We start from the raw sequence: 57,671 nt of genomic DNA, 5'->3' as shown, positions 1-57,671 counted from the left end.
AAAAAAAGAAAGATGCCTTCCCAAAATAGGAAAACACCTTTTTACTCATTTATTCTTATTTAGAACAATGCTAACGATGACACCAACACACACGCCTATAATAGCTGGAACTATCCACCCAACACCTTCTGTATAAAATGGAATGTATTTTAATACTGACGTCCACTGATTCATCATTACATTTTTATTTAAAATATCAATTGCACTAAATATTGCTACAATCCAAACAGTTACTGCATATACGTATGCATACTTCCCAATATACTTATGGAATAACCCTAGAATAATAAGCGTTAATGCAATTGGATAAATAAATCCAAGAATTGGTACTGATACTTTTAAAATTTGCGTTAATCCTAAATTAGCTAAGATCATACTAACAACGCTTACTATAAATGCCCACACTTTATAAGATACTTTCGGAAATGCACTCGCAAAAAATTGACTACAAGACGTAACAAGTCCAATTGAAACACATAAACAAGCGATAGTAAAAATAAGACCTAATAAAACGACTCCGCCCTGTCCAAATAATGTAATCATAACTTGTACTAACACTTTCGCACCGTTATCAAATGTTCCTAATGAGCCACTAATTGCCCCCACATATCCAAGGATGACATAAATAATAGATAATAATAGTCCTGCCCCAATTCCAGCAATACTCATATATTTCGCTAAACCTTTATCATCTTCAATACCCTTTGCACGTAATGCATTTGCAATAACAATTCCAAAGATTAAAGCAGCTAACGCATCCATTGTTAAATATCCATCTAAAAACCCTTGAAACATAGGAGCTTGGCCATAGTTCCCTATTGGTTCTTTCATATCTCCTACTGTTGTAAACATACTCTTTATAAAAATAAGTGCAATCATACATAATAATAACGGCGTCAAGACTTTTCCAAACAACCCCATTAGTTTAGATGGTGATAAACTTAACCAGTAAACAATACTAAAGAAAATAACTGTGTAAAACAATAATACTCCGCTTCCTGCTTCAGGGAATAACTGACCTGGCCCCATTTCAAAGGCTAAACTTCCCGCACGTGGTATACCAAGCCCAGGTCCAATAAATACATACACGATACATGGAAAAATAATTGCAAATGAAGAATGAACTCTACCCGCTAACGTTTGAAAACTTCCTGCTTTTGCAATAGAGATAACACCTAATATAGGAAGACCTGTTGCTGATATAATAAATCCTACTAATGAAATCCACACATGTTCTCCTGCTTCATATCCAAGAAAAGGTGGGAATATAAGATTCCCTGCTCCAAAGAACATCGAAAATAACATAAGACTAATAAGTAAAATTTCTTTTTTCTGTAACAATTTCATTTCTTTCTCCTTCTTTAATTTCATCTCTTATGAAATCAATTCCACATATAAAAAAAGTACAATAACCCGCTTCCTTACAAAGAAAACATAGTCCATAGTCTATCACAAAAGAAACACCCCTTCTATAGCTATTCCCTTTTTCCAATTTCTTCTGAAAAATCAACCTTTATTGACTTATAATAGTTAATAAGGTAAAATATTAAATGTACAAAATTATTAACTTTGTTTTTGTTTGTGTCAGGAGGAAAATAACATGGAATCAGCGATACAACTAGAAAGAGAACAACAAAGAAAAAAGAAACATCCTCCAGGTTTATACTTACTCTTCTTTACAGAAATGTGGGAAAGATTTAGTTACTATGGATTACGAGGATTATTAACATTATATTTAACGACAGCTTTAGTAAGCGGTGGTCTTGGGTTTAGTCCCGCATGGGCACTCTCTATTTACGGATTTTATACTGGAGCCTGTTATTTCACACCAATGATTGGTGGTTACTTAACAGACCGTTTTCTAGGTAGACGAAAAGCAATCACAATTGGTGGTATAACAATGGCAATCGGTAACCTTACACTATTTGCCTTGCAAAACCAATTAGGCCTATACCTCGGATTAGCGCTTATTATTATCGGTAACGGATTCTTCAAACCGAACATCTCTACACTGGTTGGAGAATTATACGAAGAGAACGACCCAAAACGTGATAGTGCATTTACCATTTTCTATATGGGTATTAACGTCGGGTCATTTTTAGCTCCACTCGTTTGCGGATTTTTATCAGAAAATTTATTCAAAACAACAGTTGATGGCGTTGTACATTACGGATTCCGTTACGGTTTCTTAGCCGCTTCAATCGGAATGATCATTGGACAAATTTTATTTACAACACTCTCAAATCGCTTCCTTGGTAATATCGGTAAAAAACCAACTCGCGATTTACAAACAGCTGCTGGACAACCATCAGTAGGAGATACACCGTTAACAAAAAAAGAAAAACAACGTACCGCAGTTATCGTCATTTTAACATGCTTCGTTGTCTTCTTCTGGGCTGGCTTTGAACAAGCTGGTAGCTCATTAACATTATATACAAACAAATTTGTAGACCGCTCTGTGTTCGGATGGGAAGTTCCAACATCTTGGTTCCAATCGGTCAATCCATTATTTATTATTTTACTTGCTCCAGTCATTTCTGCATTATGGGCAAAACTTGCAACTCGCAAGCAGGGTGATTTAAAAATCCCAACTAAAATGGGACTTGGGATGATCTTGCTCGGTATCGGTTATATCATTCTCGTTATCGCTACATTAAAAACAGGTAGTGATGAACATAACATTACAGAAAAAGCAAACTTACTATTTATCGTCTTTACGTATCTTTTCCATACGTTAGGTGAGCTATTCTTATCACCTGTCGGACTATCAATGGTTAGTGCGCTTGCTCCGGTAAAATTAGCATCTTTACTAATGGGTGTATGGCTAGCAAGTTCAGGTATCGCCAACATTTTAGGCGGACAACTTGCAAGCTTCACAACTTCACTTGGATACGCTGAAGTATTCACAGTTATTGGCGCTGTGGCAATTGTATTAGGTTGTGTTTTATTATTAATTTCTAAGAAATTAGTAAAATGGATGGATTAAAAAAGATGAGGAATTTCTCCTCATCTTTTTTATGCCGTTTTACCTTTTTCTATTGCTTGTTCGTACAGCTCTTTATGTTCTTTATATTCACTTGGTACGAAACTCTTATAGAAAAATGAGAACCAGCTGTCTCCCTTTTTATACCCTTCTTCTCGAATTTCCGCTGCTTTTTTATTCGATTTAAATCCTTCAGTAAACCATTTCTTTAACAATTCATTTCTTTCATACTTAGCAGGAACTTTTAAATCATAGTTTTCAAATGCATACTTATAGCCAGCTTTTTCTACTGCCTTTTTTGTAGATTTATAGCCTTTTTCATACGCTGTTTCATATGCCTTCACGTATACTTCTTTCTCTCTATTTCCAGGATTCTTTTCAGCTAATTCTTTCCCTGTCTTTTCCCCTAATTCAGCTTGCTCTTTTTCAATTTTTTCTACTCTTTCTTTATTCCCTACTTTGAACCCGTCTGCAAAGTTTACCTTAAACTCTGGAGCAACTTGACTATCGTCCATCGTCTCTTGTGCTAAACCTTGTTCTTTTCCTTTTTCAAAATGCGTTTTCTTCTGCTCTTCTAAAGACCATGCGGCTGCATAAGTCGCTTTAAACGCTTGTTTATATGCATCAGATTTTCCAGCTACATGCACTTCTGCATCATTTTTCCCTGCTTTAAAATCAGTTTCTCCATTCTTTTGACCTTCAAGTTGACCTTTTTCCATATCAGCTTGGCGCTGTGCTTCCTCTTGTTTACGTGCCTCTTCAGCTTTTCTTTGTTCCTCGGCTACACGTTGTCTCTCTTCTTCATCTTTACGCTGTGCTTCTGCATTACGTTGTTTTTCAGCCTCAGTATTGCGCTGTGCTTCTACTTGTCTCTCAGCTTCTACAGCACTATTATTATTCTGGCTAGGAGCTGGGCTCGTTGCACCACTACTAGAAGCTGGTTTATTGTGATAATGATATTCCCCGTACTGTAATCCCCATTTCTCACAATTTGTACGACACGTATGTCCGCCATTAGCATCTGTACGCCCTGGATGCGCATAAGCTGAAATTGGAGCTACCAATAACGCTATACTCGTTGTTAAAAGAAGTTTCTTCACCTGTTGTCTCACTCTTGTTCCTCCCAAAATATAGAATTCTAAATTTATTATACATAAATAGAAGAATACTTAAATACCAACCAAAATATTCTATTATTTCTCAACATTAGTAAAAAAGAAGGTGAACTCTTTAAAGAGTTCACCTTCTTTTTTACTTCTTCGCCTTCGTTCCTACTAAATCACCAGCAACAACATAACGCTTAGAATTATCCTTTACAGATACACATGTAATAAGCGTTATCTCATCTTTCCCATGATCCTCTACAACTTCCCACTTATCAGGAGTTACTTCAGATACACCAGTAACCGCATACTCATATTCATTTTCATTGTCATACAAATAAATTTTATCGCCTCTTTTCAAAGAAGCTATATCACTAAACAAAACACCTTTTTTAGACATGTTATGTCCTGCTAGTGCGTAATTTCCTTTTCCCATAACTTGATTCTCTTTTACTGTCGCTGCACCTGATAATAAGTTTTTTTCAGTAGAAGCTTTCAAAACAGGCAGTTCTACTGAAACACTTGGAATCGAAATACGACCGATTACTTGTTTCTTATCTAATGATGCATTCGCTACTTCCGCCAAGTCTGGTTGATTAATTTTGGAAGCATCTACAAATTCCGTCTCATGCTTTTCATAATCCATCTTTTGAACAGCCTGCACATTTTCAGTCTGTTTCTTTTCAGCCTGATATCCATCATAAAATGGCTTTCCAATTAACACGCCACCTACAACAAATAGAAGGATTGCTACTATACTATAAATTCTTTGCTTATTCATATACAATTCCTTTCCCTTACAAAATCTTACTCTATATAAAATGATAAAATAATATCGCCATATGTACAAGTATTAGCTTAAAAAGAAACCTTCTTGCCGGTGCAAGAAGGTTTCTTTTTAAGCTAATTTATTTCTGTATAGTGATACGTGAAATACTGTCATTTGAATAAAGAAAATCGAAAATATAATATATAATGGGTATCCAGGAAGATATTCATTAATAATAGGCGAAAAAGTTAAAAATCCAACTGCACAAGGTAACACAAACCATAACGATACAAATGTTGTTCGGCAAGCTTTATCCGTAATCGCTTTTTCACGTTCATCTTCTAGTGGAAATAATAATGGATACATCCAAAAAGATAAATTCTTATATTTTTTCTTTTGAATTCTATAAAAAATTGTAACTATAATTGCTCCAATAAATAATAAAATGAATGGTACTCCATTAAACCATACTTCAAATGGGAATTTCTCGTTTTTAATTATATCTGCTAACTCTGTAATGACACTATAAAATTCAACAAATGTCCAGCATGCTAAAGCAGTATAAAGCACGTTTATGATATAAGAAAAAACAATTCTATTCATCCTCTTCCCCCTCCTTATTTAAAACAAACACATCTTCCATCTTTAACTGAAACACATCACAAATCGTAAGTGCTAATAACAACGAAGGAACGTAATCCCCTTTTTCAATTGCTGCAATTGTTTGTCTCGTTACTCCAACCTTTTCTGCTAATACGCTTTGTGTAAAGTTAAAACGAGCTCTTAATTCTTTTACTCTGTTTAAAATGGTCAAATTTACCACCTCTCACCATTATTGTATGCTATCCTTAACAAAATGTAAACTCAACTTAACATTATTCTTACAAAAAAATCCAACTTTACGTATTGTAAAGTTGGATTACGTTTTAGTTTAAAATTGTAAGCTTAACATTTTTTCTGCCCCACTTACTAGACGAAGCTTTATCTGGCATTAAAACATCAATTTTGTGACCTTTAATCGCGCCACCAGTATCTGCTGCAATTGCTTCTCCGTATCCTTCAACATATACACGAGAACCTAATGGGATAACAGATGGATCCACCGCAATCAATTTCATTCCTGGGTTTGCAGTTAGATTATAGCCTCCCCATGCAGAATATACTTGTTGACCTGGTGCATAGCCATTTTCACCTGGATCTGCTGTATAAGCTGTTGCATGTACATAAAGTTCTTTCCCGCCAGCAGTTGGCTTAGAAGACGGTTCAGGTTGTGCAGGTTTTGCAGGTTCTACCTTCGAATTATTATTAGCAACTGGTTCAGCCGGTTTACTAGCTTTTTCTTGCTTTTGCTTTTCAGCAATTTCTGCTTGTGCTTTCGCTAAAGCTTCTTGCTCTGCTTTTGCAGCCGCTTCTGCTTTTGCACGCTCTTCCGCCGCAATTCTTGCTGCTTCTTGTTCACGAGCAATTGTTTCTTGTACTGCCTTCATATTTGATTCAATTTTAGCTTTTTCTTCCGCTGCTAAATTAAGTTGACTTGCAACCTCATTATATTTAGCTTGAACTGTTTGTAAGTTATCTTGACGTTTTTTCAAGTTATCTTGCAGTTCAGCTTGCGCTTTTGCTAATTTTTGTTTATCTACTACTAAAGATGCTTCTTTTTCGTCAATTGTTTTCTTATCTTCTTCAATTTGACGAAGATCTTGTTCTTGTAGACGTAAAATTTCTTTATCAGCTTCTAGAATAGTAGAAACTGCGTTCATACGTTGTAAGAAGTCTGCAAAGTTTTTTGACTCTACTACAACTTCTACTACTAAACTTGTATTTGAGCTGTTTTGAACAGAAACCATACGTTTTCTCATAATATCTTTACGAGCAAGGACTTTATCCTCTAAAATGACAATTTCTTCCTTTTTTTGTTCAATCTGCTTATGTGTTTCATCGATTTTACGTTGAATAGCAGCTTGATCCTCTTTATTTTTTGCAATTGTATTATTTAAATTATGTAGTTCGTTTTCGATACCTTTAATTTCTTTACTAACAGCTTGCTTCTCTTGCTCTTTCTTTTGCATTTCTGCATCGTTTTGTTGCAATTGCTGTTGCATGTTGTTAAGTTTCTCGTCGTTTGACTCTGCTTTTACAGCGACTGTACTAGAAAGACCGATAATTCCTGCTAATACTAGACTACTGATTCGCTTAAAATAGTTCATAATCCGACTCCCTTCTTATACAGTTATACATGATTTATTTTACAGTTTGTTTACAAAACGATTAAATACAGTTTATTTTTCGTGACAAAAAAAAGAGAATTATGAATAAAATGTAATAGATTCTTAAATATTTAACAATTCCTATATTTAAAAAATACAAAAGATGCTAAAATCCAAATATAGAGAAAATATAACTTTCGAAGGCGGTTGAAATAAATACATGTTTACTCAAAAGAAATCACTCCAACATACAATTGCTCAATTAGAAGAGCGTATACAAGAATTAGAAGCAGAATTAAAACAAAAAGATATTGAAAAACAAGAGACTATTTCTACTATCCACGATCGTGTACAAAGCGTTGTCCAAGAGCACCAACTTGTAAATAACCAACACAATACACTCCAAAATTTAGTTCAACAATTAAGTTCATGTTTCGAAAATGTTTCAACACGTACGACACATTCCAATGAGTTAAATAATGAAATGTTACAAAAGGAACAAAGCTTAATTCAGTCTATTGCAGAAATTATTGACTGCTCTAATGAAGGAAAAGAATCCGTTCACCGCTTACTTATTGTAATTAATAAATTAGGTGAACAATCCCAACGCACGTCTAATAGTATGAATCATCTAAGCGAACGCTCAAAGGAAATCGAGCAAATTGTAGAAGTCATTCAAAACATTGCAGCACAAACAAATTTACTTGCTTTAAATGCGAGTATTGAAGCCGCACGTGCTGGAGAACACGGTAAAGGATTCGCTGTCGTTGCCAATGAAGTAAGAAAACTAGCAGAAAGTACAGCAGAAAGTACAAAAAACATAGGCAACTTAACGAAAAAAATTCAAGAAGAAATTGAAAAAGCATACGATAACACAAAAGATAATTTACATTTAGTCGATGAAGGTGTAGAAATGAGCGCCGATACAAACGCTAGAATTGAAAATATTTTAGTTATGATTCAAACGTTACAAAATGGTGCTACAAATGTTATTAAGGCTATTGAAAACCAAAAATCTTGTAATGATGACATATTACGAGAATTCGCTAACACACAACAAATGTTCCAAAAATTAAATACTACTATTATGAATCATATTCATGATGCTGAAAAAGTCGATGTTCAATTGTCTAAAAGTCTTCAAGGAACAGTAAATTCTTAATTAAAAATAAAAATCCCTTATACTGCTATAAGGGATTTTTATTTTATTTCGAATATTTATTTCTTTTCAATATTCATCCATATCTTTGTTATAATGGAAAAGTTGTTTCTTTCAACTAATAAACAAGGAGGTTATTATGGAACAATTTTACTACGTTTTAAAATATTTAATTCTCGGTCTGTTCCAAGGACTAACAGAACCAATTCCAATTTCTTCAAGTGGTCATCTCGTTTTAGCACAACATTTGCTAGGACTAAAAATAGAAGGGTTTAGCTTCGAACTACTTGTTAATTCAGCTTCATTATTAGCTGTATTACTTATTTATAGAAATGATTTAATTCGTCTAACGAAGAATGGTCTCTCTTATATATTTACAAGAGCAGAAGACGCAAAATCAGATTTCTTCTTTATTATTTATCTTGTTATTGCAACCATTCCAGCAGGTGTTATTGGTGTTTTATTTAAAGATTACATCGATCAGTACTTAAAAGGTGTGAAGATGGTTGGGATTTCCCTTCTTATTACTGCTGTCGGCCTTTGGATTATTAGAAATTTACGCGGTCGTAAAAATGATGGCGACCTTTCTATGAAAGATGCAATCATCGTCGGATTAGCACAAGCTTGCGCACTGATTCCCGGAATAAGCCGATCTGGTGCCACAATCGTAGCAGCAATGTTACTTGGTATGAAGCAAGAAACAGCTCTTCGCTTTTCATTCTTACTATACATTCCTGTTAGCTTAGGTGGCTTATTGTTAAGCATTACAGACATTGCAAATGATCCAAATCTAGACACATTATTCGTGCCATATGTTGTTGCATTCATCGCAACATTTATCATGACGTATATTTCACTAAAATGGTTTATGAACATTATGGCAAAAGGAAATTTAAAATATTTCTCTTTCTATTGTATTATCGTAGGTGTACTTACTCTTATTTTCTTATAAAATGAAACTTACAAATTGAAAGCGAGTCATTCTATTACACTAGATGACTCGCTTTTTTATACCTGTATTAAGTTAAAATCTATCATTTACTTTGAATTTTCTGAATAGTATGATATCTTTTAAGTTCACTATTATAGTAAAGCTATCTTTCCTACTATTATCGTAAAAGAGGTGTTTATATGTTTATTGTTACTAAACTCATTCATATTAAGTACGGATATGAAAGTGAGCTTCTTTATGGGCTTAAACAATATTATCCTTCTCAAGGAACGAACGGTTGTATTAACATAGAGTTTTCACATGTTCATCCTACAAATGATAAGGCAGAATATATGATTCGTATGTTATGGAAAACACAACAAGATTACCATACATGGCTTTCTCAAAGAGAAAGAAATGTAACTTTGAAGCACAAAATACAAGGCTATATCCTTTCTTCCAAATCAAATGCTAGCTATGTACATTAACCCTTCTCTTTTTATTCCTTACGAGGGGAAAAATGATAAAGTGGAACTTTAATCAGCTCTCATCAATCGGGCTGTTCACAAATAACGAGATAAGGCCCCTCTTACTTTTCATACTGTAAGAGGGCTTCTCTTATGCATACACTTTCTTCTCTTGACAATACAAACGAATAACATGTTTATTTTGTTGAAATACATCATGCGTCAGACGAATAATAATAAAGTTTCTTTTTGTTTGATCATCATGAACAAAAATCTGTTCTCCCTCCTGAAAACGCCATGCACTTTCAAAAGTCGTAATATGATCCCCACTTACAGAAAAAAGTTCATATCGCATCTCTTGTACCCTCTCTCAACTTCTATAATCATAATATCCTCATATTAAATTTATTATAACTTAATTCCTATAAAATTAGTAATTTTTTCTATTTCGAAAGATTTGAACTTTGTATTTAAATATTTTTGGCGCTATAATGATAAACGAATTTTCATTGAAAGGAGTTTTACTTTGACTGCATATTTATTTCCAGTAAAAACAGCATTTATTTTATTTCCCTTTTTAGCAATGTTTCTTTTAATCCCTTTTTTAATATTTAATTATCGAAAATACGGTTATTTAAATAAATGGCGCTCATTTATTTTATACTCATTATTACTTTACTTATTAAATGCCTATTTTCTTGTTATTTTGCCGTTACCACAAACGTTTGATACTTGTAGCCTACAACCAGCTAATACACAACACATGCAACTCTCACCATTTTATTTCATACAAGAGATTAGTAGTCATACATCGGCAGTTTTAACGAAACCAGCTACTTATTTCTACTTATTAAAAGAGTCTGCGTTTTTACAAGTTGCATTTAATGTTCTATTAACTATTCCATTCGGTATTTACTTACGTTATTATTTCCGACGTAGTTTCTTACAAACAATTTGCATTTCCTTTTTCCTTTCACTATTTTTCGAGCTAACACAAGTGACTGGATTATACGGTATATACAATTGTGCATACCGATTATTTGATATCGATGATTTGTTTTTAAATACATTAGGTGGCGTAATTGGTTTTATCATTGCCCCAATATTTACGTACTTCCTTCCGAAGACAAATGAGTTAGATAGTCATATTGATTTAGAAACGAAACCAGTCGGATTCATTCGTCGCCTTATCGCGATGCAAATTGATTGGATTTTCTTATCTATCGTCGTACCTGTCGTTAAAAACAAAGGAAATTCTTTCTTCGTTTCTAATATGCAATCTTACACGAATATGTATGAACTCATTTTTATTACGTGTTCAATCCTTATTTATTTTATTCTTATTCCATACTTTACAAATGGAAAAACAATTGGGAAAGCATTGCTTCGCATTCATCTGAAAGGAAAATCAGATCGTATTACATTAAAAGAACTATTTATTCGCTACGGTATATTTTATTTTGCGTTAGGCGGAATCAATTATATTCTTTCTAGTAGCTCTATGTTAAATCATACAGAACCTTTAGTATTACTCGTTACATTGTTATTCCTATTTATCATTAACGGCCTATTCATTATTCATGTTTTACTGCATGTATTTAGCCGTGATAAACTACTATTTTATGAACATATTAGTCATACAAGAAATGCAATTACACTAAAAAAAGCTGACAAATAATTATTTGTCAGCTTTTTTATATACATAATGTGAAACTTTAATCAGTGGGGGTCTTACTGCCCGGCAAATAGCGGGATAAATAACTTTTCTGCATAAGGATTAAAAAACATTCCAAGTTCATCTAGAGACTTCCTCGCCTGTAAAAACGAATGAAACTCTGGATATATATCTTGTAATTGCTCATACGATAATGTATGCATTTTCCCCCAATGCGGACGCCCTTCATACTTCAGAAAAATTTTTTCCACTTCGCCAAAGTAAGCAGCATATTTCATACCTTTATACATATGAACAGCGATATACGCTGAATCTCTTCCATAGGCTGGACTAAGCCATATATCATCACCCTTCACATAGCGGCATTCGATCGGGAAGTGCACCTTATACTTTTTCTTTTCAATAAGATTTGAGATTTCTTCTACCACAGTCCTCATATACTTTGAAGGAATGCTATACTCCATTTCATAAAATGGTACCGTACGTGATGTAGCAAATACTTCATAGCTCGGGCCAATTATTTTTGTGTTTGGTACAGCCTTAGCTGATAATCGACTCACTCCTTTACTTATAGAAGGAAACCATTTACACCCTTTAGATAGCAAAGAGAACATCCTATTTTCAAGTAACTCCACCTTTAGTTTATGCCATTTCAAATCACTGCCTGTATTCGTTGTTTCGTTCGTAAGTTTTACTTGTACTTCATCAGAATAAGGAAAAACGAAAAATTCAAAGTGACGATGCTTCTTATACTCTTCTAGTTTGTTCATTACAGTAGATAATGACTGTTTTTCACTTTCATAAACGAGTGAATACGCTGGAATAACCTTCAATTTTATCTTTACAATGATACCTAACATTCCAAGTGACAACTGAAACGCTCTCCAATATTCTACGTTCTCAGCTTCCGAACAAACTATACTCTCACCATTAGATAAAACGGCCGTAATCTCTATAACTTGTGTTGATAAACTCCCAAAGGTAATACCCGTTCCATGAGTCCCCGTACTAATCGCTCCTGCAATAGATTGTGAATCAATATCCCCTAAATTTTCTTGCGCATAACCTTTTTCCTCAAGTAACTTCCCTAAATCATATAACTTTGTTCCTGCCCACACTTCAGCGACCATCTTCTCTTCATCAATATTCACAATGCCCTTCAATTCATCTAAAGAAACTAAAACTTCTTCGGTTTGCACAAGGGGTGTAAACGAGTGTCCTGAACCAACAACACGAATTTCCCGCCCCTTTTTTCGTGCAAGCCCCACTACTTCTACTACATCTTGTATACTTTCTGGATACATCGTATAATGCGGCGTTCCTTCTACATTCCCTGTCCAATTCCTCCACTTTTGTCCCTTTATAGAAAGCATTGGCCATCCCCCCGATATGTTGAATACTCCCCAACAATCTCTCCTTTTTTAACACGATACAAAAAAGGAAAGCGCTCACATAATTCACCAGCCTTACTATGACGAAACAAAATGGACTCTCCTATATCCACTCGTTCCTCGCCGCTATAAAAAATTGGCGTTTGTACCTCGCCAGCACCTTCTAAAGCTAATAGTTTTGCACCCTTCGGTCTCCAAACTTCAGGCTCTTTATCTTTTCCAACTGCTCCTGAAGCAATATATCCACCACCTAGGCAAGTGTAAATAAACGGGACTGGTTTACGCACAACTGGTAAAGCAAATCCGACCGCTGGATGAAATTTCACCTCTTTATAATAATCAAACAGCTTCGGAGAATAAAAAGCAGAACCTATTGTAATCTCTGAAACTGAATTATCTTTCTCAGTTGTTTTTATGCTTCCTGTTCCGCCTCCATTTACAAACCTTAGCTCAATACCAAGTTTTTGTATTGCTTTTACAATATATTCTCTTCTTTCTTTCACTTCTAGCACTGATTTCTGCTTTAAATACGAAATCACTTTACTCTTCAGCCATTGATTCGGTATATGGTCTCCCACCCCAGCAATTTGAGCTTCATAACCCATCACACCATCTAACATTAAATATGATGACCTTCTCACCTTTTCTACTACTTTCAACGCATCCTGCACATTTTTTACTGGGGATCTTTGTACACCAAAATGAAATTGAAAGAAACGACTACTCATATCAATATCCAAACAAACACGAAAACATCCTCTAGATTTCTCAGCAATTTTTTCTAAATACACAATATGCTCTTCACAATCCACCATACAAGTTATAATGAAACCTTTCTTTGTTAGCAAACTAATTTCACACAAAGCTCTTTCATCATAAGCAGGATATCCGAGCAATAAATCATTAAATCCTTGTTCTATTAAAAATAAAACCTCTCTAGGTGAAAAGCACATAATACCTTGAAATCGATCATTTGCAGCTAAAATCTTTTGCATAATCGGAACAGAACGTAACGATTTACTCGCTATACGAATCTTCTTATTTCCACTTAACTCTATAATCGATTGAATATTTCTATCTAAAGCCACTTCATCCAAAAATGCACAAGGTAATGGAACTTCTTTAAAAATTCCTCGATCCACATTTTTCTCTCCTCTTTTCAATATGTCTTATACATATTGGAAAGAAAGTATGATTTTCCTGTTTGCAAATAAAAAAAGTTTCTTCTTTACGAAGAAACTTTTTGAAACTACTTCATAGAAATAGTCGCCTCTACTGGATAATGATCAGAGTAATCATTATACGTATATTTTTGGAACCACGATGTAACAGTCCATTGTGGAGATTTCGGCTGTAACACCTTATTCTCTATATACGATGGGTTCGCATGGTCTTTGCTTGCAATAATATAATCTAAATATTCGGCAGGACTATCAGGGAAATTATATTTTGCAATACTGTTTGTCGTTGCATCCCAAGTCGCTGTATGTCCAGTATAAGATGGTACAGAAGCGTTCAATGTTTTAAACATAGATGCATACTCTGAATCATTATTGTTCTCTGCATTTATCTTATTTACGTTCATATCACCACCAATTAACACATACTCATTATTTGGTATATTTTTATTTTTAATAAAATCTTGAATTTCTTTTAATTGGTTCGTACGTACAGATGCTGGTGAAGTTTTTCCGCACATACTATCTTCAGCCTGCAAATGCGTCCCAATCACGTGAACGAAACGATCATTTTTCTTAATTTTCGTGTATACAAATCCTTTATTCGATAAATTATCTGGCCCGCATCCTTTTGCAAATACATATTGAATCTTTTCAGCGATTGGCCATTTGCTCACAATCGCAACGCCACCATCTTCAGGAGTTGAAGATGAATAGTTTCCTAACGTTTTATCCCATTCGCTTCCACTACTACGACCTAATACTGCTGTTTGATTTGGATATTCTTTCTTCAAATTGCCTAATAAACGATCTGAAGCACTATTATCAAACACTTCATTTAATATAACAACATCTTGATTCTTTATATAATCTGCCGCCCCGATTAAATCAGCACGCTCAGTTTGTCCCCAGTTTGGATATAAGTTTGTTGATAGCATATATACATTATGCGTCATCACTTTTAATGTATCATTTTGATTTGTAGATGCTTCTGCTTGAGCTGAAGTTCCGCTATATAAAGCTCCTAAACCAACCCCTAAGCTAAGTACACCTTTTAGCAATTTACCTTTCACGTTTCATACCTCCATGTATTGTATAGTAATAAAAAGGCCAAATACTCTATTCTGAGATTTGACCTTTTTCAAATACTTAACGATTTCCGTACGTATCAAACCAAAGCTGAATGTATCCAGCAGTAACACGTTGTGCATCCATTAAACGCTTACCTGTCATTGGTGTAACTTCAGCGCGCCATTTATCTGCATATTCTTGTGATACAGCTGCTCTTACGAACCAATCTTTCGTATTATCATTTACAATGCCAGCGTAATCTTGTTTCGCAACTACTGCCGCTCCATGAATCCAATCTTCTGGATTCGTACCTTTCCAGTTCCAATACCCATTTCCATCCGTTACTTTATAATTATCTTTTATCGTATCTACAAAGTTTTCATATTTAGAATGGAATCCTTGTGGATACGAAAGGTTCGTAAAGTTTGCCGCATGCATTGGTTGGTTTACATCCCCTAAATAATGAAGAGATAATCCTAAATAGAAGAATGCTTGTTTCATATCTTTATTTTTGTAAGACTCACCAGCTAATTTAAAATATTTAGCTCCAGTTTCCTTTGCCTGCTTTGCATACGGAATATAAGTTTTCCCATTGTCAGGGTCATAGAAATGTGAAGCAAATGTGCTATTATCATAATAAGGATTTTCATAGTCAGCAGCATAAATACCGTTCTCTAACTCAGTACGCCATTCATTTAATAGTGCAACTCGATCTTGTTTTACAAGTGTTGTATTACGAGACATAATATCAATTGCACGGTTTACAATCCATAAATGAGAATTCACGCCTTCTTTATGTTTATCTTCAGCAGACCAGCGCGGAATAACTCCAAATCTCTGTCCCCCATCATTTTCATGAGCAAATGCAACACTTTGTAATGGAGCAACTAATGTAATAGCTGCCGCTAAAGCAAGTACTTTCTTTTTCATATAAAATCCTCCATTTTATAATTGAATTATTGTAAACATTTTGTTAGGATCCTATGATGTCGTCCGGTTAACCTATGACTAGAATATCCCACCTTTCACGAAATTTCTATCACTAAATTAAAATATACAAATGTTCATATCATTATAACTTTATACATAGTGAATATAATGAATGAATACACTTTCATTTTAATAAACTATTATTAAGGCTTGTCTAAACTAATGTAAAAAAAGAGTAAAGCACCCACATGCTTTACTCTTTTTTTCTATTCGATAATATACTTGGCAATTGTACATTAACTGCCAACTTATGTATAAATCCAAACACTAATCCGATCCCTATAAATATGTATAATATCGTAAATATCTTTCCGAAGTCAGTTTGGGGACTAAATTGCCCATCACCGACAGTAGTCAGCGTCACAACGCTAAAATATAAAGCATCCAGAGGACGTAACCCCTCCACTGTACTATAAAAGATTGTACCAGATATTAATGTCAAAATTGTTAATACGAATAACACTTGAAATTCTTTATCTTTCCATGCTCGCAAACAAGCTTTTAGCATCCGTTTCAATGTCAATATAAATGAAAGCATTAGACTTCCCCTTCCAAACAAAATACCTTTAGTTACAGGAAAGTCTATCACCTTTCTGTACAGAAAAAAAGTAGCCCTCTTCTATTTCTAGAAAAGGGCTACTTTTTTCGATTCTATCTTATTTAGGTGAAACAAGAATTTTCACTTGGGTTTTATCTTTTACAAGTGCTTCAAATCCTTCTTCAACAACTTGATCCACTGTAATTTTTTTCGTAATTAATTTCTCTGCTTGAATTTGTCCAGAGCTAATCAATTTAATAACAGCTGGGAAGATGTGACGGTATCCTAAAATACCAATAACTTCTTTTTCTTTTAATACTAAGTTATTTGGAGTAATTGTTGCGTCTTTTTCCCATACACTAACAATTACAGTTTGTCCTTCGAAGCTTGTACTTTCAATCGCTTGGCGTAGTACAACTTCAACACCTGTTACTTCAAAGCTAACATTTACACCTAAACCATTTGTTAAGTTACGAATTTCAGCTAACACATCTTGAGTTGCTGGGTTTAATACATAATCCGCACCTGCTAATTTCGCTAACTCTTGACGTTCTTTAGAAAGTTCAACTGCAATAACAGGAGTTGCTCCTGCTGCTTTAGCTGCTTGGATAACAAGAAGTCCAATTGGACCGCAACCAAATACCGCTACAGCTTCCCCTTCTTTTAATTTACTTTGACGTACTGCATGAACTGCTACTGCTGCTGGTTCTACAAGCGCACCTTGTTCATACGTCATTTCATCTGGAATGTGATGAACCATATCTTCTGGTACTACTGTATATTCAGAGAAACCGCCGCCTTCTCCGCCAAGACCGTGGAAAACAAGTTGTTCACAAACATTGTAATGTCCATGTTTACAAGCTTCACATTTACCACAAGAATAAATTGGCTCTACAACAACGCGGTCTCCCACTTTATGAGATGTAACTCCTTCACCAATCTCTATTACCTCACCACTAAACTCATGACCTAAAATAACAGGTGCTTTCACATGTGTTAATGGATGTTCTTCTGTTGGAATAAAAATAGGCCCTGCTAAATATTCATGCAAGTCTGTCCCACAAATACCACACCATTTAACTTTGATTTTCACTGTTCCTGGTTTTACTGTTGGTTCTGGTACTTCTTCTACTCGTACATCACGTTGATTATGCCAAAGTAGTGCTTTCATTTTATACATCCCTCTCTATGTATATACTTAACCTGGTGAAGTTTACAACTCTATTATAATACTTCTATCCATATATTTCAAAAAAACAATCACGTTCCCACTAATTTTTTACAAATAACGTTCAATATTTTGTCACTTTGTACTTTTTTCCACATCTGTTAATTCAATTTCATTGCAGGTGAAATTAGCATTGTGCCATAATAGCATAGGAGAGGTGAATATCGCTTGAAATATTTTATTTACTTTATCGTTATCGTGGCATTTTTAGATACATTTTCACAATTACCTATTATGAGTACTTTCGCTCAAAGCCTTGGAGGAACTCCTCTTATTATCGGTCTAGTTGTCGGTATGTACTCATTCGCTAATATGATCGGTAATATTATTGCTGGAGCCGCTGTCGATAAATTTGGTGCAAAAAAAATCCTTTATATAAGCATGGGAATTACGAGTTTCATAGTCTTGTTATACACCGTTGTTCAAAGTGGTGAACAACTATTAGTTGTGCGCTTTATGCATGGATTTAGTGATGGCTTTTTAATTCCTGCTGCCTTTACATTTTTATCAAAACAAACAAATGCAAAAAGACAAGGAAAAGCAATGGCTCTATCTGGTGCTGCTGTTGGAACAGCCGCAATCGTAGGACCTGCTTTCAGCGGTATTATGAAAGCAACAGCTGGCGTAGAGTGGGTCTTCATTACTATTTCTATTTTAATGGCTCTTGGTACGATCGTATCTCTATTCTTCTTACCAAATAACGTATCAAGAAAAGATACATCAAGAACGCAAATGATGAACAAAGAAGATATGGTTGAACTTTTAAAATCAGAACCGTTATTACAAGCATATATTGGTGCTTTCACATTAATGTTTTCACAAGGAATTGTCACTTATATGTTACCAGTAAAAGTTGAGGCATTAGCGCTTAAAGCATCCACAACAGGCATGATGTTAAGTGTATTCGGTATAACTGCTATCCTCTTCTTCTTGCTTCCAACAAATCGTATTTACGATCGATTTAATCGTTCGAAACTAATGCTAATCGGAATTGCAGTTATGGCATTCGCATTATCTTTACTCGGATTATTTGCTACAAAAGGTATGCTCTTTATCGTAATGATGATTTATGGAATTGGATTCGCAATCCTCTTTCCGTCTATTAACGCTTTACTCGTTGAAAATACTACAGACGATAATCGTGGAAAGGCATTCGGATTATTTTATGCCTTCTTCTCATTAGGAGTTGTTGCTGGCTCCTTTACAGTCGGCGCAATCGGAGCATCACCTAGCATCAGCTTCATTATCGGGACAGCATTTTTATTAACATTTGCTGGGATGATTTATGTAAGAAGCAAAGTAAAAAAGACAATGATGGGATAATCCATCGTTGTCTTTTTTAAAATGCATATTGATATAATCCGTAATATAATGGAAGCGTTGGAATAATGCCAATTAATTTAAATATAAAAGGTAATGGCTCATCTCGCTCTTCATATAAACGAAAAACAAAAACTGCAGTTAAAGTCCAAATGACGCTAAACAAGAAGATACATTTCCAAACAATTGAGGTTAATATTTGTATATCAAATACAAAACCAAAAAGCCCTATCCACGTAATAATAGATACTACAAAGTCAAACTTTTGAATTGGTGTTTGAAACATACCCCTTACTAACGAAATAATAGCTAACATTGCTACAATAACTAAATATATTTTCCAAAGCATAATGATAATCTCCTATTCAATTTAACTTTCAGCAAACCATATTTAATAAACAATATAGCATTATATTTTTCATAGAAATAATACAATGGATAACAAAATAAAAAGAAAATAAGTACAGTTGGTACATTGTCTACAATAGAAAAATATTTTACTAGTAATTCCTTAATACTCTCTCCAATAATAATAAACAATGGAATTATACAAATCACCGCTAATATTAAACATGGCGTTACCCTGATTTCTTTCAACTTCACCTTACAATGTGGACACCTTAATGAAAAAGGATGCGGGAGATCAATAATATGCTGTACAGTAATATCCCCTTCACACTGTGGACATTCAATAACTTCTTTCATTTATCGCTTACTCCTTTCTATCTATAAAAAGAGCCCTATTGAATAGAACTCTTTTTTGCCCAATATATTACTTTTGTGTATAACCAAATAACAATGTAAATAAATTGAGCCGTAAAGGCAATAATACATCGCTTCTTTTAAAAAGAAAGTTTATAAATACCGACGATACTTCGACAATTTCCTCGGAAATATTTCCTTTCCCCACATAATTTGATACACTACACATGAATAAACACTTGTATTACATAAACTAAAATAATAACTTACTGTACAAATTAAAAAGCACACTCTTCATATGAAGAATGTGCTTTTATGTTATTAACGTTTAATCCAAACAGCGCCTGCCGATTTATCTTCTGCCTGTCCAACAACTTGGAATTTAAGTCCAAGGTTTGGAACTTTTCTTCCTGCATCTGCAATTTGCTTGTTACTATATACTTTTGAATCATCAAAAGTTGTAACACCTTGTAATCCAGAATAGTTAAACTGACCACGTGTTAATGAATTTACACTCCATGCTGGTGTTTTATCAAATGAAAATGCAGCATCTGCAATTTGCATGCCCGTATTACCGTATGCTGGTTTTCCGTTTAAATTACCAACTAGCGCTTCTGGATGAGAATCTACAACACCAAGGAATCCTTCACCTGGATGCACCCCAACCCAGTTATCTTTGAAACTATCATCTGCATACCAAACGACAAGACCTGTATTATACACTGGACCTTTTCCTGCTTTTAAACCATTATCTGATCCCGCATAGTTTCTCCACTCTAAGTAGTAATAATGAGCTTTCTTCTCTGTCCCATCAGAAACAACAAAACCATTTAAATTCATTTTAGACTGTCCTTCTGCATCATCAGAAAATACAACTTGTCCATCAACAGTTACATTTACATTGTCCATCGCAAAACCTTTATATGTTACAGCCGGATCTGTAATATAGTCTAATTGTAGTTTCACTTTTTTGCCTTTAAATTGACTTAAATCATATGATTTATCAATCCATTTCCCATCTGTTGTATCTTTATCTCCTTGGACGACTTTTTCTCCAAGTCTATCAATTAACGTCTTCGTTCCATCTTCTGTTACTGCATGTACTTCGACGAAATCGCACTCTGCTTCTAACTCATAATTTGCTTTATAATCGAATTTTGCATTTGTTCCTTTTGTTAAATCAAAGAAAGGTGTCTCTAACGTTGTATGCATATCATCGCCTCTTGTACTATAGTATGCATGCTTTCCAAACTCCGGTTTAATCGTTTCAACACTTTTACCTGGTAAGTTAACACGTACAACGCCTGGACGATTTGATTTCGTAACACTTTGATCAATATAGGTAGGAACTCCCACACCACTCTTAATTTTATCGTAATCTACTTCTAATATTTTTGCCCAGTTGCCACCCATATTCTTTTGTAAGAAGTCTTTATTTTGTGGTGAAAAACTTGTCGGCTCCGTTCCTGCGATTTTTCCTGTCCAACTACCTCCACTCATTAACGACCAAGCTTCGACAGGTGAACCATTTCCAGTATATTTCGTGTCATATTCATCTGGTAATCCAAGATCATGTCCAAATTCATGCGCAAACACACCTACAGCTCCATCTTCTGGTTCAATTGTGTAATCATGTGCTGCTACTTTTCCACCAAAGTAATCTACTTTTGATTTTGTACCTTCAATCGCTACTGGATCTACTGCTAATTTTGAACGATGTGACCAGATCGCATCATCACCTAATTTACCACCACCTGCTTCTTGACCAACACCAGCATGGATTACCATTAAATGATCAATTACACCGTCAGGTTCATTTTGATTCCCATCCCCGTTTGTATCATATCTATCAAACTGATCAAACTGAGATAAATCTAGTCCTTTCTCAGCAGCTGCATGCAAAGCTTCTTTCACTAAATCACGTGCACCTTTCGGACCTTTATTATCGTGACCACTGCTACCATCAGCTCCATAATCAGATGCTTTTCCTGGAACTGTTAGCCACTCCGTTACATATCCGTCTGTCGTATAACTACCACCAGACTGCTCTTCATAGTATTGTTTAAACGTTTTTACTTTTGAACCATCAAATAATGTATAAGGCTCCTTACCGAACAACATCTTTTGATAATGTTCTCTACTAAAGTCTTTCGAATACATATAACCTGGTGTTTGATCAATATTATTATGTTTATAATCACTAAATTCAACGAGTAGCACTAATACTTTATCCGATCGAACAGATCCTTTATATGGAGCTTGCTTTGCTTTTGAAGTTGGAACTTGCCCATTTAATTGCTTTTTATTTGGTTCTGGCTTTTGCTCAAGATTAATATTTTTTTCAGTCTTTTTTACATTTTCCTTTTCTTCCATCTTTTTCTCTTTTACTTTTTTTGTGAAATCAGACGTTTCTTGTGAGTGAGCATCTGGAAGAATTTCTTTGTTCGCCTGATCTCCTTGTTTCTTTTCAATATATTGCTCGACAGCCTTTTTCGTCTCTTCTTTAGAAGATGCTGGATTAATTGTTCCTCTTTCTTTCAAAGCTTCCGCTAAACGATCTTCTTGAATTAAATTGTAATCAATTGGCGTTGTAGACACATTCTCTTTCTCTTTTGCTGGCGTTTCTGCATATGCTAACGGCGCACTCATTACAGATGTGCATCCAATAATTGCTGCAATTGCTAATGATGACAACACTTTAAATGGGGCTTTTCTTCTCATTCCATTTCTCTCCTTTTATAAAACTTAAAATTCAGATAAATCGGTGCGTTTTTGTCGAAATCTCTGTTTACTACCCTCCCTATATAAAAAGACATAATTCTATAAACATTAAACTTTCTGTTATAGAATCATGCCCTCCAGTTTTCTGGTCAGACCCTCTATCTGTTTATCCCTTGGTTCAACTAATAATCAGTGTGCTGATGAACAAAGCCCCCACTGATTAAAGTTTCACTTTATATCGAAATATGAAAAATAAAGAGTTATGTGATATATATTAAATATCTTATATAACAAATTTAAAAGACAATATGCAAAATTGCATGAAAATTCTTTTAAATAAAAAAGAATCCTAGTCAATTAAACTAGGATTCTTGATTTTCTATTATTTCTCTTGTGTTTTTTCCCAATCAGCTAAGAATTTCTCAATTCCTTGATCTGTTAATGGGTGCTTCACTAATGAAGCAATTACGTTTGCTGGGATTGTTGCAATATGTGCACCGTTTAATGCTGCGTCAGTTACGTGAACGCTGTGACGTACAGATGCTGCAATGATTTCTGTTTCGATGCCATGAATTGCAAAGATTTCTGCGATTTGACGAATTAAATCCATACCGTTATGACCGATATCATCTAAACGACCTAAGAATGGTGAAACATATGTTGCACCAGCGCGAGCTGCAAGTAATGCTTGAACTGCTGAGAATACTAATGTAACGTTTGTACGAATTCCTAAATCTGAGAATGCTTTTACTGCTTTTAAACCTTCTGTTGTCATTGGAACTTTTACAACAACGTTTGGAGCAATCTTCGCTAATTCTTTTCCTTCTTCAATCATTTTATCAGCTTCTAAGCTAATTACTTCTGCACTTACAGGTCCTTCTATAAAGCTGCAAATTTCACGAATACGCTCATGGAAATCTACGCCTTCTTTTGCTACAAGTGATGGGTTTGTCGTTACTCCAGCTACTACGCCTAATGCATTTGCCTCTTTAATTTCGTTAATGTTTGCTGTATCAATAAAAAATTTCATTTGTTATTCTTCCTTCCTAATTTTCATTTTATATTTATTTATTTTTCTTAATAAGCTCTAATTCAATCGGAATAGATTTGTCCACTTTTTTACCTTGTGTTATCTCTTTTGCTGTTTGCATCGCCTTCTCTCCGATTAATTCCGGTTTTTGAGCGACTGTTGCAGCCATACGCCCATCGTTAACCGCTTTCACAGCATCTTCTGTTGCATCAAATCCAACAACTACTACATCTGTTTTTCCAGCAGACTTCAATGCTTCAAGTGCACCTAATGCCATCTCGTCGTTATGCGCAAACACGGCTTTAATATCACCATTTGCTTGCAAAATGTTTTCCATAACAGATAATCCTTTCGCTCTATCAAAATCAGCCGCTTGTTTGGCAACTACTTTTAAAGACTTATCGGCTACGTTATGGAATCCTTTCCCACGTTCACGAGCAGCAGACGATCCAGGGATTCCTTCTAACTCAGCAACGTTTGCTCCTTCGCCGACTAATTCACGAATGTAATCACTAGCCATTTGACCACCTTCGATATTATTAGATGCAATGTGAGAAACAACCTTACCTGAATTCGCAACGCGGTCTACTGTAATAACAGGAACATTTGCTGCATTTGCCGCACTTACCGCTGAAGCAACAGCATCTGAATCGGTCGGATTAATAACAACTACATCGACACCCTTTTGAATTAAATCTTCAACATCGTTCGTTTGCTTCGCTGCATCATTTTGCGCATCAACAGCAATCAATTCGATGCCGCTATCTTTCGCTTTCTTTTCTGCACCCTTTTTCAAAGTTACAAAGAAGGGATTATTTAAAGTTGAAACAGAGAATCCAACTTTAATAGTTTTATTTCGACCTTTATCGCTAGAATCCTTTGCCCATTCTGGTGGTTCCATTGAACAACCAGCAGTAATGACCATAATACATGCAACGAGTATAAGTAACCATTTCTTCATGAACTGTCCCTCCATTACGCTTCTTTTCGGCGATCAATTAATACAGCTAGTAAGATTACAAGTCCTTTTACAACTTGTTGGAAGAAAGAAGATACACCTAATAAATTTAAACCATTATTTAGTACACCGATAATTAGTACACCGATGAATGTACCAACAATCCATCCTCTTCCCCCAGAAAGACTTGTTCCACCTAATACAACTGCTGCAATTGCATCTAATTCGTAAGAAGTACCTGCAGTCGGCTGTGCAGAATCTAGTCGTGATGTTAAGACAATACCTGCAAGCGCTGCCAAAATTCCGGAAAGACCGTAAATCATTACTTTAATTCTCGTAACATTAATACCTGATAGTGCTGCTGCTTCTTCATTTCCACCAATTGCAAATGTACGACGGCCAAATGTCGTTTTCTTCAAAATGAAGTACAGTACTGCGAAAGCGATCATCATTGTAACAGCTGGTACCGGAATACCAAGAAAATAACCGCGGCCAAACATTTGGAACATTAAATGATCACCAAGACCAGTGATCGGACGTCCGTCCATATAAACAAGCGTCAACCCACGAAAAATAGTCATTGTTGCTAAAGTTGCAATAAATGGAGCTACTTTTCCTTTCGCAATGATGATACCGTTTACAATCCCCATTACAAGACCTGCTAATAGTCCAACTGCCATTGCAAGGAACGGATCCATGCCACTTGCCATCATTCCAGCAACAAGTGCACTTGATAATGCTAAAATAGAACCTACCGATAAGTCAATACCCCCTGTTAAAATTACGAAGGTCATTCCGAATGCAATAAGCGCATTAATCGATACTTGACGCAGTATATTAAATAAATTTGGAATTTCAATGAACGCTGGATTTAAAACTGTAATTACGACGATAATTAATACTAAACCGATTAAAGAACCGAGTTGTTGTAATACATTCCCCTTCTTAGCCATCCTTACTCTCCCCCTGTAGCTAGTGCCATAATAGACTCTTGTGATGCCTCATCTTTCCCTAAAATGCCGCCGACTTTTCCTTCATGAATAACAAGAACTCGATCACTCATTCCTAAAACTTCCGGAAGCTCAGATGATACCATAATAACGGCATCGCCTTGCTCTGTAAGCTTATTCATAATAGAGTAAATTTCTTTTTTCGCTCCAACATCGACACCTCTTGTTGGCTCATCTAAAATGAGTAATTGCGGATGAATGCCTAGCCATTTTGCGATTACAATCTTTTGCTGATTTCCACCAGAAAGAGATTTCACTGCCTGCTCTCCGCTAGATGCTTTCACATTAAGAAGCTTCATCATATCCTCTGTAAACTGTTGTTCTAGCTCATTGCTTAGAACACTTCCCTTTGAAAGACTTTCTAAATTCGGTAAAGCTAAATTTTCTCTAATTGAAAAATCTAACACTAATCCTTCAGACTTTCTATCTTCTGTAATGAAAGCAATTCTTTGTCTAATTGCATCTATCGGACTATCAATCTTTACTTCTTGTCCATTTATAAAAATTTGTCCAGAATCTAAAGGTTCATAACCAAATATCGCTTTCATAATATCAGTACGACCAGCCCCCATCAAACCAGCTACACCAAGGATTTCACCTTTCCTCACTTGAAACGAAACATTTTCAAATTTCCCTTTCTTCGTTCCGTTACGCATTTCAAAAATGACATCACCAATTTGACTATTTCGCTCTGGGTAACGTTCACCAATGCTGCGCCCCACCATCATACTCACTACTTCATCAAATGATGTTTCTGGAATTAATCTCTTTCCAACGTATTCTCCATCACGCAAAATCGTAATGGCATCACATATTGAGAAAATCTCTTCCATACGATGCGAAATGTACACGAATGAAACACCTTCTTTACGTAACTTATTGATTACTGTAAAGAGCGTTTCGATTTCACGATCCGTCAGTGCCGCAGTAGGTTCATCCATAATAATAACGCTCGCGTTTGTCATTAACGCTTTCGCAATTTCGATAATTTGCTGTTGTCCAACCGATAGTTCCTCTGCTAACATAGCACCTCTTACATGCAATCCTAGCTCTGCTAGTTGCTGCTGCGCAATCGCGTTCATTTGTCGAGTGCGTAAAATACCTGTTTTCCCATACATTAACTCTTTACCAAGAAACATATTTTCAGCTACTGTTAAATTCGGTAATATGTTTAGTTCTTGATGTATAAATGCGATGCCGTACTCTTCAGCTTCTTTCGCATTTTTAAAGGTGCGCTCTTGCCCATCAATCGTGATTGTCCCATCATCTTTTTTGTATACACCTGTTAAAATCTTCATGAGCGTTGATTTACCCGCTCCATTTTCCCCCATCAATGCATGGACTTCTCCTGTTTCAATCATAAACTGTGCATTCTTCAAAACAGGATTGCCATTGAACGCCTTTGAAATGTTTTTCATTTCAATATGCATTCCCATCACTTCCCTTTATTAAAAAATCACGCCTGCATGTAAAATTACATTTGCATAAGGCGTAGCCTCGCCTGTACGAATAATCGCCTTCGCTTTCTTTGTATGCTCTTTAAATTGTTCATGAGATACATACTCAAATGCTGGCTCTATTAATTTTTGCTCGATCTCTTTATTTACTTCCGCATTATTTATAATGACTTCTTCTGCTAACGTCACTTTTTCAATTGCCATATCATCAGCTACAACTTGTAACACCTCTAAAAAACTCGGTTTTCCAATCTCAACAGCTAAATCAATTCGTTTTACTCCATCCGGAATCGGTAACCCGCAATCAGCAATTACAACCGTATCTGTATGCCCAAGTGAAGCAAGGACTGCCGCGATTTCACTGTTTAATACACCATGCTTTTTCATCCAACAATCACCTGCACTTCACGTACTCGATCTCTCGTTGGCATACCGCCCTGTGCTCCAAGTTTCGTTACAGAAAGACCACCGGCAATATTCGCGAAACGAATTGCTTTTTGAAGTGTCTCTCCTTCAGAAAGTGCAACTGCTAACGCACCATTAAATGTATCACCAGCTCCAGTTGTATCCACTACATCAACAGCAATGCTAGGAACATGTACAATCTCCGTGCCATTATGGAAACGAACACCGTTAGAACCTTCTGTCATCAATAATTTATTTGGATACTTCGCCAATAAATCTTCAATTGGTGATGTAAAATCATCTAATACGATGCGGCACTCATGTTCATTTGGCGTAATATAAGTTGCTTTTTCTAAAATTTCTTCTGATAAAACTTGTGCTGGCGCTGGATTCAACATAACAGGAATATTATGTTCCTCACAAATAGCCAATACATATTTTACTGTTTCAAGTGGAATTTCTAGTTGAAGAACAACCATATCCGCTTTTACAAGAAGGTCTTTGGAGCGATCTACAACTGACTTATTTACAAGAGCATTTGCCCCTTGTACGACAACAATACTGTTATCTTCTTCTGCTAAAACGATATGAGCAATTCCTGTCGTTCTATCTGTAACCGGTACCACATAATCGATAAAAATGCGTTCGTTCTCTAAATTTTTTCTAACTACTGTTCCATAATCATCATTTCCTACCGCTCCAACCATTGCTACATTTGCTCCTAACCTAGCTGCAGCAACTGCTTGGTTTGCCCCTTTCCCTCCTGGGATTGTATGAAACGCTTCACCAATTACTGTTTCTCCTGCTTTCGGCCGTTTTTTTGAAACAGCCACTAAGTCCATTGAAATGCTTCCTACTACTGCAATATTTGGCATCTGTTTCATCTCCTTACTTCGTTGTATTTCGTTCTATAATTTCAATCGGCAAACGATAGTGTTTCTCTTCTAATGTATTTCCTTCCATTTGCTCTAACAACAACTCTGTTGCAATTTTCCCCATTTCATATATCGGTTGTGCAACTGTTGTAATAGATGGATACATCATTTCTGTTAAAGAAATTCCATCAAATCCGATAATTTGTAAATCATCTGGAATGGCAATCCCCTTTTGAAGTGCAGCCTTTACAATACCAATCGCAATTAAATCATTCCCAGCAACAATACCATCAATATGCGGGTATTCTTCTAATAATTCCATCGCTACACGCTCACTATTTGCTGGCTCAAACGTACTCTCCGCAATCATATACGAAAGATTATTTTGCGTAATAACGTCTACAAAACCTTCAAAACGTTCATTTGCAGTACTCACATCACGTGGTCCGCGAATATGTGCAATATGTTTACATCCTTTATCTAGTAACAACTTTGTCGCAGCCTGACTTCCTGCATAGTTATCTGCATATACAGTAGGAATACGCTCATTAAACATACGGTCAATCGCAACAACCGGAACAGATAAATTCATGTAATTAACACTATTTTGTGGATTCGTTGCTACAATAAATCCATCTACATTATTTTGTCTAAGTACATCAATGTATTGTTTCTCTTTTTCTAAACTTTCATCAGAGTTACAAAGGACAACTGTGTAACCTTGTTTATGTGCTACATCTTCTACGGCACGTGCAACTTCTGGAAAGAACGGATTCACGATATTCGGAACAACTAAGCCAATTAAACGAGACTTTTTATTATACAGTGAACGCGCTACTGTACTAGGCTTATAATCTAACATCTCTATTGCACGCTCTACCTTTTTTAATGTATCTTCATGAACATATCCATTTTTATTTAGAACTCTGGAAACGGTCGCAACAGATACTCCCGCTAATTTCGCAACGTCTTTAATCGTACTCATTCTCTTTTCTCCTCATTTCATGTAACCGTTTACAGAAAATAATATAACGTATTTCTAAAAATACGTCAATCATTTCTCACTAAAAAGCTTTTAAGGTTATACTCAAAAAAGCACCGCCATAAGGCGATGCTTCTTCATTACGAGTATGATACAGTTTTTTCTTTTTCTTCAACAGCAGGCTCTTCAGCATCTTTTTTACGATCTGATAGTTTAATTTTTTGTAAGAAAATCGTAAAGATGGCACCTACTACGATAAATACTAATCCTGTTAAGAATACAGTATGAAGCGAGTCTACTAAAGAGTTTTTCAAAATAGGTACAATGCTGTTAGCAAACGCTTCTGGCATTTGTTTTAATGCCTCTGGGCTAAATAGCATCGAATATAAACCTTGTGGATCTGTGTGAATCATATCTTTAAATTTCGTTACCATTTGTCCCGCTTCTTTCGGGAATGTATCTAATACAGGTACTAATTTATTTGTTAACGTTGTACCTGAAGTGTTATTCATAATTGATCCTAAAATTGTAATACCAAATGTTCCACCAATTTGACGGAAGAACTGACTTGATGACGTTACGACACCAAGGTCTTTTTTCGGGAAGCTTTCTTGTAACGCTAATGTTAATGTCGGCATTACAAGACCCATTCCTAAACCGATAACCATCATATAAGAAGTAGCTGTAAGCTTCGTTGTGTGCATATCCATCGTTGTTAATAACCAAAAACCACCGGCCATAATAAGCATACCTGCGATAATTTGTGGTTTTACACCAACTTTTAATACAAGTTGCCCACCGATAATACTCATTACAATCATTGTAATCATCATTGGAGTCATAATTGTTCCTGATTCAGCAGCACTTACTCCTACAATACCTTGCATGAAGAATGGTACGAACATAATCGCGCCGAACATTCCAATACTCATAAAGAATCCAATCGCATTCAGTATTGTAAATGTGCGATTTTTAAAGAAATGCATTGGTAAAATCGGCTCTTCAGCTTTCGTTTCAACAATAACAAAGCTAACGATACCAATTACAGCTAGTGCGAATAAACCGATAATTTGCCAAGAATCCCATGCATAATCTTTTCCGCCAAACGTTAGCGCAAGTAATAAACTTACAACACCTAGAATCATCGTAAAGATTCCAGCGATATCAATTTTAATTGGTCCTGTTTGTTTATGTGATTTTAATCCCATTGCAATAAAGATTGTTGCTAAAATACCAACCGGTAAGTTAATGTAGAATACCCATCTCCAGTTCACTGCATCTACAATCCAACCACCAACTTGCGGTCCAATTACAGAAGCAAGACCGTATAACGCACCAAAAATACCTTGCCATTTCGCACGTTCTTTTCCCGTGAACATATCTCCAATAATAATCATAGCCATTGGCATCATAATACCGCCACCAAGACCTTGAATACCACGGAAAATAATTAATTCTGTCATACCATTCGCCATACCACATAACGCCGAACCAATCATGAAAATAACTAGCCCTGTTATATATACGTTACGACGACCAAGTAAATCCGCTAATTTACCTGCAATTGGTACAACTGTCGTTGATGTTAACATATAAGCTGTCGTTAACCATGTCATTAAACTTAATCCGCCTAGGTCACCGACGATACGTGGCATTGCTGTACCAACAATTGTTCCATCTAATGCAGCAAATAGCATCGCGATTACTAAACCGATTAACAACAACTTTCTATTTTGATTTTCTTGTTGCTCCATGTAATCTCCTCAATTCCTCTTAGTTATTCTCTTTTTTCTCTTGTGTCCCGCAAATAATGGTTTCTAACTTCTCAAAGAGACGTAATAAATCTTCTCTTTCTTGCAACTCTAAATGTGAAAAGTATTTTGCAATATGCTCGTTGCGAGCTGTCATTGCCTCTTCTACTCTAGCTTTCCCCTTTTTCGTTAACTCGATGATGACAACACGACGGTCATCTTTGTCGTGATAGCGTTCTACAAGTTCTTGATCGATTAGACGATCAATCATCACTGTAATCGCGCTAGGCTTCACATACATCTTTTTTGCTAATGTTGTCGCTCTTGAAGCCCCATAATGATCTAAAATCTTTAAAATATAAAACTGCGGTGGTGTAAGTCCTGTTGCTTGCATTTGTTCTAATAACTCCGTCTGCATTTTCTTTCCAATCGAAAAGGCAAGAGCTTGAATTTTATCGATATGCGTCATATCATTTGGCATGTTATCCACCTCTTATTTAAACAATAAAATATTTAACGTATTTAAATATTAATCCCGCGAACAAAATCCGTCAATACTTTTATTTATAAAAACGTTTACATTTTTGTCACAAAGTTGTATAATTTTCGACGAAGTTAATATTGACAGTCACGGAGAAACGGAGTACACGGCTATGAATCATAAAAAAGGAAACTTTTTTATATTTCATGGCCTTTTTATGTTCTCTGTCTTAAAACGCTTCGAATTAATTAGGGGGAGGATTTTCATTTTATGTTTTTCACACAATTATTTAAACCTGCGCCCCACGCGGAACGCTTACCAGCTGATCGCGTTGATAGCGAATACCGTAAATTACGTTTACAAGTATTCTTAGGTATCTTCATCGGTTATGCAGGTTACTACTTTGTTCGAAAAAACTTTTCACTAGCTATGCCATACTTAATCGAGCAAGGCTTTAGTAAAGGGGAACTTGGGGTTATCCTTTCAGCAGTATCTATCGCTTACGGATTAAGTAAATTCTTGATGGGTATCGTATCCGATCGTTGTAATCCTCGCTACTTTTTAGCAGCTGGGCTATTTTTATCAGGTATCATTAATATTATTTTCGGCTCATTTTCTTTCATTACAACGAGCATTATACTTATGTTTGTACTTCAGTTTTTAAATGGATGGGTACAAGGTATGGGCTGGCCTCCTTGTGGCCGTACGATGGTTCACTGGTTCTCTATTAGCGAACGTGGTACAAAAATGTCTATTTGGAACGTCGCTCATAATGTCGGCGGCGCGCTTATGCCTTCTCTTGTAACATTAGGCTTATACTTCTTCGCAGATGACTGGAAAAGTATTTTTTACTTCCCAGGTATTCTTTCAATTTTAGTTGGTATTTATGTATTAATTACGATGAAAGATACGCCTCAATCTTGTGGACTACCTTCTATTGAAGAGCATACTGGAGAATATCCACCAGATGAGAAAATAAAAGATCGCGAACGCGAACTTTCGGCAAAAGAAATTTTATTTAAATACGTACTAAACAATAAGTTTTTATGGTACATCGCTATTGCGAACGTTTTCGTATATTTCGTACGTTACGGCGTTGTAGACTGGGCTCCTACTTATTTAGTAGAAGAAAAAAGCTTTACTCATAGTAGCTCACGTACTGCTTACGCTCTATATGAATGGGCTGGTATTCCAGGTACACTTCTTTGCGGATGGATGAGTGATAAACTATTTAAAGGACGTCGTGCACCTGCTGGTATTTTATTTATGGTTGGTGTATTTATCGCAGTTCTTGTTTACTGGTTAAACCCTCCTGGTAATCCAATGGTTGATAGTATCGCACTTGTCGCAATCGGATTTTTAATTTACGGACCGGTTATGCTAATTGGTCTACACGCTCTAGATTTAGCACCAAAGAAAGCTGCTGGAACTGCAGCAGGCTTAACTGGATTCTTCGGTTACTTAGGCGGAGCTGCTTTCGCTAGTGCCGCTATGGGCTTTATCGTAGATGCATTCGGATGGGATGGCGGATTTATCTTATTACTTGCATCTTGCATACTTGCAATGTTCTTCCTTGCCCTTACTTTAAATACAGGATCAACAAAACAAAAGCAAGCTTAAGTACAAATATTATACTTATCAAAAAAAGAGAGACCATTCTTTCCAGAATGCCTCTCTTTTTTCTACATATAAATCTTTTTTCTTACAAAAGATTTATTTTCCTCTCATATATATGTTAGCGCTTCCAAATTACTTCAACACCTAATACAACTGCATTCCACTTTTATATAAAAATATTTTTGAATATTTTTTCAACTTATCCTTGTCAAACATTGTCAATTTATATTAAAATAACAACATACAAAATATTTAGTTTTTTCAGAAAAGATGGAGGGATAGCCATGAAGAATCCACTTCTTCGTATTGAAAACTTGCAAACTTCCTTTCGTATACAAGATCAGTATCATGCAGCAGTTGATGATGTATCCTTAACTGTTCATGAAAATGAAATTGTTGCTATCGTTGGTGAGTCAGGATGCGGAAAAAGTGCACTTGCCCTTTCCATTATGCGATTGCATAATGAAGCAAATACAAAATTACAAGGGCAGCTTAACTATAGAGATAAGGATCTACTAACCATGTCCGCCGCAGAGATGAATAAAGTACGCGGATCAAACATCGGTATGATTTTCCAAGAACCTCTTACAGCACTCGATCCTCTTATGACAGTTGGAAAACAAATCGAAGAAAACTTAGACTACCACACAAGCCTTTCAAAAGTTGAAAAGAAAGAACGCACCTTAGAACTACTCCATCAAGTTGGTATTCCAAAACCAGAACTTACATATAAACAATACCCACACGAATTATCTGGCGGAATGAGACAAAGAATTGTTATCGCAATTGCAATTGCTTGTAAGCCTGGACTCATCATTGCAGATGAGCCAACAACCGCTCTAGATGTAACAATTCAAGCTCAAATATTAGACTTACTAAAATCCATTCAAGAACAAACAAAAATGGGCATCATCTTAATTACACACGATTTAAGCGTCGTTGCCGAAACCGCCGATCGTATTGTCGTTATGTATGCAGGACAAGTTGTAGAAACAGGAACAGTAGAAGAGATTTTTAATAATCCTCTTCATCCATACACTCGTTCCTTATTAAACTCAATCCCGTCTGCATATGCAGAAAAAGAAAAGTTACACGTGATTCAAGGGGTTGTTCCTTCGTTGGCGAAGATGCCTCGCACGGGTTGCCGTTTCCAAGCTCGAATTCCATGGATTAGACCTGATCACCACGAGGAAAATCCAATTTTGCATGAAGTAAAGCCAGACCATTGGGTACGTTGTACTTGCTACAAGCATTTCAACTTCCAAGATAAGAAAGGAGATGACGTAACTCATGGCACTGCTTAAAGTAGACGATTTAAAAGTACATTTCCCAATTAAAGGTGGTTTCTTCGGACGTACATTAGATTTCGTGCGCGCTGTCGATGGCGTAAGTTTTGAATTACAACCGGGTGAAACATACGGAATCGTTGGTGAATCTGGTAGTGGTAAATCAACAACAGGTAAAGCAATTATGCATTTAACGAAAGCGACAAATGGTAGCATTCATTTTAACAATAAAGACTTAACAAAGTTAAGTCGCTCTGAGCTACGTGAACAACGAAAAGATATTCAAATGATTTTCCAAGATCCCTATTCATCATTAAATCCGAAAAAACGTGTTCTCGATATTATTGCTGAACCTCTTCGAAATTTTGAGAAGCTCTCACCTGATGAAGAACGTAGAACCGTTCAAGAGTATCTTAGTATAGTTGGATTAAACCCAGAATCTGTTTATAAATATCCACATGAGTTTTCTGGTGGACAAAGACAGCGAATTGGTATTGCACGGGCACTTACATTAAAACCGAAGCTTATTATCGCGGACGAACCTGTATCTGCACTTGACGTGTCGGTACAAGCTCAAGTTTTAAACTTCTTGCAAGATTTACAAGCTGAACTCGGACTAACATACTTATTTATTAGTCATGATTTAGGCGTAATTCGCCATATGTGTGACCGTATCGGTGTTATGTATCGCGGACGCATCGTTGAAGAAGCAACAAGTGCAGAAATTTATAATAATCCACAACATATTTATACGAAGCGCTTAATATCAGCTATTCCTGATATTCGTCCTGAAAACCGCGAACAACAACGTAAATTACGTCGTGAAGTAAGCGCTGAATACGAAAAATCATACGAAAACTATTTCAACGAAAATGGTCGTGCTTACGATTTAAAAACAATCTCGCCAACACACCGGGTGGCATTACCTTAAGGGAGTGATAAAACATGTGGAAGTTTATATTACGGAGATTTTTAGTGATGATCCCGCAATTATTCGTGTTAAGTATACTTGTCTTTCTACTAGCTAAAGCAATGCCAGGCGATGCCTTAACCGGCAGAGCAATGAATCCAAAAGCGGATCCAAAAGTAATTGAAGAACAACGTGAAAAGCTTGGATTAAATGACCCAGTTACAACACAATATGTTCGCTGGATTAAAAATGCAGTCCAAGGTGACTTCGGTATTTCCTATGCACACAAAATGAAAGTAACCGAGTTAATTGGAGAACGCCTTGGAAATACAGTATCTTTAGCACTTGTTATTCTTATTCTTACTTATTTAATTGCCATACCACTAGGAGTTATAAGTGGGCGGTGGAATGATACATGGGCTGATCGACTCATTACCATTTACAACTATCTAGGTTTTGCTACACCACTATTTATATTTGCACTCGTTATGCTCTTCCTATTCGGATTTAAGTTTGCAATATTCCCAACCGGCGGTAGCGTAGATCCTCAAGTTGCAACAGGAACATTTGCTTACTATTTAAGCAAATTAAATCACATGCTACTACCAGCTTTATCAGGGGCATTAATTGCAACAGTTGGTACTGTTCAATATTTACGAAGCGAAATTATTGATACGAAACATAAAGACTTTGTGCGTACAGTAAGAGCAAAAGGTGTTCCAGAATCAAAAATCTATTCTAGACATATTTTACGCAATTCATTCTTACCAATTGCAGCCTTCTTAGGCTATGAAATTACAGGATTAGTTGGCGGTGCCATCTTCTTAGAAAGTATTTTTAGCTATCCAGGAATTGGACAACTATTTATACAATCTATTTCTCAACGTGATTTTAGTGTAATAACTGCACTCGTTATGTTTACTGGATTTGCAACGTTACTTGGAACTCTCCTTTCAGATATTATTCTAAGCATCGTCGATCCACGTATTCGTATTGATTAATGGAGGTGAAGAAACATTATGTTAGCAAAACCCGAAAAACAAACTGAAGTTATTCATTACGAAAAAAGCCCTTCCGGTTTCTCTATTATGTGGCGAGAACTTCGTAAAGATAAATTAGCAATGTTTTCACTTTTTTTCCTAGCAATTTTATTACTAGCAGTCTACGCAACATCTTTTATTATGAAACAAGAAGATATTGTACGAGTTGATTTATTCGCTATTTATGCTCCTCCCTCTGCTGAACATTGGTTAGGAACAGATTACGGAGGACGCGATATTTTCGGTCAACTTATTATTGGTACACGTAACTCATTTACAATTGGATTAGCAATTACTATTCTTTCTTGTTTAATTGGTCTTTCAATTGGATTAATTGCCGGTTATTTCGGAGGAACTATTGATAATATCATTATGCGCGTTATCGACTTTGTTATGGTTTTACCATTTTTAATGCTTGTAATTGTATTTATTACACTTGTTCCTACGTTCAATATTTTCACTTTCATTTTAATTATGAGCGTGTTCTTATGGACAGGAAAAGCCAGATTAATTCGCTCAAAAGTATTAACTGAAAAAGAACTCGATTATGTCTCTGCATCTAAAACTTTAGGAACACCAAACTGGAAAATCATTCTTTTCCAAGTACTACCTAACTTAAGTTCAATTATCATTGTTAGCGTTACATTAAATCTTGCTGGAAACATCGGTATTGAATCTGGTCTAACTTTCTTAGGATTTGGTCTACCAGAAAGTACACCAAGCCTTGGTACACTTGTTAGTTATGCTAGAAATCCAGATGTATTACAAGAGAAATGGTGGATTTGGTTACCCGCATCAATCATGATTTTAACATTGATGCTGTGTATAAATTTTATTGGTCAAGCGCTACGCCGTTCGGCCGATGCAAGACAAAGAAAGGGATAAGGGGTGGAAGAAATGACAAATAAGCCAAAGTTTTTCAAAGTATTAAGTACACTTGCAGTTTCAACATTACTACTTTCAGCATGTGGGGGCAGTGGTGGTAGTGAAAAAACGAGCAGCACAAAAAAAGTAGATACAAATAAATTTAGTGCATCTGTTAAAAATGATAAAAAGGAAATTAAAGATGGTTCATTAACATATGGTCTTGTTTCTAACACACCATTTGAAGGACTTTTAAATTTCGCTGTATATGAAGGAGATCCTGATAACCAAGTCATTACAATTTTCGATGAATCTTTATTATCAAATGACGAAAACTGGGAATACACAAATGATGGCGCTGCTACATATGAAATTTCTGCAGATAAAAAGACAATTACACTAAAAATCAAAGATAATGTAAAATGGCATGATGGAAACCCTGTTACTGCTGAAGATTTAGAATACTCTTATCTAGTGATTGGTAGTAAAAAATATGCCGGTTCTCGCTATGACACTCAAATGCAAATGATTGAAGGTATGGAAGATTACCACAATGGAAAAGCCGAAAAAATTTCAGGTATAAAGGTAACGGATCCAAAAACAATTTCGATTACATTTAAAGAGCCGAATCCTTCAGTGAAAACTGGGCTTTGGGCATACCCTCTTCATAAGAAATATTTAGGAGATGTACCAATCGATAAATTAGCAGAATCTGATAAAATTCGTAAAAACCCAATTGGTTTCGGACCTTTTAAAGTGAAGAAAATTACTCCAGGAGAATCTGTTGAATTTGAACGTTTTGATGATTATTATGGTGGAAAACCAAAACTGAAAAGTATGGTTTTAAAAGTTGTTAACCCTTCCGTTGTTAACGCGTCCTTAAAAAATGGTGATATTGACATTGCTGAAGTAAGTGCAGATCAGTATCCAAATGTAAGTAAATTAAAAAATGCACAATTAGTCGGTAAAACCGATTTATACTATAGTTATATCGGCTTTAAATTAGGCCATATGGATAAAGAAAAAGAAGAAGTAGTGATGGATAAGGATAAGTTTAAAGATGTTCGTGTACGTCAAGCAATGGCTTATGCTATTGATCGAAAAGAAATTGGCGAAAAATTATATCACGGCCTACGTTATCCGGCTAACTCACCAATCCCACCATCTCTACCAAAATATCATAACAATAAAATTGGTGCCTATGATAAAGATGTAGAGAAAGCTAAAAAGTTATTAGATGAAGCTGGCTATAAAGATACGAACGGAGATGGATTCCGTGAAGATCCGAATGGTAAAGAATTTAAAGCTAATTTCTTATCAATGAGTGGTAGCGATGTGAGTGAACCACTTGCAAAATTCTTTATTCAATCTTGGAAAGACATCGGCCTAAAAGTAGAACTTCTTGATGGTCGCTTACACGAATTCAACTCATTCTACGATATGATTAAAAAAGATGATCCAAAGGTTGATCTTTTCGCTGCTGCTTGGGGAACTGCATCTGATCCAGACCCTTCTGGTATTTGGGCTAAAAATGCAGCGTTCAATTACACACGTTGGGCTACTGACAAAAACACAGAATTATTAAAACAAGGTATTTCTCCAAAAGCTGCTGATGAAAAGTACCGTAAAGATGTCTACGATAAATGGCAAAAATTAGTTCATGATGAAGTACCATTAATTCCACTTCATTATAAATTTGACCTAAAAGGTGTAAATAATCGCGTAAAAGATTACAAATATACACCAGAAGATCAATATAAGTGGGGTAAAGTTAGCGTAACGAGCGATAAAGCAGAAACAGAGAAATAATAAAATAGCTCCTGGCACTGAGATACATGCCAGGAGCTATTTTTTATTTACAATCCTTTTCTTACTATTTATAACAACCAATTCCTTCCCTACTATAAAATCAAAAAATTTGATGAAACACCTTTATTAAAACAGCTAACGTAACAGATGCAGCAAATCCTCCTAGACAAATTAAGCTTACCCCTTGACTATATGACAAATTTTGAAATGATTTCATTGCTTCCATCCTCCCTATCTCCCCTTTGATACTTTTATTTTACCAATGGGAAAAATTTCATAACATCGATTTCTCTAACAACTAACTTACAAATTTGTAAGTTAACATCTTTTCAACTTATATATCTAGTATTTCCACAAATAAGAGTTCTTTATACATAAAAAAGACCTCAGTTATACTAAGGTCTTCATTACATTCTATTTTATTTTATAATCATCATCGGACATTTCACTCGTTTTGCTATTTTATGACTTACACTACCAAGTACCATTTCTTGCAGTGTATTTAGCCCTCTGCTTCCGGCGATAACAAGATCTATATCTCCTGTATTTACATATTGAACAATTGTATCTCCAGGATCACCATGTAATATCGTAATTGTATAAGATATGTTCTCTTTCTTTAATAAAACTTCAATCTCTTTTAATTTATCTTTTCGACTAGCCGATATTGTTTCTAAATCTGTTTGACCTTGTATAATATCTGATTTTGCCGTTCTATTATCTACTACGTACACAACTTCAACATTTGTTTCTGCGCTACATTTCGCAATATATGTTGCATGTTCCGCTGCTCGAAGTGCATGTTCAGAACCGTCACATGCTAATATAATTTGTTTGTACATATGCTGAATCCCCTTTTCGTTATCCTACTCGTATTATATAATAAAGCCTCCTAAAAAGGAGGCTTTTAACTAGCAATTCTTTTATTATAAGTAGCTAAATTTGCAACAAGTTTTGAGCTACGTTCATTTAATCCTGTTATACTTACTTTCACACCACTTTGCTCATACTTTATGATAACTTTATCAATTGATGCCACCGCTGAATCATCCCATACGTGCGCATGAGTAAAATTCATTTCAATTTCTTTTACATCTTCATTAAATGAAAAATTATTTATGAAATCGGCTGTGGATGCAAAGAAAAGTTGACCGTGAATTTCGTATATTTTCTTATTTTCAATATATAAATGTTTCACGTGAATCTTTGCCATATTGAATGCAAATAACACCGCACTAATTACTGTTCCGATAATTACACCTAATGCTAAGTTATGTGTAATTAGGACAATCACAGCTGTTACGATCATAACAAATGCGTTTCCTTTTGGTACTTTATGAATCGTTGTTACAGAGTTCCAATCAAACGTTCCGATTGAAACCATAATCATAACTGCAACTAAAGCTGCCATCGGAATATGAACGACATAATCTCCTAAAACGAATAGTAATACGATTAAAAATCCGCCCGCTACAAATGTTGATAGGCGACCTCGTCCACCTGATTTAATATTAATAACAGATTGGCCGATCATTGCACATCCTGCCATTCCTCCGAAAAATCCAGCAACGATGTTTGCGATCCCTTGTCCGCGTGCCTCTTTATGCTTATTACTTTCTGTATGCGTCATATCATCTAAAACTGAAGCTGTTAATAAAGACTCTAGTAAACCAATGATTGCAAGCATAACTGCATAAGGTAAAATAATCCCTAATGTTTCTAATGTAAATGGCACATCAGGAATACTAAAGAACGGTAATTCTTTCGGCAGGCTTCCCATATCCCCTACTGTTTTCAACTGTAATCCGCTCATAAGTGCAATACTCGTCACAATAATAATTGAAATAAGCGTAGAAGGTACAACCGTTGTAATACGTGGAAATAAATATATAATTGCAAGTCCTAATACAACGAGTGCATACATTTGCCAAGTTGCATTTTTAAAATGCGGTAATTGCGCTGTAAAAACTAAAATTCCAAGTGAATTTAAAAAACCACTCATAACAGATTTCGGAACAAACTTCATAAATGAGCTCAGTTTGAACACGCCAAAAATAATTTGGACGATACCTGTTAATATTGTTGTAGCAAATAAATATTGCAAACCATGATCTTTAACAAGCGTTACCATTAATAATGCCATTGCACCTGTTGCAGCTGAAATCATTCCAGTTCTTCCGCCAACAAATGAAATGGTAACTGCAATACAAAAGGCTGCGTATAGTCCAACTGTTGGATCCACGCCTGCAATAACAGAGAAGGCTATCGCTTCAGGGATTAATGCTAAAGCAACGACAATTCCTGATAACACGTCCCCTCTCACATTAGAAAACCAGTCATTTTTTATCATTTGAAACAAAATACCACTCCTCTACTCCTTTATAATTTGATTTTCTCCATAAGAAAATCTAGCCGACTGCACGAAAGCTATTATATAACGAGTAGAAGATTTTTTGCTATGTAAAAGTTTCCTAAAGAAAAAGACGCTACCTTAGTAGCATCTTTTCTCATTTCATTAATGTCCACCGTGTCCTTGACCACTTTCCTGAACAATTTCTAACCTCTCATCTAGTATTCCTTGTGTTTCAAATGAAATATCACTCGTACTTCCTAATAAGAAACCGTGATTATATGGTCCAAGTGTTGGATCATCTTTAAACTTCGGCTGAATGCTTGCAAGGAAGTCATACACTGGTTGTGAAACTTTACCTTCTTCTAATAATACAACAGGTGCGTGTTTACCCATATGTGAAAAAGGTGCCCCAGCAACTGCTAAATCTGGTGTTTTGCTTGAAACAAATGACACACCGTGACCAGGTTTTGTGAATCCCCAGCCAAATTTTGTTTTTTCATCTTTAAATTTAGCGAACGCAATCGAGTTTTCTGTAGGGGTCTCTCCACTAATACGCGTTACTTTCCCGTATTTGCTTAACTCTTTTTCTACTTCTTTTGAAACAATTTTTTCTGGCCCTAATACATATATATTTGCTTTATCTTTTCTCATCTTTAATGCCTCTATTGTCGCTTCTGGCACTTTATTCTTTTCTGTATAGAGTAGTGGTTCCGGCATATGAGAAATCCAATTTACAGCGGGTGTTGTATATAAACGTCCTTCTTCTGCAGATGAACCGATAATAACACTATTTGGATAGCTTCCTGTTATATCGGCATACTCCTTATCAACATCTTTCGCAAATATAGCTGGGTCCGTTTCTTTTATTTGTTTTACTTTATAACCTTTTAATTGTTCAAGCGCGCTAGTACCTACATCCCCCATCACCATAATTTGTGTTCCATCTTTCGTTCCGATTGGATTTAATCGTTTTATTTCTTTTAACGTCATTTCCGGTATCTTTTCTTTTTCTATAAATAAAATCGGCCCGTTATTCGGATGATGAATAAGGTCTGCACTCGCAATACCTAATTGCCACTCGCTTGCTGGTACTAAAATAACAGCACCCGGCTGGTTCTCTTTATGGGTTGCTGGCCATATCGTTTGCGAAGTTAACACTGCCATTTGCAGGGGATCATTTGTATTTAACCTCGTCACATTTTTTAAACTTGTCGTTAATAAATCATACGATTCCCCTTCGTTCATTTCTTTTGGTGCCGTTACCTCCTGATTCATTTTCATTTCCTTTTGCTCTGTTTTTTTCTCTTTTGTAGATTCATGGTTTTTATGGTCTGTATTCGTTTGTCCGCATGCAGCAAGACCAACTGCTGTAATTATTGTTATCCCAAAAATTCGGGTCATTTTTTTCATTATACCGCCTCCGTATTAATCATTTTTGAGCCAATATGATTACCTAAAATGTAATTTCAACTCCACAATAACAAGCAATTCTGAAGAAATTATGCAGACACATCATAATCTGCACCATTTCTTCATGATTTTGCATTACACTTTAAGTAACGATTATAAATATGGAGGGCTCTCTATGATTGATATACTGCTCGTAGACGATGAACCGAGAATGCTTGAATTATTAACGCTTTATCTTACCCCAATTGGATATAACTGCGTATGTGCGACTTCAGGAGAAGAAGCTATTTTACATATAGAAAATCGAAACTTTAAATTTGTTTTACTCGATATTATGATGCCAAAGATGGACGGATGGGAAACGTGCAAAAAAATCCGATCTTTTAGTAACATTCCTATTATTATGGTTACAGCTCGTGATCAAACAGTAGATGTCGTTCAAGGATTAAAACTTGGAGCCGATGATTACGTAACGAAACCTTTCCATGAAGAAGAACTTTTCGCAAGAATTGAAGCCGTTTTAAGACGTACAAATGAACATAAACAAATCCAATATCACGGTATTGTATGGGATGAAACAAAACACTTCGTTTCTGTCCATAATGAAGAACTCCTTCTCACACCAATTGAATTTTCTTTACTCGGATTATTTTTACGCCATGTGAACTACGTATTAAGCCGTGATCAGCTCATCGAACGAATTTGGGGGTTAAACACAAATACAGAAGATCGCACAGTCGATTCACATATTCGTAATTTACGTGATAAATTGCGAAAAGCAAATTTCCCTATTGATTACCATTTAAAAACTGTTTACGGAGTCGGATATCGATGGGTTGATACTCTAGATTAAGGAGCAAAGCAATGAAGCGAATTTCTATTCAGCTCGGATTTTATTTTTTGATTGTTACACTTTTAATCGAAAGTGTTCTATTTGTCTCGCTTTATTATAGCCTTGTCAACAATAGAGTAAATGAAGAAATGACAGCTTTATTAAAGCGCGGAAATAGTCACAGAGATGTCCTTGAAAAGTATTTTGATAAGCAAACAATCTCCCATGTTGCACTAATGGAATCCGAAGCCGAAACTACTGTTGTTATTACAAATGCAAATAAGGAGGTACTAGCTAAATCCAATGAAATAAATACTACTATAAAAAAGCATATTGAAAAGATGCAAACACGGACAGATCATGACGGAGCAATTATAGAGAATCATTGGAAAACATCTAATTATATATGTACAGTTAGCCCCATTGTAGTGGCTGGAAAAACGGAAGGATACGTATATATGTTTCTCGGGACGGAATCAATCGAGGAAATGGTTAACGGGCTAACAAGACAATTCATTATTGCCGGAGTCATTACGTTTCTACTAACAGCCATCACCATCTTTCTATTATCACGTTTGTTAACAAAACCATTGTTACACATGAAACATGCAACTGAAAAAATGAGTAAAGGCGATTTGTCCGTTTCGTTAACAACTACTCGAAATGATGAAATTGGTGAACTAGCATCATCTATTCAAACGCTCGCAAATGATTTACATTATATGAAAACAGAGCGAAGTGAATTCCTAGCAAGTGTTGCTCACGAATTACGAACACCGTTAACATACGTAAGAGGTTATGCTGACATTGCTTTAAAAGAAAGCACCTCTCCTGAACAACGTTTACGATATTTATCGATTATAAAAGATGAGTCTGATTACATTACAAACTTAGTTCAAGATTTATTTTCACTTGCACAAATGGAACAACATAACTTTTCTATTCAAGTAAAGGAAGTGCATTTACACACCTTCCTTACTCGCATAGCTGAAAAAGTAAACGCCATGTATAAAGAAAGATACATTAAAGTTTCTTTCTCTTGTTCTCCTACACTGCTAGTAAACTTAGATGAACAGCGATTTGAACAAGTTATAGTAAACATTTTAAATAACGCTTATAGACATTCAAAAGAACATTCTCATATAAACATTTCTATTACAGAAGAACATAAACGTATCTCCATTACAATTGAAGATGAAGGCGAAGGTATCCCGCCTGAAGACCTCCCTCACATTTTCGACCGCTTTTATCGTGTTGATAAAGCTAGATCACGAGCTACAGGTGGAACTGGTTTAGGACTATCTATCGTGAAGGAAATTGTAGAGCTACACGGCGGAAATATTACAGTAACGAGTGAAGTCAATCACGGGTCTTGCTTTATAATTTCATTACCATCTATAAAGAAACACGACTATCATCAGTAGTCGTGTTTCTTTATCCCGCATTAACGGGCAGTAAGACCCCTACATCAAAATTCAGCGGAAGCAAAGAAGTTAGGTGGGGGATCAACTGCCCGTAAAAGCCCGATTGGTTCAACTAATAATCAGTGGGAGATGAACAAAACCCCCACTGATTAAAGTTTCACTTTATCATTTTACTTTATAATATAAATTTACAAATTGCCCAAAACGTTTCGTATCCGTTAAAGTTAAATTAATTTCTGGATTCTTTTCTTTAAATAATGGAACACCCGAGCCTAATATATGCGGTGTAATCGTAACAATATATTCATCAATTAGATTATTTTTAAAGAATTCTCTCAGTAGCTCTCCTCCACCAACCATCCATATTTTAGATCCTTCTTGTGCTTTTAACCTTTTTGTAAACTCCACTACATCTTCATTTACAAACTCTACATGTCCGTTCGTGCCTTTTTCTGAATTAGAAAACACATAACATTTTTTATCTAAATACGGGAATGTCTCTGTATGCTCTACTACATAATCGTACGTTCTCTTTCCCATTATTATTGTATCAATTGTTTCATACATTTCTGTATAACCGTTATCTCCCTCTCCTTCCGTTTCCATTAACCACTCTAAATCATCATTTTCTTTCGCAATATACCCATCTAAGCTCGCCGCTATAAATAAAACTATTTCACGTGACATATCTTTTCCTCCTTGCATCTCATCTTGATAACATATGATGTAAACAATATACTAACAATAAAACATGACAATTTATGTCATGTTAAAAAGAAAAAAGGTGATACATTTGTCAAAAGCTAAACGCTTATTAGATATTCTTATATTTGCTTCTGCAAAAAAAGCATTTACAGCTCAAGAAATAGCCGATGAATTTAATATTTCCGTTCGTACTGTCCATAGATATATTTTAGATTTAAGTGATATAGGATTACCCATTTACGCTGAACAAGGTCGCAACGGAGGATATAAAGTATTAACAACTAGGGTCATTCCACCTATCTTATTTACCGAAGAAGAAGCAGTCTCCATCTTTTTTGCCTTTCAATCTTTAAGCTACTACAGAGACTTACCTTTTAACACAGAAATAAATTCCGTTACACATAAACTATATAGCTCCCTACAACATGATGCGAAAGCGAAAGTTGATAAAATACGTTCTTATATCGCCTTTTGGAATCCGAAGAGAACAATTGAGACCCCACTTTTAAACGAAGTGTTAACAGCGGCTATTGAAAATAAAAATTTACACTTTCAATACGAATCTAAATCAGGGATAAAAACAAAACATGTTCATCCGATTGGTGTATATGCTCACGACGGGTTATGGTACTTACCGTCCTATGACTTCGGTAGAAAAAAAGTATTACTGTATCGCGTTGATCGTGTTCTCTCAATATTATCGATGGAAGAAAATACAGATACATTCATGAATTTAGAAGAGTGGTTTGCCTCTAACTCTAACGTAGTACACAATCCTACTCAGTTACATGTTTTACTGACAACAGAAGGCGTACGCCAATGTAAAAGCGTTCCTTATCTTGAGGAATTCGTTATAGTAAACGAGGATGGGACAGGATATATAAATTCAACAATTAATAAAGGTGAGATTAACTTTATTACTCCTTTATTTTATAGACTTGGAAAAGATGCAAAAGTTTTAGAACCGAAAGAATTGACAGATGGTTTACTTATACGTGCGAAAGAAATTTTACATATGTATGAAGACGAAAAAAGCTGCTAAATATAAGCAGCTTTTTTCTTCGATTTGTTTCTATTATTTTGATTGTTGACGAATATCGAACCACCAACGATTTTTCTCATTCATATTCTCAGTGCCACTAGACCCACTGTAACGGAAAGCATCAAGGAAGATTGAATCTATCTTATCCTCATCTACAAAATAACCTAGATTAACCTTCACAGTTTGTCCTGGTGTGATACTGCCAATATTGTAAAAGCTTTTCCCATCTCCGTGAGGCTCTAAATAATCAACTTCTCCCGTCATAATACGCGTTGCATCCATTCCCTCTTCTTTAGCGTATTTCCATGCATTCCCTTCAAATTTAAGCTGCTTTATGGATGGATGCATATAGATTTCTTCTGTTGCCTGTTTACCAATATTTCTCACTGTTGTTGTTAAATAGACAAATTTAACATTAACTAATTTCGAATCTACTAATGTATCAATTGAATCTTTACCATTCCCTAGTTTATATTCATCTCGTCTGTACGATAGTAATTTTCCCATCTGATCTAAAGCCTTATTCTTGCTTAATATCTCTAGGCCAAGTTCATTAAAATTCTCTTGTTTAAAATCTTTAATTGAATCAAAGACTTCAACTTTTTCTATCACATATTCAATTTGGCTGTTATCCATAGATATCGTTACTGGAACCTTTTGTCCTATATGAAATAGTCGTTTACTATCTTTTTTCAATGGAATCACCTTATTTTCTTTCGGTTCAGCTGCTTTGGTAAAGCGATTTTCATCATAATCTGCTATATATGATGCCTTTTCTTTTGACGTAGGCTCAAGTGAAATACTCCCTAACACATCTATCATTTGTTCTTCGTTTACATCGGATCCAATATAACTTTCTAACATAATCCCTTCTTTCTCAAAAAAGAGAAAGACCTTTCTGTCAAACATTACGTTGTTGTTTCCAGTTTCTTTATGGACAATTACTGCTTTCCTGCCATTTATCTCTTTTTCTTCATAACTTTTTGAATATAAAGTTTGAAAATCCGCATTTTCTCCCACTCTCGAAAGAACGAATGAAAACCCGCCCATTGCGTCGTTATCTTTAAATGAATATTTCATAGCACTATCATCGATTGCTTCCATATTTTCTGGCAATTTACCTATTTTCAGCTTATACCACTTATCACTCTTTTTTGAGTCCTTATTTTTTACCGACACATTTACTTCGTAATTTTGTTTTTGAACAATCATATTATAGACTTTCACTGCACCAAAAACAGTTGTTGGCATACCAATTAATAAACAGGCAGCAGCGATTAACATACGATGTCTTTTACGCTTTTTCTGTGGTCGCTCGCCTCTCAGCTTCATTTCTTCCATAAACAATTTCTTTTTGCGCGTATATGTATGTGAAAATTCATGTTGTTCTTCGAGTTTATCAAAATCATCTAAAGCAATTTTTTCAGCAAGTTCATATATTTCTTTGGAGTTCTTTGAATTCGTCATGTTGTATACCTCCTATCATATTTTGGACTCGTTTTCGAGCACGCTCAAACTGCTTGCGGACATTGGCCTCCGTTATCCCCATGACACTTGAAATTTCTTGATACGTTAAGTTATAGAAGACTTTATACTTAAACACCTGTCTATTAGACTCATTTAACTCTTTTAACAATGCATCAATTTGAAACTCGGACATTACACGTTTTTCCCACTCTTCAATATTTTCATCTACTGTTTCTGTTGATTCTCTTTCATATTCTTCTAAAAATGTTTCATGTCGTCTATTTTTCCGATAGCTATCAATCGCCTTGTTTTTCGCAACCCTAAAAATGTAGCGTTTAAGCTCTTCAGTACTCAAGCTATGGAGCTTTTCCAAGTTCTTATAAAGAGTAATAAACGTCTCTTGAACCGCATCTTCAGCCTGTTGAATATTATTTAAAATAGAATAAGCTACATAATAAATTTTTTGTTCATACAACTCATATAGCTCTTCCATCTTTTCATAATCGTTGTTTGTAACTTTCATATAATTCCTCCTCTCACTCTATATAACGAATGAGCACTGTAACTTTGTGACACTGCAAAATCTTTTTATAGATAAAATTTAATAATAGAATAAGCAAAAGCCCAATTTCTCTATTGTAACTAAGAAATTGGGCTTTTTAATATTAGAATTTTCCTGACTGTATCTCTAAGAAAAATTCTTTTACACCTTTTCAATATGCAGTATTTGCTCTATCGCTTCTTTTAACAAATTCTTTGTCTCTTCAAAGTTATGATTCTTCTTTTCCTCCGTTTGCACCGTATAAAACTCAGCAAACGAACGCTCTTTATATCTTGGTACGACATGCATATGGTAATGTGTTAACTCGTTAAATACTCCACCATTTTGACAAACTGTAATTCCATCTGGTTTATATAATGCCTTAATCGCTTTTGCAATCAGCTTAGAAGCATCCATAATTGATCTTGCTACAACGTCATCTAATTCGTCTACTTCTACAACATGCTGCTTTGGCACAATTAAAGTATGTCCTGGGTAGAAAGGCGCATGATCTAAAAAGCAAGTTACATAATCATCTTCATATACTTTATATATTTTTTTCTCTTCGTTTGCTAATTTACAACCTAAACAGTCCACTACACTTTCCCCTCTTTCTAAAAACATAAAAACGTGAGAATACGGCTCTCACGTTTTTATGTTTCATTTTATTAGTTCAATTGTTTCCGTAACTTTTATACTATCTTTTACAGATTGAACAATCGTGCAATTTTTCACTGCAAGCTGCAATGCTTTGTCCAACTGCTCTTCTGTAATGTTTTCCGCTTTAATTTTATAGTGCAAATGAACACTTTCAACTGGTTTGGATAAAGCTTCACTTCTACCAATTTCAGTTTCGATCGTAAACGTATCGTATGTAATACGTTTCTTTTCTAAAATTGTTCGAAAGACAATTGCACTACATCCTGCGATAGAAGAAACGAGTAATTGTAACGGTGAATACCCGTTTTCTTTTCCAATCGCTAATTGAGCGTACGATAAATCTGCCTTTATATCATCGTGTTTGATTGTTAGTTTCATTTGTTTTGTCCATCTCCACTTTCATCGGTTTCTGCTGTTTCTTACTCATATAATAATAATATATATAGCAGAAAATGATAAATGGAATACCGCAGTATAACGCCATTCTTTGTTCAGGAATAAACGCTAAACTAATAACAACGATGCTATTTGTAATTAAAGCTAAAATTGGAACAATCGGATATAGTGGTGTTCTATACTTTAAGTCCTCTAACTTTCCTCCGCCTTTTATATACTGACTTCTAAAGCGAAGTTGCGATAAAGCAATAATGATCCAACTTGAAACAGCCGATAAACCAGCTATCGATAATAAGTACATGTATACTGTATCTTCTGCAAGGAAACTTGTGAATAGAGATAATCCAGCTACCGCAATCGTTACGACTAGCGCTGTAATTGGAATACCACGCTTATTTACTTTCTGGAAGGAAGTTGGTGCCATTCCTTCATTTGCAAGTGACCATAATATACGTGTCGCTGCATATAATCCAGAGTTCGCTACAGATAATAACGCAGTAATAATAACGAAGTTCATAATATCAGCTGCATATGGAATACCGATTTTATCAAATACAACTACGAATGGACTTTCAATTACGCCTGCTTCTTTCCAAGAAATTAATCCTACTAAAATTGTCATTGTTAAAATGAAGAATAACATAATACGCCATACTGTATTACGGATCGCACGTGGAATTGTTTTTTCTGGATTTTCACTTTCTCCCGCTGCAATTCCGATTAACTCTGTTCCTTGGAACGAGAAGTTAACTGTAATCATTGTAAGTAATACGGCAGCTAGTCCATTTGGGAAAAGTCCACCATCGCTTACAAAGTTAGAGAAAAGAGGTGCTGCTTCTTTTCCGTCATATGATATAAATCCTAATAATGCACTACCACCAAGAACAACAAATGCAAGGATTGTAATTACTTTAATACTAGAAAACCAAAATTCTAATTCGGCATAACTTTTCGCCGAAATTGCGTTTGAAGCATATAAAACAACGCCGAATACAAGGCACCATACCCAAACATCAACATTTGGAAACCATCTTTTCATCATTAAACCGATTGACGTTAATTCTAGTCCTACTGTTACTGCCCAGCCAAGCCAGTATAACCAGCCGATCATAAAGCCCGTTCCTGGTCCAATAAACTTCGTCGCATACTTTTGGAAAGAACCTGAAACTGGCATTGCTACCGTTAACTCTCCAAGACAAAGCATTGTTAAATACATAATAAATCCGCCTACTAAATATGAAAGGATGGCTCCCCCTGGTCCAGCCTGATTAATAGTGTAACCTGAACCTAAGAAAAAACCAGTTCCGATTACACCACCTAGTGCGATCATAAATAAATGTCTACTCTTCATCGTACGATGTAATTTCTCATTCGTTGGTTGCTGCATCTAAATCCTCCCCCTACCATACCCCTATGTCTTGTTAAAATTTTCTGATAATAAAAATATACACGAAAGCGATTACATTTTCTATATAAAATTAAAACTTTTCTGATAAAATAATATAAAAAATCTAATTATTGCAAGATTCAGATTCTATTTAGAGGAAAATAAGGATAAACAAGGAAAAAACCCTTACATATATTGTAAGGGTTAACGAAGTTCTAATCTTCTCGATAAAATTGATAAACTATAATTTACGATAAAATACATACAAGCAACTACTATAAACGTCGGAATCATATAATTTACATTTTGCCCGCTAATAATTTGAGCATTATGAATAAGCTCTGGTAGTGATATAACGACTGCTAGCGCTGTATCTTTCAGCAATGAAATAAACTGACTGACAAGTGGCGGGACCATTCTTCTTAATGCTTGTGGCAAAATAATATGCCACAGCGCTTGAACATACGTTAATCCGGAAGACCTCGCTGCTTCGATTTGCCCTTTTTCGATAGATAATAGACCACTTCGAACAATTTCAGATATCATTGCAGCTTCAAATATTGTTAAAGCAACAATTGTAGCTGTTATAATTTCTAATTTCAAGCCTGCTTCTGGAAGTGCAAAATACGTGAAAAATATAATTAACAGTAGTGGTAAGTTTCGAATCACTTCAACGATAATTCCTAATATTTGTGAGACGACAGGTATTTTCGTGTAGCGCAATATTCCTATTACACTACCGATAATAAAGCTAAGTACAATTGCTACGAGCGCTACCTCTAACGTTATAAGTAATCCTTTTAATAAAAATAGAATATGATCCCCTGTAATTGCCCCCTTAAAATCCATTTACACCGCCTCCTTTGCCAAGCGTTTTTCTAAATAACGCACTAGCATACTGAGCGGAATTGTTAATATTAAATAAAACATCCCGACAAATATATAAACATCAAACGTAACAAACGTCTTCGTTGAAATTAAATCTCCTTGATACATTAAATCAGTACCAGCGATAATTCCGAGTATGGAAGAGTTTTTTACTAAATTGAGAAATTGATTTCCTAGAGGAGGAATTACGATTTTCATCGCTTGAGGTAAGACAACATAATACATCGCCTGTACATACGTTAACCCTGAAGACCTTGCTGCTTCCATCTGACCTTTCGCGACTGATAGAATACCAGCGCGAATGACTTCCGCAATAAAAGCTGCCGTATATACCGTAAGCGTAACTGTTCCTGCTACAAAACCATTTAAAGTAATTCCTATTACAGGTAAAGCAAAATAAAATATAAATGCAATTAATACGAGTGGAATATTTCTTACAAACTCTACAAAAGCTGATCCTACCCAATTTAAAATACGAATCGGTGCAATACGCATTACCGCCAAAATTACTCCTAAAATAAAGCTTCCTATTAATGCAATTACACTAGACATAACTGTATACTTAAAGCCTTCTAAATACATATCAATGTTATTCGTTAGTATAGAAAAATCAGGCACATATTCTCCCCTCTTTCTTTACAAGAAGAGGATGAGCATCCCTCATCCTCTCACTCTTATTATTTATTCCAATTAAGTGTCACTTTATTTTTCTTGTTTTTGACCAATCCATTTCTCATACAATTTATCGTATTCTCCATTCGCTTTCATATCTTTTAGCAAGCTATTAATCTCTTTCGTTAAATCATCTGCACCTTTTTGCACTGCAATTCCGTACGGTTCATCCGTGAAAATTTTCCCTACAACTTCATAATTTGAATCTTGTTTTGCCATGCCGTAAAGAATTGCATTATCTGTCGTTAAAACATCACCTTTTCCTGCTTTTAATGCCGTAAATGCCTCACTGTAATTTTCAAATTCTAATACAGTCGCTTCTGGTGACTTTTGACGAATGTTATTTGTAGATGTTGAGCCTTTTACAGCTAATACTTTCACACCTTGTTTTATATCATCAATACTCTTAATATTGCTTCCTTTTTTCACAAGTAACGATTGCCCTGCTTTAAAATATACATCTGAAAAATCAACTTCTTTTTTACGTTCTTCCGTAATTGTCATTGTTGCGATAATTGCATCAATATCACCATTTTTCAGTAGTGGAATACGTGTTTTAGATGTTACTTCTTTCAACTCTAGTTTCTTTTCGTCCCCAAGAATTTTTTTCGCAAGTGCCTTCGCGATATCAACATCGAATCCTTCTACTTGCCCTGTTGAAGGATTTTTTAATCCAAATAAATTCGTATCATTCTTCACCCCAACTACTAATTTCCCTCGTTTCTTAATTTGCTCAACAGCCCCGCCTTGCTTCGTATTTGTTTCCTTTGCCTCATCTTTTTTACTTCCGCATCCAGCAACAACAAGCACGAATAAACATGAAAATACGATTAAAGTAAATAACTTTTTCATTTTAAGCATGAAATTCCTCCTCTAATGATTTAGCACCCGACTTAAAAATAAACGAGCTCTTTCTTGTTCAGGATTTGCAAAAAATTGTGCCGGTGTTGTATCTTCAATAATTTGACCATCATCCATAAATAAAATCCGATCTGCTACTTCTCGTGCAAATCCCATTTCATGCGTGACAACGACCATTGTCATCCCTTCTTTAGCTAGCGTTTTCATAACATCAAGTACTTCCCCGATCATCTCCGGATCAAGAGCAGACGTAGGCTCATCGAACAGCATAATTTCCGGTTGCATCGCAAGTCCTCTAGCAATTGCTACCCTTTGCTGTTGTCCTCCGGATAATTGATGTGGATATACGTTAGCCTTCTCTGGGATTCCTACTTTCTCTAAATAAAGCATTGCTGTTTTCTCTGCTTCTTCTTTGGAAACTTTATTTACTTTAATCGGTGCTAATGTAATATTTTGCAGAACTGTTTTATGTGGGTATAAATAAAAATGTTGAAAGACCATCCCAATATTTCGCCGCAATTCATTCATGTCCGTTTTTTTATTGTGTACCTCTGTATTTTGTACAATTAATTCTCCATCTGTAATTGCCTCTAATTGATTTATACATCGAAGCAATGTACTTTTTCCTGATCCTGAAGGCCCGACAACTACTACTACTTCGCCTTTTTTCACTTGCACATTAATATTTTTCAAAACTTGAAAGTTACCATAATATTTATTTACATTACGAAATTCTATCAACATACTCCCCCCTTCCCCTAACAACGCATGTACATTCTTTTTATATTCAAAAATAGTCCCAAAAATAACTTTTAGCTTCAATTTGTCCATAAAAAAAAGCAAAGGGTTTCCCCTTTGCTTCTTCATTTCTATTCTATTAAGATACTTCTTCTTTCTTATCTTTCCCGTATTCATGCTCCCAAAAATCAGCATTTTTAATTCCTAATGGCCCTGGATCGAATACTGGATCTTTTCCTTCTTTTTTCTGTTTTTCATAATCCTTTAATGCGACTAATGCAGGTTTTTGTAATAGTAAAATCGCAATGATATTTACCCATGCCATAATTCCTACCCCAATGTCGCCTAAAGCCCAAGCCGTTGCTGCTGTTTTTATACAGCCATAGAATACTGCTCCTAAAAATACAAACTTTAGTATCATGGACAGCCAAGGACGATCCTTATCACGATTTAAGTACGCTATATTCGTTTCTGCAATGTAGTAATACGCCATAATTGTTGTAAACGCGAAGAATAATAGCGAGATTGCAACGAAACCGTTTCCAAATCCAGGGAAAACAGATTCTACCGCTGCCTGTGTATATCCTGGTCCTGGCTGAGCACCATTTAATTTATTAACGATAAAGTTTTTTCCGCTTGCATCAAATACGTTATACATGCCTGTAATAATCATCATAAATGCTGTTGCTGAACAAACAAATAATGTATCAATGTAAACGGAAAATGCTTGCACTAAACCTTGTTTAGCTGGATGTGATACTTCAGCTGCTGCTGCTGCATGTGGCCCAGTTCCTTGCCCTGCTTCATTAGAATAAATACCACGTTTTACTCCCCAAGAAATTGCTAAACCGATAATACCACCAAATGCAGCTTCTAATGCAAATGCACTTCTTATAATTAACATAAATGCTTCTGGCAATTTTTCAATATTCATAGCAACAATGACGCAAGCTACTAAAATATAACCTATTGCCATAAACGGTACGACAACTTGCGCTACGTTAACAATCCGCTTTACTCCACCGAAAATGATAAGAGCTAATACGACAACTAATATAGTCCCTGATACGGTAGTATTAATACCAAAAGCTGTTTCTAAACTTACAGCAATACTATTTGCTTGTACACCTGGTAATAAAAGTCCTGTTGCAAGAATTGTCGCTGCAACGAATACTAAAGCATACCATTTAACTCCTAGACCTTTTTCGATGTAATAAGCAGGCCCACCACGAAACTGCCCTTGATGTTTCGTCTTATATATTTGCGCGAGTGTTGATTCTACATAAGCTGATCCTGCCCCTAAAAAGGCTACTGCCCACATCCAAAATACAGCTCCTGGTCCACCGAATGCAACCGCTGTTGCTACTCCAGCAATATTTCCTGTTCCAACGCGTCCTGATAATGAAAGTGCTAACGCTTGGAATGAAGAAACACCAGCTTCTGATTTTTCTCCTTGAAATGTCAGCTTCACCATTTCTCCTACGTGCCTTACTTGTAAAAACTTCGTTCGAATGGAAAAATATAAACCTACTCCTAAACATAAATAAACAAGTGCTGGACTCCAAACAATATTATTTAACCAATTTACGAAAGCTTCCAACATTCCCCCTCCTTCTTTATAAAGAATATTCAGAATACATATAAAATTATAAGTGTATACCGAATCCAGGACAATATTATTTTAATAAAGTAAACATATTTTTGTATAAAAAAACAAAGTATATATTTGTTTTATATACTTTGTTTTGAACTAAATGTATTATATATTCACAATTGCTTCTCTTTTAATAATTCTTTCGTATAGCTCTTCTGATAATTTCAAGAAGTTATCAGGCATATCTTTCCCTTTAAACTTCTTTTGAAGCGTTCCATATAAACCTATATCACGTAAGCGTAAAAATAGTGGTAACGATTCATACCAACTACCCTCCAAACTATGCTCATATTCGTATCCTTTTCTTAACACTTGTAACTGTTTACGAGCAAAATCTGTCTTCTCTTCTGCTGTCCACGGTGTAAATAGAACAGAGTAGTATAGAACCATCGCTAAATCATGTATAAAGTAATTATAAGCTGCATCATCAAAATCAAAGATTGTTAGCTCTTTACCATCATAATGAAAATTACCTTGATGGATATCACCATGCATAAGACCGAACGTTTCTCTTTCAACTGGAAGAGCCTTAATTTCATCCATTAATACCGCTGCAATCTCTTTCACTTGACCATCTTCTAATTCATTAACAATTCCACTTTCGTCTTCTTCCCACGTATCACGGTAGTCTGTTTTAGGATATTCCATTGTAAGGCGATGCAGTTGCCCAATCGCTTTTCCCCACGCTTCAAAATAAGCATCTCCCCAATAAGGCGATTCTGCTCCTTTTACTGGCTCACCTTTTGCATATGTAAATAAAGAAGCGAAAAAGAATGTCCCATCCTCTGCTACGATTTCTTCTACGAGATTTCGAGACGTTGAATAAAGAGGTCCTGCTACCTTTGCCCCATTCTCCGCAACATATCGTAAAAAATCTAGTTCAGCCTCTACCTCTTGTTTAGAACGATGAGAAGAATGTGTTAAACGTAATACGTAATCTTCATCATTATCACCCTTCGCCTTAAAAATATAATTCTCAAAATCTCCAAGTGGCTTTTCTTCCACTGTTACATGAAACAAATTCGCTGCTCTTTTTAAAATCTCTTTCGTAAAAACACGTTCTACAGCTATTTCCATATATATCCCTCCTATATATCTTCTTAATTCGACACAAATGTTAGAAGTACTGCTATGAAATTGAATAATGCACAAAAGACAATGTAACGTAACCTTCAATCCTCTTTTTTTAAAATAATTCAAGCATAAATTTCTCACAAACGACAAAAATTAACAGAAACAATTGCACTTTAAGAGAGGTGGAAATTATGACAGAGCAAAAAGAACAACAAGAGAGTAAAAACCAAAAGCATATGTTTCCATCACTTCCGGAGAACATTAATTACATTGAAAATAAACTTTCTCATTCTGATGATATAAAAAAATTAGATCTCCCTTTTCAAAACGGAAAAGGAACAATCTTATATATCGAATCTTTAGCAGATCCAAATCTAATTCATCGGTTAGTCCTTGAGCCATTATTAACGCGATCAGATTTATCTTTAGATAAAGCTTTTTCTACGTTAAATATGAAAAAAGAAACGAATTTAAATTATGGGATACAACTTTTATTACAAGGTAAATCCTTATATTTTCATGAACACGTCGACAGTTTTTGTATTTTCGAAACAGCCTTATCTTTAAAGAGAGATATAGCAGAGCCTGATAATGAAGGAGTTGTGCGCGGTCCACATACTGGTTTTGTAGAGGATCTAGCAACTAATTTAACCTCTATT

The 57,671-nt window shown here is 35.4% G+C and carries 56 protein-coding genes and 1 pseudogene (1 of these 57 only partly in view); 16 read left to right on the top strand and 41 right to left on the bottom strand.

Going from position 1 to position 57,671, the window contains the following annotated elements; all coding sequences use genetic code 11:
* Window positions 1-45: 45 nt before the first annotated feature.
* Window positions 46-1,347 carry a branched-chain amino acid transport system II carrier protein BrnQ1 gene (gene brnQ1, locus ATL10_RS18540; RefSeq protein WP_090978417.1) on the bottom strand — a complete coding sequence of 434 codons (1,302 nt, stop codon included), beginning with the start codon at window positions 1,345-1,347 and terminating at the stop codon, window positions 46-48.
* 253 nt (window positions 1,348-1,600) lie between these two features.
* Here brnQ1 and ATL10_RS18535 point away from each other — a divergent pair, with 253 nt between their 5' ends.
* Window positions 1,601-2,986: a peptide MFS transporter gene (locus ATL10_RS18535; protein WP_000443143.1), complete on the top strand. Its 1,386-nt coding sequence runs from the start codon at window positions 1,601-1,603 to the stop codon at window positions 2,984-2,986.
* A gap of 29 nt (window positions 2,987-3,015) precedes the next feature.
* Here ATL10_RS18535 and ATL10_RS18530 read toward each other — a convergent pair whose 3' ends face one another.
* The 5 genes from ATL10_RS18530 to ATL10_RS18510 form a co-directional block, all read right to left on the bottom strand.
* Window positions 3,016-4,095: a YHYH domain-containing protein gene (locus ATL10_RS18530; protein ID WP_098508331.1), complete on the bottom strand. Its 1,080-nt coding sequence runs from the start codon at window positions 4,093-4,095 to the stop codon at window positions 3,016-3,018.
* A gap of 139 nt (window positions 4,096-4,234) precedes the next feature.
* Window positions 4,235-4,867, bottom strand: coding sequence for a class A sortase (locus ATL10_RS18525; protein ID WP_001041728.1), 633 nt, complete (start codon window positions 4,865-4,867; stop codon window positions 4,235-4,237).
* Between the two features lie 117 nt (window positions 4,868-4,984).
* Window positions 4,985-5,458, bottom strand: coding sequence for a DUF2178 domain-containing protein (locus tag ATL10_RS18520; RefSeq protein ID WP_001080041.1), 474 nt, complete (start codon window positions 5,456-5,458; stop codon window positions 4,985-4,987).
* Window positions 5,451-5,669: a helix-turn-helix transcriptional regulator gene (locus ATL10_RS18515; protein ID WP_000154019.1), complete on the bottom strand. Its 219-nt coding sequence runs from the start codon at window positions 5,667-5,669 to the stop codon at window positions 5,451-5,453. Before ATL10_RS18515 ends, ATL10_RS18520 begins: the two co-directional genes overlap by 8 nt.
* Before the next feature lie 112 nt (window positions 5,670-5,781).
* The gene (locus ATL10_RS18510) at window positions 5,782-7,062 is read right to left on the bottom strand and encodes a 3D domain-containing protein (protein WP_110497310.1); all 1,281 of its coding nucleotides are present in this window, start codon (window positions 7,060-7,062) and stop codon (window positions 5,782-5,784) included.
* Between the two features lie 631 nt (window positions 7,063-7,693).
* On the opposite strand from ATL10_RS18510, the pseudogene ATL10_RS32370 reads away from it, so the two are divergent.
* The 3 genes and pseudogenes from ATL10_RS32370 to ATL10_RS18495 all read left to right on the top strand — a co-directional run.
* Window positions 7,694-8,224 (top strand): annotated as a pseudogene (locus ATL10_RS32370) (methyl-accepting chemotaxis protein); the annotation flags it as partial.
* Window positions 8,225-8,360: 136 nt separating this feature from the next.
* Window positions 8,361-9,173, top strand: a complete 813-nt coding sequence (locus tag ATL10_RS18500; RefSeq protein ID WP_000434794.1) for an undecaprenyl-diphosphate phosphatase — start codon at window positions 8,361-8,363, stop codon at window positions 9,171-9,173.
* 179 nt (window positions 9,174-9,352) lie between these two features.
* Window positions 9,353-9,640, top strand: coding sequence for an antibiotic biosynthesis monooxygenase (locus tag ATL10_RS18495; RefSeq protein ID WP_110497308.1), 288 nt, complete (start codon window positions 9,353-9,355; stop codon window positions 9,638-9,640).
* Between the two features lie 130 nt (window positions 9,641-9,770).
* On the opposite strand, the gene ATL10_RS18490 is transcribed toward ATL10_RS18495, so the two are convergent.
* A complete protein-coding gene (locus ATL10_RS18490; protein ID WP_001268332.1) occupies window positions 9,771-9,974 on the bottom strand; it encodes a hypothetical protein in 204 nt (67 codons plus the stop codon).
* A 171-nt stretch (window positions 9,975-10,145) separates the two neighbouring features.
* Between ATL10_RS18490 and ATL10_RS18485 the strand changes: the two genes are divergently transcribed.
* Complete coding sequence (locus ATL10_RS18485; RefSeq protein ID WP_000128016.1) at window positions 10,146-11,297, top strand: VanZ family protein; 1,152 nt, start codon at window positions 10,146-10,148, stop codon at window positions 11,295-11,297.
* Window positions 11,298-11,350: 53 nt separating this feature from the next.
* On the opposite strand, the gene ATL10_RS18480 is transcribed toward ATL10_RS18485, so the two are convergent.
* From ATL10_RS18480 to bdhA, 6 genes are all read right to left on the bottom strand, one after another.
* The gene (locus ATL10_RS18480) at window positions 11,351-12,667 is read right to left on the bottom strand and encodes a D-arabinono-1,4-lactone oxidase (RefSeq protein WP_110497306.1); all 1,317 of its coding nucleotides are present in this window, start codon (window positions 12,665-12,667) and stop codon (window positions 11,351-11,353) included.
* Complete coding sequence (locus ATL10_RS18475; protein ID WP_000373758.1) at window positions 12,655-13,827, bottom strand: amino acid deaminase/aldolase; 1,173 nt, start codon at window positions 13,825-13,827, stop codon at window positions 12,655-12,657. The genes ATL10_RS18480 and ATL10_RS18475 overlap by 13 nt, the downstream gene beginning before the upstream one ends.
* 107 nt (window positions 13,828-13,934) lie before the next feature.
* A complete protein-coding gene (sph, locus tag ATL10_RS18470; RefSeq protein WP_000676799.1) occupies window positions 13,935-14,936 on the bottom strand; it encodes a sphingomyelinase C in 1,002 nt (333 codons plus the stop codon).
* Between the two features lie 76 nt (window positions 14,937-15,012).
* Complete coding sequence (cerA, locus tag ATL10_RS18465) at window positions 15,013-15,864, bottom strand: phospholipase CerA (protein ID WP_000730997.1); 852 nt, start codon at window positions 15,862-15,864, stop codon at window positions 15,013-15,015.
* A gap of 253 nt (window positions 15,865-16,117) precedes the next feature.
* Window positions 16,118-16,462 carry a potassium channel family protein gene (locus ATL10_RS18460; RefSeq protein ID WP_000948035.1) on the bottom strand — a complete coding sequence of 115 codons (345 nt, stop codon included), beginning with the start codon at window positions 16,460-16,462 and terminating at the stop codon, window positions 16,118-16,120.
* 118 nt (window positions 16,463-16,580) lie between these two features.
* Complete coding sequence (gene bdhA, locus ATL10_RS18455; protein ID WP_000645827.1) at window positions 16,581-17,633, bottom strand: (R,R)-butanediol dehydrogenase; 1,053 nt, start codon at window positions 17,631-17,633, stop codon at window positions 16,581-16,583.
* A 225-nt stretch (window positions 17,634-17,858) separates the two neighbouring features.
* On the opposite strand from bdhA, the gene ATL10_RS18450 reads away from it, so the two are divergent.
* Window positions 17,859-19,013, top strand: a complete 1,155-nt coding sequence (locus ATL10_RS18450; protein WP_000873271.1) for an MFS transporter — start codon at window positions 17,859-17,861, stop codon at window positions 19,011-19,013.
* Window positions 19,014-19,029: 16 nt separating this feature from the next.
* Here the strand turns inward: ATL10_RS18450 and ATL10_RS18445 are convergent, their stop codons facing one another.
* The 12 genes from ATL10_RS18445 to ATL10_RS18390 form a co-directional block, all read right to left on the bottom strand.
* Window positions 19,030-19,359, bottom strand: coding sequence for a hypothetical protein (locus ATL10_RS18445; RefSeq protein ID WP_000964465.1), 330 nt, complete (start codon window positions 19,357-19,359; stop codon window positions 19,030-19,032).
* Window positions 19,338-19,715, bottom strand: a complete 378-nt coding sequence (locus ATL10_RS18440) for a hypothetical protein (RefSeq protein ID WP_098284475.1) — start codon at window positions 19,713-19,715, stop codon at window positions 19,338-19,340. Before ATL10_RS18440 ends, ATL10_RS18445 begins: the two co-directional genes overlap by 22 nt.
* Before the next feature lie 318 nt (window positions 19,716-20,033).
* Entirely contained in the window at window positions 20,034-22,433 is a 2,400-nt protein-coding gene (gene inhA2, locus ATL10_RS18435; protein ID WP_001252976.1) for a M6 family metalloprotease immune inhibitor InhA2, read from the bottom strand.
* 382 nt (window positions 22,434-22,815) lie between these two features.
* Complete coding sequence (gene fsa, locus ATL10_RS18430; protein WP_000667666.1) at window positions 22,816-23,463, bottom strand: fructose-6-phosphate aldolase; 648 nt, start codon at window positions 23,461-23,463, stop codon at window positions 22,816-22,818.
* 34 nt (window positions 23,464-23,497) lie between these two features.
* A complete protein-coding gene (gene rbsB / locus ATL10_RS18425; protein ID WP_000758975.1) occupies window positions 23,498-24,424 on the bottom strand; it encodes a ribose ABC transporter substrate-binding protein RbsB in 927 nt (308 codons plus the stop codon).
* Window positions 24,425-24,438: 14 nt separating this feature from the next.
* Window positions 24,439-25,374 carry an ABC transporter permease subunit gene (locus ATL10_RS18420; protein WP_001074649.1) on the bottom strand — a complete coding sequence of 312 codons (936 nt, stop codon included), beginning with the start codon at window positions 25,372-25,374 and terminating at the stop codon, window positions 24,439-24,441.
* Window positions 25,375-25,376: 2 nt separating this feature from the next.
* Window positions 25,377-26,861: a ribose ABC transporter ATP-binding protein RbsA gene (rbsA, locus tag ATL10_RS18415; protein WP_002094284.1), complete on the bottom strand. Its 1,485-nt coding sequence runs from the start codon at window positions 26,859-26,861 to the stop codon at window positions 25,377-25,379.
* 18 nt (window positions 26,862-26,879) lie between these two features.
* On the bottom strand, window positions 26,880-27,275 hold the full coding sequence (rbsD, locus tag ATL10_RS18410; protein ID WP_000716151.1) for a D-ribose pyranase: 396 nt from the start codon (window positions 27,273-27,275) through the stop codon (window positions 26,880-26,882).
* Window positions 27,272-28,168: a ribokinase gene (rbsK, locus tag ATL10_RS18405; protein WP_001132865.1), complete on the bottom strand. Its 897-nt coding sequence runs from the start codon at window positions 28,166-28,168 to the stop codon at window positions 27,272-27,274. The genes rbsD and rbsK overlap by 4 nt, the downstream gene beginning before the upstream one ends.
* Window positions 28,169-28,181: 13 nt before the next feature.
* The gene (gene rbsR / locus ATL10_RS18400; protein ID WP_000104051.1) at window positions 28,182-29,153 is read right to left on the bottom strand and encodes a ribose operon transcriptional repressor RbsR; all 972 of its coding nucleotides are present in this window, start codon (window positions 29,151-29,153) and stop codon (window positions 28,182-28,184) included.
* A 137-nt stretch (window positions 29,154-29,290) separates the two neighbouring features.
* On the bottom strand, window positions 29,291-30,904 hold the full coding sequence (locus ATL10_RS18395) for an MDR family MFS transporter (protein ID WP_000437647.1): 1,614 nt from the start codon (window positions 30,902-30,904) through the stop codon (window positions 29,291-29,293).
* Between the two features lie 19 nt (window positions 30,905-30,923).
* Window positions 30,924-31,382: a MarR family winged helix-turn-helix transcriptional regulator gene (locus ATL10_RS18390; RefSeq protein ID WP_001132365.1), complete on the bottom strand. Its 459-nt coding sequence runs from the start codon at window positions 31,380-31,382 to the stop codon at window positions 30,924-30,926.
* Window positions 31,383-31,652: 270 nt separating this feature from the next.
* Here ATL10_RS18390 and glpT point away from each other — a divergent pair, with 270 nt between their 5' ends.
* From glpT to opp4A, 6 genes are all read left to right on the top strand, one after another.
* A complete protein-coding gene (gene glpT, locus ATL10_RS18385; protein ID WP_000466382.1) occupies window positions 31,653-33,002 on the top strand; it encodes a glycerol-3-phosphate transporter in 1,350 nt (449 codons plus the stop codon).
* Window positions 33,003-33,283: 281 nt separating this feature from the next.
* A complete protein-coding gene (locus ATL10_RS18380; RefSeq protein WP_090978411.1) occupies window positions 33,284-34,303 on the top strand; it encodes an ABC transporter ATP-binding protein in 1,020 nt (339 codons plus the stop codon).
* Window positions 34,290-35,216, top strand: a complete 927-nt coding sequence (locus tag ATL10_RS18375) for an ABC transporter ATP-binding protein (RefSeq protein ID WP_064532047.1) — start codon at window positions 34,290-34,292, stop codon at window positions 35,214-35,216. The genes ATL10_RS18380 and ATL10_RS18375 overlap by 14 nt, the downstream gene beginning before the upstream one ends.
* A 14-nt stretch (window positions 35,217-35,230) precedes the next feature.
* Window positions 35,231-36,196, top strand: coding sequence for an oligopeptide ABC transporter permease (gene opp4B, locus ATL10_RS18370; protein WP_064532045.1), 966 nt, complete (start codon window positions 35,231-35,233; stop codon window positions 36,194-36,196).
* A gap of 18 nt (window positions 36,197-36,214) precedes the next feature.
* A complete protein-coding gene (locus tag ATL10_RS18365; RefSeq protein ID WP_065482183.1) occupies window positions 36,215-37,120 on the top strand; it encodes an ABC transporter permease in 906 nt (301 codons plus the stop codon).
* 12 nt (window positions 37,121-37,132) lie between these two features.
* The gene (gene opp4A / locus ATL10_RS18360) at window positions 37,133-38,908 is read left to right on the top strand and encodes an oligopeptide ABC transporter substrate-binding protein (RefSeq protein ID WP_090978406.1); all 1,776 of its coding nucleotides are present in this window, start codon (window positions 37,133-37,135) and stop codon (window positions 38,906-38,908) included.
* A gap of 100 nt (window positions 38,909-39,008) precedes the next feature.
* Here opp4A and ATL10_RS18355 read toward each other — a convergent pair whose 3' ends face one another.
* From ATL10_RS18355 to ATL10_RS18340, 4 genes are all read right to left on the bottom strand, one after another.
* Window positions 39,009-39,125, bottom strand: coding sequence for a DUF4027 family protein (locus tag ATL10_RS18355; RefSeq protein WP_000834733.1), 117 nt, complete (start codon window positions 39,123-39,125; stop codon window positions 39,009-39,011).
* Between the two features lie 202 nt (window positions 39,126-39,327).
* Complete coding sequence (locus ATL10_RS18350; protein WP_090978404.1) at window positions 39,328-39,750, bottom strand: universal stress protein; 423 nt, start codon at window positions 39,748-39,750, stop codon at window positions 39,328-39,330.
* A 65-nt stretch (window positions 39,751-39,815) separates the two neighbouring features.
* A complete protein-coding gene (locus ATL10_RS18345; RefSeq protein WP_110497304.1) occupies window positions 39,816-41,267 on the bottom strand; it encodes a SulP family inorganic anion transporter in 1,452 nt (483 codons plus the stop codon).
* 156 nt (window positions 41,268-41,423) lie between these two features.
* Window positions 41,424-42,671 carry a cell wall-binding repeat-containing protein gene (locus tag ATL10_RS18340; protein WP_110497302.1) on the bottom strand — a complete coding sequence of 416 codons (1,248 nt, stop codon included), beginning with the start codon at window positions 42,669-42,671 and terminating at the stop codon, window positions 41,424-41,426.
* A 175-nt stretch (window positions 42,672-42,846) separates the two neighbouring features.
* Here ATL10_RS18340 and ATL10_RS18335 point away from each other — a divergent pair, with 175 nt between their 5' ends.
* Together ATL10_RS18335 and ATL10_RS18330 are read left to right on the top strand one after the other, a co-directional pair.
* Window positions 42,847-43,524, top strand: coding sequence for a response regulator transcription factor (locus ATL10_RS18335; protein ID WP_098015651.1), 678 nt, complete (start codon window positions 42,847-42,849; stop codon window positions 43,522-43,524).
* 11 nt (window positions 43,525-43,535) lie between these two features.
* On the top strand, window positions 43,536-44,927 hold the full coding sequence (locus ATL10_RS18330; protein ID WP_000822579.1) for a sensor histidine kinase: 1,392 nt from the start codon (window positions 43,536-43,538) through the stop codon (window positions 44,925-44,927).
* Window positions 44,928-45,092: 165 nt separating this feature from the next.
* Here ATL10_RS18330 and ATL10_RS18320 read toward each other — a convergent pair whose 3' ends face one another.
* Window positions 45,093-45,614 carry a dihydrofolate reductase family protein gene (locus ATL10_RS18320; RefSeq protein ID WP_098907896.1) on the bottom strand — a complete coding sequence of 174 codons (522 nt, stop codon included), beginning with the start codon at window positions 45,612-45,614 and terminating at the stop codon, window positions 45,093-45,095.
* 64 nt (window positions 45,615-45,678) lie between these two features.
* Between ATL10_RS18320 and ATL10_RS18315 the strand changes: the two genes are divergently transcribed.
* Window positions 45,679-46,674 (top strand): helix-turn-helix transcriptional regulator, encoded by a 996-nt coding sequence (locus ATL10_RS18315; RefSeq protein ID WP_181419331.1) that lies wholly within the window; start codon window positions 45,679-45,681, stop codon window positions 46,672-46,674.
* A 33-nt stretch (window positions 46,675-46,707) separates the two neighbouring features.
* Here the strand turns inward: ATL10_RS18315 and ATL10_RS18310 are convergent, their stop codons facing one another.
* The 11 genes from ATL10_RS18310 to ATL10_RS18260 all read right to left on the bottom strand — a co-directional run bounded on the left by ATL10_RS18310 (window position 46,708) and on the right by ATL10_RS18260 (window position 57,015).
* On the bottom strand, window positions 46,708-48,141 hold the full coding sequence (locus ATL10_RS18310) for a DUF4367 domain-containing protein (protein ID WP_110497298.1): 1,434 nt from the start codon (window positions 48,139-48,141) through the stop codon (window positions 46,708-46,710).
* Window positions 48,107-48,664, bottom strand: a complete 558-nt coding sequence (locus ATL10_RS18305) for an RNA polymerase sigma factor (protein WP_098256332.1) — start codon at window positions 48,662-48,664, stop codon at window positions 48,107-48,109. The genes ATL10_RS18310 and ATL10_RS18305 overlap by 35 nt, the downstream gene beginning before the upstream one ends.
* Window positions 48,665-48,844: 180 nt before the next feature.
* A complete protein-coding gene (locus ATL10_RS18300) occupies window positions 48,845-49,279 on the bottom strand; it encodes an HIT family protein (RefSeq protein ID WP_098256331.1) in 435 nt (144 codons plus the stop codon).
* 63 nt (window positions 49,280-49,342) lie between these two features.
* Entirely contained in the window at window positions 49,343-49,720 is a 378-nt protein-coding gene (locus ATL10_RS18295; RefSeq protein WP_000778853.1) for an OsmC family protein, read from the bottom strand.
* Entirely contained in the window at window positions 49,695-51,125 is a 1,431-nt protein-coding gene (locus ATL10_RS18290) for an amino acid permease (RefSeq protein ID WP_098256330.1), read from the bottom strand. The genes ATL10_RS18295 and ATL10_RS18290 overlap by 26 nt, the downstream gene beginning before the upstream one ends.
* Before the next feature lie 204 nt (window positions 51,126-51,329).
* Window positions 51,330-51,974, bottom strand: coding sequence for an amino acid ABC transporter permease (locus ATL10_RS18285; RefSeq protein WP_000345978.1), 645 nt, complete (start codon window positions 51,972-51,974; stop codon window positions 51,330-51,332).
* Complete coding sequence (locus tag ATL10_RS18280; RefSeq protein ID WP_001112682.1) at window positions 51,975-52,631, bottom strand: amino acid ABC transporter permease; 657 nt, start codon at window positions 52,629-52,631, stop codon at window positions 51,975-51,977.
* Window positions 52,632-52,715: 84 nt separating this feature from the next.
* A complete protein-coding gene (glnH, locus tag ATL10_RS18275) occupies window positions 52,716-53,546 on the bottom strand; it encodes a glutamine ABC transporter substrate-binding protein GlnH (RefSeq protein ID WP_000916477.1) in 831 nt (276 codons plus the stop codon).
* Between the two features lie 12 nt (window positions 53,547-53,558).
* Window positions 53,559-54,287: an amino acid ABC transporter ATP-binding protein gene (locus ATL10_RS18270; protein ID WP_176543035.1), complete on the bottom strand. Its 729-nt coding sequence runs from the start codon at window positions 54,285-54,287 to the stop codon at window positions 53,559-53,561.
* A gap of 136 nt (window positions 54,288-54,423) precedes the next feature.
* The gene (locus ATL10_RS18265) at window positions 54,424-55,884 is read right to left on the bottom strand and encodes an alanine/glycine:cation symporter family protein (protein WP_097996909.1); all 1,461 of its coding nucleotides are present in this window, start codon (window positions 55,882-55,884) and stop codon (window positions 54,424-54,426) included.
* A 159-nt stretch (window positions 55,885-56,043) separates the two neighbouring features.
* Complete coding sequence (locus ATL10_RS18260; protein ID WP_098329626.1) at window positions 56,044-57,015, bottom strand: phosphotransferase enzyme family protein; 972 nt, start codon at window positions 57,013-57,015, stop codon at window positions 56,044-56,046.
* A 188-nt stretch (window positions 57,016-57,203) separates the two neighbouring features.
* Between ATL10_RS18260 and gerKA the strand changes: the two genes are divergently transcribed.
* A protein-coding gene (gerKA, locus tag ATL10_RS18255) for a spore germination protein GerKA (protein WP_098390132.1) crosses the window boundary here: on the top strand, window positions 57,204-57,671 show its beginning. 1,035 nt of this gene lie beyond the right edge of the window; 468 of the gene's 1,503 nt are visible here — the first part of the coding sequence; its start codon is at window positions 57,204-57,206; its stop codon lies beyond the right edge, outside the window.

Origin of the sequence: Bacillus sp. 196mf (assembly GCF_003217275.1) — a bacterium.
Classification (GTDB): domain Bacteria; phylum Bacillota; class Bacilli; order Bacillales; family Bacillaceae_G; genus Bacillus_A; species Bacillus_A thuringiensis_S.
This window is presented reverse-complemented; position numbering and strand designations above follow the sequence as displayed.

What these genes read in the sequence shown, in the direction of transcription:
- rbsD (WP_000716151.1), bottom strand. Translation starts at nt 27,275, where the DNA reads ATGAAAAAGCATGGTGTATTAAACAGTGAAATCGCGGCAGTCCTTGCT.
- ATL10_RS18295 (WP_000778853.1), bottom strand. Translation starts at nt 49,720, where the DNA reads ATGAAACTAACAATCAAACACGATGATATAAAGGCAGATTTATCGTAC.
- ATL10_RS18260 (WP_098329626.1), bottom strand. Translation starts at nt 57,015, where the DNA reads ATGGAAATAGCTGTAGAACGTGTTTTTACGAAAGAGATTTTAAAAAGA.
- ATL10_RS18500 (WP_000434794.1), top strand. Translation starts at nt 8,361, where the DNA reads ATGGAACAATTTTACTACGTTTTAAAATATTTAATTCTCGGTCTGTTC.
- ATL10_RS18335 (WP_098015651.1), top strand. Translation starts at nt 42,847, where the DNA reads ATGATTGATATACTGCTCGTAGACGATGAACCGAGAATGCTTGAATTA.
- ATL10_RS18320 (WP_098907896.1), bottom strand. Translation starts at nt 45,614, where the DNA reads ATGTCACGTGAAATAGTTTTATTTATAGCGGCGAGCTTAGATGGGTAT.
- ATL10_RS18365 (WP_065482183.1), top strand. Translation starts at nt 36,215, where the DNA reads ATGTTAGCAAAACCCGAAAAACAAACTGAAGTTATTCATTACGAAAAA.
- ATL10_RS18315 (WP_181419331.1), top strand. Translation starts at nt 45,679, where the DNA reads ATGACAATTTATGTCATGTTAAAAAGAAAAAAGGTGATACATTTGTCA.
- ATL10_RS18525 (WP_001041728.1), bottom strand. Translation starts at nt 4,867, where the DNA reads ATGAATAAGCAAAGAATTTATAGTATAGTAGCAATCCTTCTATTTGTT.
- opp4B (WP_064532045.1), top strand. Translation starts at nt 35,231, where the DNA reads ATGTGGAAGTTTATATTACGGAGATTTTTAGTGATGATCCCGCAATTA.
- ATL10_RS18495 (WP_110497308.1), top strand. Translation starts at nt 9,353, where the DNA reads ATGTTTATTGTTACTAAACTCATTCATATTAAGTACGGATATGAAAGT.
- ATL10_RS18355 (WP_000834733.1), bottom strand. Translation starts at nt 39,125, where the DNA reads ATGAAATCATTTCAAAATTTGTCATATAGTCAAGGGGTAAGCTTAATT.
- glnH (WP_000916477.1), bottom strand. Translation starts at nt 53,546, where the DNA reads ATGCTTAAAATGAAAAAGTTATTTACTTTAATCGTATTTTCATGTTTA.
- bdhA (WP_000645827.1), bottom strand. Translation starts at nt 17,633, where the DNA reads ATGAAAGCACTACTTTGGCATAATCAACGTGATGTACGAGTAGAAGAA.
- ATL10_RS18330 (WP_000822579.1), top strand. Translation starts at nt 43,536, where the DNA reads ATGAAGCGAATTTCTATTCAGCTCGGATTTTATTTTTTGATTGTTACA.
- rbsA (WP_002094284.1), bottom strand. Translation starts at nt 26,861, where the DNA reads ATGCATATTGAAATGAAAAACATTTCAAAGGCGTTCAATGGCAATCCT.
- ATL10_RS18340 (WP_110497302.1), bottom strand. Translation starts at nt 42,671, where the DNA reads ATGAAAAAAATGACCCGAATTTTTGGGATAACAATAATTACAGCAGTT.
- ATL10_RS18395 (WP_000437647.1), bottom strand. Translation starts at nt 30,904, where the DNA reads ATGGAGCAACAAGAAAATCAAAATAGAAAGTTGTTGTTAATCGGTTTA.
- ATL10_RS18305 (WP_098256332.1), bottom strand. Translation starts at nt 48,664, where the DNA reads ATGAAAGTTACAAACAACGATTATGAAAAGATGGAAGAGCTATATGAG.
- ATL10_RS18520 (WP_001080041.1), bottom strand. Translation starts at nt 5,458, where the DNA reads ATGAATAGAATTGTTTTTTCTTATATCATAAACGTGCTTTATACTGCT.
- glpT (WP_000466382.1), top strand. Translation starts at nt 31,653, where the DNA reads ATGTTTTTCACACAATTATTTAAACCTGCGCCCCACGCGGAACGCTTA.
- ATL10_RS18310 (WP_110497298.1), bottom strand. Translation starts at nt 48,141, where the DNA reads ATGACGAATTCAAAGAACTCCAAAGAAATATATGAACTTGCTGAAAAA.
- ATL10_RS18535 (WP_000443143.1), top strand. Translation starts at nt 1,601, where the DNA reads ATGGAATCAGCGATACAACTAGAAAGAGAACAACAAAGAAAAAAGAAA.
- ATL10_RS18285 (WP_000345978.1), bottom strand. Translation starts at nt 51,974, where the DNA reads ATGGATTTTAAGGGGGCAATTACAGGGGATCATATTCTATTTTTATTA.
- ATL10_RS18460 (WP_000948035.1), bottom strand. Translation starts at nt 16,462, where the DNA reads ATGCTTTCATTTATATTGACATTGAAACGGATGCTAAAAGCTTGTTTG.
- rbsB (WP_000758975.1), bottom strand. Translation starts at nt 24,424, where the DNA reads ATGAAGAAATGGTTACTTATACTCGTTGCATGTATTATGGTCATTACT.
- rbsK (WP_001132865.1), bottom strand. Translation starts at nt 28,168, where the DNA reads ATGCCAAATATTGCAGTAGTAGGAAGCATTTCAATGGACTTAGTGGCT.
- ATL10_RS18380 (WP_090978411.1), top strand. Translation starts at nt 33,284, where the DNA reads ATGAAGAATCCACTTCTTCGTATTGAAAACTTGCAAACTTCCTTTCGT.
- ATL10_RS18420 (WP_001074649.1), bottom strand. Translation starts at nt 25,374, where the DNA reads ATGGCTAAGAAGGGGAATGTATTACAACAACTCGGTTCTTTAATCGGT.
- inhA2 (WP_001252976.1), bottom strand. Translation starts at nt 22,433, where the DNA reads ATGAGAAGAAAAGCCCCATTTAAAGTGTTGTCATCATTAGCAATTGCA.
- rbsR (WP_000104051.1), bottom strand. Translation starts at nt 29,153, where the DNA reads ATGAGTACGATTAAAGACGTTGCGAAATTAGCGGGAGTATCTGTTGCG.
- cerA (WP_000730997.1), bottom strand. Translation starts at nt 15,864, where the DNA reads ATGAAAAAGAAAGTACTTGCTTTAGCGGCAGCTATTACATTAGTTGCT.
- ATL10_RS18480 (WP_110497306.1), bottom strand. Translation starts at nt 12,667, where the DNA reads ATGCTTTCTATAAAGGGACAAAAGTGGAGGAATTGGACAGGGAATGTA.
- opp4A (WP_090978406.1), top strand. Translation starts at nt 37,133, where the DNA reads ATGACAAATAAGCCAAAGTTTTTCAAAGTATTAAGTACACTTGCAGTT.
- ATL10_RS18390 (WP_001132365.1), bottom strand. Translation starts at nt 31,382, where the DNA reads ATGCCAAATGATATGACGCATATCGATAAAATTCAAGCTCTTGCCTTT.
- brnQ1 (WP_090978417.1), bottom strand. Translation starts at nt 1,347, where the DNA reads ATGAAATTGTTACAGAAAAAAGAAATTTTACTTATTAGTCTTATGTTA.
- ATL10_RS18445 (WP_000964465.1), bottom strand. Translation starts at nt 19,359, where the DNA reads ATGCTTTGGAAAATATATTTAGTTATTGTAGCAATGTTAGCTATTATT.
- ATL10_RS18510 (WP_110497310.1), bottom strand. Translation starts at nt 7,062, where the DNA reads ATGAACTATTTTAAGCGAATCAGTAGTCTAGTATTAGCAGGAATTATC.
- ATL10_RS18350 (WP_090978404.1), bottom strand. Translation starts at nt 39,750, where the DNA reads ATGTACAAACAAATTATATTAGCATGTGACGGTTCTGAACATGCACTT.
- fsa (WP_000667666.1), bottom strand. Translation starts at nt 23,463, where the DNA reads ATGAAATTTTTTATTGATACAGCAAACATTAACGAAATTAAAGAGGCA.
- ATL10_RS18440 (WP_098284475.1), bottom strand. Translation starts at nt 19,715, where the DNA reads ATGAAAGAAGTTATTGAATGTCCACAGTGTGAAGGGGATATTACTGTA.
- ATL10_RS18290 (WP_098256330.1), bottom strand. Translation starts at nt 51,125, where the DNA reads ATGCAGCAACCAACGAATGAGAAATTACATCGTACGATGAAGAGTAGA.
- ATL10_RS18490 (WP_001268332.1), bottom strand. Translation starts at nt 9,974, where the DNA reads ATGCGATATGAACTTTTTTCTGTAAGTGGGGATCATATTACGACTTTT.
- ATL10_RS18375 (WP_064532047.1), top strand. Translation starts at nt 34,290, where the DNA reads ATGGCACTGCTTAAAGTAGACGATTTAAAAGTACATTTCCCAATTAAA.